The sequence below is a fragment of the Mesoterricola sp. JemC181 genome (assembly GCF_055384585.1).
Genome location: NZ_AP045076.1, coordinates 54,355 through 110,880, shown reverse-complemented (window position 1 = coordinate 110,880; position 56,526 = coordinate 54,355). Strand labels below are relative to the sequence as shown.

General features: G+C 68.7%; 46 protein-coding genes, 1 tRNA gene and 2 pseudogenes (2 of these 49 cut by a window edge). 24 read left to right on the top strand and 25 right to left on the bottom strand.

Annotation, left to right across the window (positions count from 1 at the left end):
- Positions 1-107 carry the end of a phospholipase C/P1 nuclease family protein gene (locus ACZ5MC_RS00490; RefSeq protein WP_306598291.1) on the top strand. It extends 778 nt beyond the left edge of the window, so only the last 107 of its 885 coding nucleotides appear in the window; the start codon falls outside the window, past its left edge; its stop codon occupies positions 105-107.
- A 9-nt stretch (positions 108-116) separates the two neighbouring features.
- Positions 117-920 carry a S1/P1 nuclease gene (locus ACZ5MC_RS00485; RefSeq protein ID WP_306598290.1) on the top strand — a complete coding sequence of 268 codons (804 nt, stop codon included), beginning with the start codon at positions 117-119 and terminating at the stop codon, positions 918-920.
- A 42-nt stretch (positions 921-962) separates the two neighbouring features.
- Here ACZ5MC_RS00485 and gcvPB read toward each other — a convergent pair whose 3' ends face one another.
- The 3 genes from gcvPB to ACZ5MC_RS00470 all read right to left on the bottom strand — a co-directional run bounded on the left by gcvPB (position 963) and on the right by ACZ5MC_RS00470 (position 4,653).
- The gene (gene gcvPB, locus ACZ5MC_RS00480; protein ID WP_306598289.1) at positions 963-2,492 is read right to left on the bottom strand and encodes an aminomethyl-transferring glycine dehydrogenase subunit GcvPB; all 1,530 of its coding nucleotides are present in this window, start codon (positions 2,490-2,492) and stop codon (positions 963-965) included.
- A 10-nt stretch (positions 2,493-2,502) separates the two neighbouring features.
- Positions 2,503-3,858, bottom strand: coding sequence for an aminomethyl-transferring glycine dehydrogenase subunit GcvPA (gene gcvPA / locus ACZ5MC_RS00475; protein WP_464516824.1), 1,356 nt, complete (start codon positions 3,856-3,858; stop codon positions 2,503-2,505).
- A 189-nt stretch (positions 3,859-4,047) separates the two neighbouring features.
- Entirely contained in the window at positions 4,048-4,653 is a 606-nt protein-coding gene (locus ACZ5MC_RS00470; RefSeq protein ID WP_306598287.1) for a putative metalloprotease CJM1_0395 family protein, read from the bottom strand.
- A gap of 114 nt (positions 4,654-4,767) precedes the next feature.
- Between ACZ5MC_RS00470 and nrdR the strand changes: the two genes are divergently transcribed.
- From nrdR to ribD, 4 genes are all read left to right on the top strand, one after another.
- On the top strand, positions 4,768-5,409 hold the full coding sequence (gene nrdR / locus ACZ5MC_RS00465) for a transcriptional regulator NrdR (protein ID WP_306598286.1): 642 nt from the start codon (positions 4,768-4,770) through the stop codon (positions 5,407-5,409).
- 36 nt (positions 5,410-5,445) lie between these two features.
- A complete protein-coding gene (gene lon, locus ACZ5MC_RS00460) occupies positions 5,446-7,848 on the top strand; it encodes an endopeptidase La (RefSeq protein WP_306598285.1) in 2,403 nt (800 codons plus the stop codon).
- Between the two features lie 83 nt (positions 7,849-7,931).
- Complete coding sequence (gene ftsY / locus ACZ5MC_RS00455; RefSeq protein ID WP_306598284.1) at positions 7,932-8,843, top strand: signal recognition particle-docking protein FtsY; 912 nt, start codon at positions 7,932-7,934, stop codon at positions 8,841-8,843.
- Positions 8,836-9,975: a bifunctional diaminohydroxyphosphoribosylaminopyrimidine deaminase/5-amino-6-(5-phosphoribosylamino)uracil reductase RibD gene (ribD, locus tag ACZ5MC_RS00450; RefSeq protein ID WP_464516823.1), complete on the top strand. Its 1,140-nt coding sequence runs from the start codon at positions 8,836-8,838 to the stop codon at positions 9,973-9,975. Before ftsY ends, ribD begins: the two co-directional genes overlap by 8 nt.
- Here ribD and thiS read toward each other — a convergent pair whose 3' ends face one another.
- The 9 genes from thiS to rpmH form a co-directional block, all read right to left on the bottom strand.
- The gene (gene thiS / locus ACZ5MC_RS00445; protein WP_306598282.1) at positions 9,976-10,176 is read right to left on the bottom strand and encodes a sulfur carrier protein ThiS; all 201 of its coding nucleotides are present in this window, start codon (positions 10,174-10,176) and stop codon (positions 9,976-9,978) included.
- Positions 10,177-10,179: 3 nt separating this feature from the next.
- The gene (locus ACZ5MC_RS00440; RefSeq protein ID WP_306598281.1) at positions 10,180-11,376 is read right to left on the bottom strand and encodes a trans-sulfuration enzyme family protein; all 1,197 of its coding nucleotides are present in this window, start codon (positions 11,374-11,376) and stop codon (positions 10,180-10,182) included.
- A 74-nt stretch (positions 11,377-11,450) separates the two neighbouring features.
- Positions 11,451-11,729, bottom strand: coding sequence for a hypothetical protein (locus ACZ5MC_RS00435; protein WP_306598280.1), 279 nt, complete (start codon positions 11,727-11,729; stop codon positions 11,451-11,453).
- A 9-nt stretch (positions 11,730-11,738) separates the two neighbouring features.
- Positions 11,739-13,193, bottom strand: coding sequence for an Asp-tRNA(Asn)/Glu-tRNA(Gln) amidotransferase subunit GatB (gene gatB / locus ACZ5MC_RS00430; protein WP_306598279.1), 1,455 nt, complete (start codon positions 13,191-13,193; stop codon positions 11,739-11,741).
- Between the two features lie 24 nt (positions 13,194-13,217).
- Positions 13,218-14,522 (bottom strand): tRNA modification GTPase, encoded by a 1,305-nt coding sequence (locus ACZ5MC_RS00425; protein ID WP_306598278.1) that lies wholly within the window; start codon positions 14,520-14,522, stop codon positions 13,218-13,220.
- A 16-nt stretch (positions 14,523-14,538) separates the two neighbouring features.
- Positions 14,539-15,003 (bottom strand): R3H domain-containing nucleic acid-binding protein, encoded by a 465-nt coding sequence (locus ACZ5MC_RS00420; protein ID WP_306598277.1) that lies wholly within the window; start codon positions 15,001-15,003, stop codon positions 14,539-14,541.
- 12 nt (positions 15,004-15,015) lie between these two features.
- Complete coding sequence (gene yidC, locus ACZ5MC_RS00415) at positions 15,016-16,623, bottom strand: membrane protein insertase YidC (protein ID WP_306598276.1); 1,608 nt, start codon at positions 16,621-16,623, stop codon at positions 15,016-15,018.
- Entirely contained in the window at positions 16,620-16,931 is a 312-nt protein-coding gene (locus ACZ5MC_RS00410; RefSeq protein WP_306598275.1) for a ribonuclease P protein component, read from the bottom strand. Before ACZ5MC_RS00410 ends, yidC begins: the two co-directional genes overlap by 4 nt.
- A gap of 62 nt (positions 16,932-16,993) precedes the next feature.
- Positions 16,994-17,128 (bottom strand): 50S ribosomal protein L34, encoded by a 135-nt coding sequence (gene rpmH / locus ACZ5MC_RS00405; protein ID WP_005035876.1) that lies wholly within the window; start codon positions 17,126-17,128, stop codon positions 16,994-16,996.
- Between the two features lie 221 nt (positions 17,129-17,349).
- Between rpmH and dnaA the strand changes: the two genes are divergently transcribed.
- From dnaA to ACZ5MC_RS00380, 5 genes are all read left to right on the top strand, one after another.
- Entirely contained in the window at positions 17,350-18,729 is a 1,380-nt protein-coding gene (gene dnaA / locus ACZ5MC_RS00400; protein ID WP_306598274.1) for a chromosomal replication initiator protein DnaA, read from the top strand.
- A gap of 225 nt (positions 18,730-18,954) precedes the next feature.
- Positions 18,955-20,082, top strand: a complete 1,128-nt coding sequence (gene dnaN / locus ACZ5MC_RS00395) for a DNA polymerase III subunit beta (protein WP_306598273.1) — start codon at positions 18,955-18,957, stop codon at positions 20,080-20,082.
- 35 nt (positions 20,083-20,117) lie between these two features.
- Positions 20,118-22,625, top strand: coding sequence for a DNA topoisomerase (ATP-hydrolyzing) subunit B (gene gyrB / locus ACZ5MC_RS00390; protein WP_464516822.1), 2,508 nt, complete (start codon positions 20,118-20,120; stop codon positions 22,623-22,625).
- A 61-nt stretch (positions 22,626-22,686) separates the two neighbouring features.
- Positions 22,687-25,299 (top strand): DNA gyrase subunit A, encoded by a 2,613-nt coding sequence (gene gyrA / locus ACZ5MC_RS00385; RefSeq protein ID WP_306598271.1) that lies wholly within the window; start codon positions 22,687-22,689, stop codon positions 25,297-25,299.
- 135 nt (positions 25,300-25,434) lie between these two features.
- Entirely contained in the window at positions 25,435-25,566 is a 132-nt protein-coding gene (locus tag ACZ5MC_RS00380; protein WP_306598270.1) for a hypothetical protein, read from the top strand.
- Between the two features lie 4 nt (positions 25,567-25,570).
- On the opposite strand, the gene ACZ5MC_RS00375 is transcribed toward ACZ5MC_RS00380, so the two are convergent.
- From ACZ5MC_RS00375 to ACZ5MC_RS00360, 4 genes are all read right to left on the bottom strand, one after another.
- Entirely contained in the window at positions 25,571-27,388 is a 1,818-nt protein-coding gene (locus ACZ5MC_RS00375) for a GGDEF domain-containing protein (RefSeq protein ID WP_464516821.1), read from the bottom strand.
- Positions 27,389-27,693: 305 nt separating this feature from the next.
- Entirely contained in the window at positions 27,694-28,131 is a 438-nt protein-coding gene (locus tag ACZ5MC_RS00370) for a gamma-glutamylcyclotransferase family protein (protein WP_464516820.1), read from the bottom strand.
- Positions 28,132-28,230: 99 nt separating this feature from the next.
- On the bottom strand, positions 28,231-28,617 hold the full coding sequence (locus tag ACZ5MC_RS00365; protein ID WP_306598267.1) for a response regulator: 387 nt from the start codon (positions 28,615-28,617) through the stop codon (positions 28,231-28,233).
- Between the two features lie 18 nt (positions 28,618-28,635).
- Entirely contained in the window at positions 28,636-29,880 is a 1,245-nt protein-coding gene (locus ACZ5MC_RS00360; RefSeq protein WP_306598266.1) for a serine hydroxymethyltransferase, read from the bottom strand.
- Positions 29,881-29,978: 98 nt separating this feature from the next.
- Between ACZ5MC_RS00360 and purB the strand changes: the two genes are divergently transcribed.
- The 3 genes from purB to ACZ5MC_RS00345 are packed head-to-tail and all read left to right on the top strand — an operon-like array spanning position 29,979 to position 32,900.
- Positions 29,979-31,430 carry an adenylosuccinate lyase gene (gene purB / locus ACZ5MC_RS00355; protein WP_306598265.1) on the top strand — a complete coding sequence of 484 codons (1,452 nt, stop codon included), beginning with the start codon at positions 29,979-29,981 and terminating at the stop codon, positions 31,428-31,430.
- Between the two features lie 11 nt (positions 31,431-31,441).
- Positions 31,442-32,257 carry a hypothetical protein gene (locus ACZ5MC_RS00350; protein WP_306598264.1) on the top strand — a complete coding sequence of 272 codons (816 nt, stop codon included), beginning with the start codon at positions 31,442-31,444 and terminating at the stop codon, positions 32,255-32,257.
- A gap of 4 nt (positions 32,258-32,261) precedes the next feature.
- Positions 32,262-32,900: a 4Fe-4S dicluster domain-containing protein gene (locus ACZ5MC_RS00345; RefSeq protein ID WP_306598263.1), complete on the top strand. Its 639-nt coding sequence runs from the start codon at positions 32,262-32,264 to the stop codon at positions 32,898-32,900.
- Positions 32,901-32,916: 16 nt separating this feature from the next.
- Here ACZ5MC_RS00345 and ACZ5MC_RS00340 read toward each other — a convergent pair whose 3' ends face one another.
- Positions 32,917-34,386: a menaquinone biosynthesis decarboxylase gene (locus tag ACZ5MC_RS00340; protein WP_464516819.1), complete on the bottom strand. Its 1,470-nt coding sequence runs from the start codon at positions 34,384-34,386 to the stop codon at positions 32,917-32,919.
- Positions 34,387-34,474: 88 nt separating this feature from the next.
- On the opposite strand from ACZ5MC_RS00340, the gene ACZ5MC_RS00335 reads away from it, so the two are divergent.
- Positions 34,475-35,017 (top strand): glutathione peroxidase, encoded by a 543-nt coding sequence (locus tag ACZ5MC_RS00335; protein ID WP_306598261.1) that lies wholly within the window; start codon positions 34,475-34,477, stop codon positions 35,015-35,017.
- Here ACZ5MC_RS00335 and ACZ5MC_RS00330 read toward each other — a convergent pair.
- The gene (locus ACZ5MC_RS00330; RefSeq protein ID WP_306598260.1) at positions 35,010-36,302 is read right to left on the bottom strand and encodes a thymidine phosphorylase; all 1,293 of its coding nucleotides are present in this window, start codon (positions 36,300-36,302) and stop codon (positions 35,010-35,012) included. The genes ACZ5MC_RS00335 and ACZ5MC_RS00330 overlap by 8 nt on opposite strands.
- Positions 36,303-36,368: 66 nt before the next feature.
- A complete protein-coding gene (locus tag ACZ5MC_RS00325) occupies positions 36,369-37,046 on the bottom strand; it encodes a hypothetical protein (protein WP_306598258.1) in 678 nt (225 codons plus the stop codon).
- 88 nt (positions 37,047-37,134) lie between these two features.
- Here ACZ5MC_RS00325 and ACZ5MC_RS00320 point away from each other — a divergent pair.
- The 6 genes and pseudogenes from ACZ5MC_RS00320 to ACZ5MC_RS00295 all read left to right on the top strand — a co-directional run.
- Positions 37,135-37,210: transfer RNA gene (locus ACZ5MC_RS00320), tRNA-Phe, on the top strand.
- A gap of 209 nt (positions 37,211-37,419) precedes the next feature.
- Positions 37,420-39,411, top strand: a complete 1,992-nt coding sequence (locus ACZ5MC_RS00315; RefSeq protein WP_464516818.1) for a hypothetical protein — start codon at positions 37,420-37,422, stop codon at positions 39,409-39,411.
- On the top strand, positions 39,408-41,348 hold the full coding sequence (locus ACZ5MC_RS00310) for a transglutaminase-like domain-containing protein (RefSeq protein WP_464516817.1): 1,941 nt from the start codon (positions 39,408-39,410) through the stop codon (positions 41,346-41,348). Before ACZ5MC_RS00315 ends, ACZ5MC_RS00310 begins: the two co-directional genes overlap by 4 nt.
- Positions 41,349-41,385: 37 nt before the next feature.
- Positions 41,386-42,642, top strand: coding sequence for a cation:proton antiporter (locus ACZ5MC_RS00305; RefSeq protein ID WP_306598254.1), 1,257 nt, complete (start codon positions 41,386-41,388; stop codon positions 42,640-42,642).
- 193 nt (positions 42,643-42,835) lie between these two features.
- On the top strand, positions 42,836-43,456 hold the full coding sequence (locus ACZ5MC_RS00300; RefSeq protein ID WP_306598253.1) for an acyltransferase: 621 nt from the start codon (positions 42,836-42,838) through the stop codon (positions 43,454-43,456).
- A 57-nt stretch (positions 43,457-43,513) separates the two neighbouring features.
- Positions 43,514-45,733 (top strand): annotated as a pseudogene (locus tag ACZ5MC_RS00295) (hybrid sensor histidine kinase/response regulator); the annotation flags it as partial.
- Positions 45,734-45,758: 25 nt separating this feature from the next.
- Here the strand turns inward: ACZ5MC_RS00295 and ACZ5MC_RS00290 are convergent.
- Positions 45,759-47,086: pseudogene (locus ACZ5MC_RS00290) on the bottom strand (DEAD/DEAH box helicase).
- A gap of 285 nt (positions 47,087-47,371) precedes the next feature.
- Here ACZ5MC_RS00290 and ftcD point away from each other — a divergent pair.
- Positions 47,372-49,201, top strand: coding sequence for a glutamate formimidoyltransferase (gene ftcD, locus ACZ5MC_RS00285; RefSeq protein ID WP_464516816.1), 1,830 nt, complete (start codon positions 47,372-47,374; stop codon positions 49,199-49,201).
- Here ftcD and ACZ5MC_RS00280 read toward each other — a convergent pair.
- Entirely contained in the window at positions 49,194-49,727 is a 534-nt protein-coding gene (locus ACZ5MC_RS00280; protein ID WP_306598249.1) for an RBBP9/YdeN family alpha/beta hydrolase, read from the bottom strand. The two genes, ftcD and ACZ5MC_RS00280, sit on opposite strands and share 8 nt — an antisense overlap.
- Before the next feature lie 86 nt (positions 49,728-49,813).
- Between ACZ5MC_RS00280 and rhlP the strand changes: the two genes are divergently transcribed.
- Positions 49,814-50,683, top strand: a complete 870-nt coding sequence (gene rhlP / locus ACZ5MC_RS00275; RefSeq protein WP_464516815.1) for a rhombotarget lipoprotein — start codon at positions 49,814-49,816, stop codon at positions 50,681-50,683.
- Positions 50,680-51,213, top strand: a complete 534-nt coding sequence (locus tag ACZ5MC_RS00270; protein WP_464516814.1) for a rhomboid family protein — start codon at positions 50,680-50,682, stop codon at positions 51,211-51,213. The genes rhlP and ACZ5MC_RS00270 overlap by 4 nt, the downstream gene beginning before the upstream one ends.
- Here ACZ5MC_RS00270 and ACZ5MC_RS00265 read toward each other — a convergent pair whose 3' ends face one another.
- The 4 genes in view from ACZ5MC_RS00265 to ACZ5MC_RS00250 are tightly spaced (at most 16 nt apart) and all read right to left on the bottom strand, a layout consistent with a single transcriptional unit that may run on beyond the window.
- Positions 51,214-53,205: a glycoside hydrolase family 36 protein gene (locus tag ACZ5MC_RS00265; RefSeq protein ID WP_464516813.1), complete on the bottom strand. Its 1,992-nt coding sequence runs from the start codon at positions 53,203-53,205 to the stop codon at positions 51,214-51,216.
- 1 nt (position 53,206) lies between these two features.
- Entirely contained in the window at positions 53,207-54,265 is a 1,059-nt protein-coding gene (locus ACZ5MC_RS00260) for an amidohydrolase family protein (RefSeq protein WP_464516812.1), read from the bottom strand.
- Entirely contained in the window at positions 54,262-56,250 is a 1,989-nt protein-coding gene (locus ACZ5MC_RS00255; RefSeq protein WP_464516811.1) for a glycoside hydrolase family 36 protein, read from the bottom strand. Before ACZ5MC_RS00255 ends, ACZ5MC_RS00260 begins: the two co-directional genes overlap by 4 nt.
- Positions 56,251-56,266: 16 nt before the next feature.
- Positions 56,267-56,526 carry the 3' portion of an EamA family transporter gene (locus ACZ5MC_RS00250; RefSeq protein WP_306598245.1) on the bottom strand. 628 nt of this gene lie beyond the right edge of the window, so 260 of the gene's 888 nt are visible here — the last part of the coding sequence; its start codon lies beyond the right edge, outside the window — the gene reads right to left on this strand; it ends in the stop codon at positions 56,267-56,269.

The window sequence follows — 56,526 nt, the reverse complement described above, 5'->3', positions numbered from 1 at the left end:
CTGAAATGATCCTGTTCGCCTGGGTCCGCGCCGGAAGGCCCCAGGTCCCGGTCTCCCATCCTTCCCGGCAGGACGCCCCTTCGAATGTTGCGACACGGGCACACTAAGATGGGTCCATGCGCTGTTGCCCTCTCCTCATGCTCATGGCCATCCTCGCCCCCTCCCCCCTGGCCGCCTGGGGGCGGAAGGGGCACCGGATGGTAGCTCGCCTGGCCATCCTGGACCTTCCAGCGGGCCCAGCCGCCTGGTTCAAGGGCCAGGAGGGCTTCGTGGAGGCCCACAGCAGCGATCCCGACGCGTGGAAGGACGACCCCCTGGAAGGTCCCCGGCATTTCCTCGACATGGACCGCTACCCCGGGGGGGTTCCCACCCTCCTGGGCGAAGCCCGGGAAAAGGTCGGGCCGGCGATCTTCCAGAGGTCCGGGCAGGTGCCCTGGGTGATCCAGGACCGGGTGAGGGACCTCGCCCAGGCCTTCCGGAAGGGTGACCGGGCCCGGGTGGCCTACCAGGCCTCCCTCCTCAGCCATTATGTCGGCGACAGCCACGTGCCGCTCCACACGGTCTCCGACTATGACGGGCAATCTACCGGGCAAAGAGGCATCCACAGCCGCTGGGAAAGCGACCTGGTGGATCGCATGACCCTTGAACCTGAAGTGCGCCCCGCCGCCCTGGAGCCGAACCTCCTCCAGGCCCCCTGGCGCTGGCTGGAGCAGAGCCGGGCCCTGGTCCCAGCCCTCCTGGCGGATGACCGCGCTTCCGACCCTTCGGCAGGCGCAATCCGGACCCGGTCCGACGCCTACTGGGTGCGGTTCGGTCAGCGCCAGGGCCGGTCGGTCCGGGAACAGCTCGCCCAGGCCGGCCAGCATACGGCCCAACTGATCCTGCTCGCCTGGACCATGGCCGGGCAGCCCGCACAATGAAATCCCCCCCGGAGCACCGGGGGGGATGGCGTTCGGAGGATTCTACTGGGGCCGGGTCCAGCGCAGCACGGGCTTCCGGGCGGCTGTGGTCTCGTCCAGGCGGCGCATGGGGGCCAGCACCGGCGCCTGGTGGAGCGCTTCGGGGTTCTCGGCCGCTTCCCGGGCGATGTCCTTCATGGCATCGATGAAGGCGTCCATCTCCTCCTTGCCTTCGCTTTCCGTGGGCTCGATCATGAGCGCCCCGTGGACGATGGCCGGGAAATAGATGGTGGGCGGGTGGAAGCCGCGGTCGATGAGCCCCTTGGCCACGTCCAGGGTGTGGATGTCGTGCTGGGCCAGGTAGCTGTCGTCGAAGATCACCTCGTGGAGGGTGGGCGTCTGGTACTCCAGGTGGTACGTGCCCTCCAGCTGCTTGCGGATGTAGTTCGCGTTCACGATGGCGCGCAGGGTGGCGGCCTTGAGGCCGTCGCCGCCGTGGCTGGCGCAGTAGGTGAGCGCGCGCACCAGGATGCCGAAGTTGCCGAAGAACGTGTGGACCTTGCCCATGCTCTGGGGGCGGTCCCAGTCCAGGCGGTAGCTGTGCAGGGGCACCTGGCCCTCGCCCACGGCCTTCGTCTCGCGCACGACCACGGGCCGGGGCAGGAAGGGCTCCAGGGCCGCGGTGCAGGCCACGGGGCCGGAGCCGGGTCCGCCGCCGCCGTGGGGGGTGGAGAAGGTCTTGTGGAGGTTCAGGTGCATGACGTCCACGCCGAAGTCCCCGGGCCGGGCCACGCCCACCAGGGCGTTCATGTTGGCGCCGTCCATGTAGACCAGGCCGCCCACGCCGTGCAGGGCGTCGCAGATGTCCTTGATGCGGTATTCGAAAACGCCCAGGGTGTTGGGGTTGGTGATCATGAGGCCCGCCACCTCCCCGCCCAGCTCGGCCAGGAGGGTCGTGAGGCCCTTCCGCACCTTGCCGGAGGCATCCGCGACGTCCTCGAAGCTGACGGTGCCGTCGCCCTGGGAGGCGATCTCGACCACGTCGTAGCCCGCCATGGCGGCCGTGGCGGGGTTGGTGCCGTGGGCGCTGTCGGGGATGAGGATCACCCGGCGCTTGCGGCCGTGGGCCACATGGAAGGAGCGGATGAGCATGACGCCCGTGAGCTCCCCGGCGGCGCCGGCGCTGGGCTGCAGGGTGACCGCGGCCAGGCCGGTGATCTCCTTCAGCCACTCCTGGAGGGTGTGGATCACGGCCAGGTTGCCCTGGACGTAGGGGGCGCCGGCCATGGGATGGCTGTCGCAGAAGCCGTCCAGGCCCGCGGTCTTCTCGTTGAGCCGGGGGTTGTGCTTCATGGTGCAGGAGCCCAGCGGGTAGAGGCCGTCGTCCACGCCGTAGTTCCACTTGGAAAGGCGCGTGAAGTGGCGGATCACGTCCACCTCGGTGACCGAGGGAAGCGCGTCGAAGGGGGTGCGGCGCAGGTGGGCCGGGCGGGTGTCCCTGGCGGCGGGAACGTCCAGCCGGGGCAGGTCCATGCCGACCTTGCCGGCCACGGAGCGTTCGAAGATGAGGGGTTCGCGGGTGCGGTTCATCATGGCTTCGTCCTTATCCGACCACGCTGGGAACGCGGGCCAGCACCTCGACGAGGTGCTCGATCTGTTCGCGGCTGTTGAGTTCCGTGGCGCACCACAGGATCCGGTTCTTGAGGCTCGCCGCATAGGGCGTGAGGTCCAGGCCGGGCAGGATGCCTTCCCTGGCGCATTCCGCCTGCAGGGTGGCCATGTCGCCCTTGTACTCCGTCACGAACTCGTTGAAGAAGGGGGCGGCGTAGGGCGCCGTGAAATCCGGCAGCTCCAGGAGCCGCTCCCGAAGGAACTGCGCCTTGGCGGCGTTCTGGGCCGCCAGGCCCTGGAGGCCTTCGGGGCCCGCCAGCTGCAGGTAGATGTTGGCCCGCAGGGCCACCAGCCCCTGGTTGGAGCAGATGTTGCTGGTGGCCTTGTCCCGGCGGATGTGCTGCTCCCGGGCGGTGAGGGTGAGCACATAGCCGGTCTTGCCGTCCAGGTCCCGGGTCTGGCCCACCACGCGCCCGGGGATCTCGCGCTTCTGCGCGTCCCTGACCGTGAGGAAGCCCAGGAAGGGCCCGCCGAAGTTGGGGCGGTTGCCGAAGGACATCGCCTCGCCGCAGGCCATGTCGGCGCCGGCGCGGCCGGGGGCTTCGAACCAGGCCAGGCTCAGGGCCTCCTGGGTCACGGACACCACCAGGGCGCCCGCGGCGTGGGCCAGTTCGCCGATGGCCGTGAGGTCCTCGACGCAGCCCAGGAAATTGGGATAGCCCACCAGGAACGCGGCCACGTCGCCGTCCAGCTTGGCCTTGAGGTCCTCCAGGTCGGTCACGCCGTCCTTGAGGTTCACCACCACCAGCTTCAGGCCCTCGTGGGGCGTGATGTTGGTGCAGAGCACCTCCTGGTAGTGGGGGTGGAGCCCCTGGGAGATGAGGATGGTGTTCTTCTTCTTCTGGAGCCGCACCGCCATGAGCGCCGCTTCCACGCAGGCCGTGCCGCCGTCGTAGAGGCTGGCGTTGCCCACTTCCAGGCCGGTCAGGTCGCACATGAGGGTCTGGTACTCGAAGATGTGCTGGAGGGTGCCCTGCGAGATCTCGGGCTGGTAGGGCGTGTAGGCCGTGAACCACTCCTGTCGGCTGATCATCTGATCGACGGCAGATGGCACGAAATGGTCATAGGCCCCGGCGCCCAGGAAGCGCGCCGTGAACCTCGTGTTCAGGTTGGCCAGCCCTTGCAGTTCCGCCAGGACCTCCTGTTCGGACAGCTGTCCGGGAAGCTCCAGTTCCCGGTGCAGACGAAGGGATTCGGGGATCCCCACAAGGAGTTCCTCCGCCCTCTGGACGCCTATGGCGTCAAGCAGGGCGCGATCCTCCGAAGGGGCCGTGGGCAGGTAGCGCATAGGGCAACCTCATAAGAGTGGGAAACGATGATCAACCGTTCACTTGTGAAGGGTACCATGGCGCCGGGCCCTATGCCTCGCCTTCAGGGGTTCAAGCTAGGGTGTGACGGTTTTCACCCTCCGGTTCCCGGAACCGGCGGCCGGGAAACCGTTCGCCCGTTTCAGCCACCGATCGGCGGGAATGCCTCTTCAGGCCACCGTATCGACCAGACCACCGGGCGTTTCGCCTTTGGTGGCCGCTTCCCCGTATGACTTCTGCCCGGTCCCCGCCTGCGGAGCAGCCGCCTTTGACCCCTTGCTGGCCAGTTCGGCCGCCGCCTGGGAGGCCATGGCGGCGGCCGCAGCGGCCACCGACCGGTCCTGGCCCGAAGGATCCGCGGGCGCCAGGGCGGACGCCATGATGCGGGAAGCCTTGGCGATGGTGGCCTGGGGATTGTCCTTCACGGGCGAGGTGTCCACCGACACTTCCCCGCCCACCGCGTAGTTCCGGCCGTCGGGCCCCCGCTGGTAGGAGTAGCTGGCCCCCGAGGTGACGACGCCCGCCCCCGCGGCGATGTGCGCAGCCTCGTGGGCCTTCACGGCCGCATCGCGGGCCTGCAGCTTGGCCACCTGGGCCTTGGCTTCAGGTGAGAGGTTGAGGGTGTCGGCGCCGCTCCTGGCGGCCTTCCTGGGGGCTGAGCCTCCCGTCGGGGCCGTGGTCCCGGAGTCCCCCGGCTTCACGGGCGCGGCCTGCCCCGCGCGGCTGGGGTCCGGCGCTGGGGGGGAGGAGGAAATGGATGGAACGCCGTCTGCCATGGCACTTCATTATCGGCCCGGGACCCTTCCAGGATGAGGCTTTTTCCAGCCGGGGGCGCTGTTCCACGTGGAACAGCGCGGCTCCGGGCCACGCCTTTGGGTTACTCTGGAGACATGCGTTGCCCCTTCTGTGGCCATATCGAAGACAAGGTGGTGGATTCCCGGGAATCCCGGGAAGGGGATGCCATCCGGCGCCGCAGAGAGTGCCTCAAGTGCGGGCGCCGCTTCACCAGCTACGAGCGCCTGGAGGAACTGCCCATCCTCATCGTCAAGAAGGATGGCCGCCGGGAGGCCTTCGACCCCCACAAGCTCATGCGGGGCATGACCGCCGCCTGCCAGAAGCGCCCCGTGCCCCTGGGGAAGCTGGAGGAGGTGGCCGGCGACATCCAGGCCCGCCTCATGGAGATGAGCGACCGGGAACTCCCCAGCCGGCAGCTTGGGGAGATGGTCATGGACGCCCTCAAGGGGCTGGATTCCGTGGCCTACGTCCGCTTCGCAAGCGTCTATCGCGACTTCAAGGACCTCCCGGACTTCGTGAAGGCCCTGGAGGGCCTGATGGTGGCTCCCCCCGCCCCCGCGCCCCCGGCGAGGCAGGCCCCGGCGGCCCGGCCCGCGCCCCCCGCCCCGCCTCCCGCGCGGCCCAACCCCAAGGAAACGACTCCTGCGGCCGACGGCCTTCCCTTCGAATCCACCCCGCTCTTCCCCGGCGTCGAACCGGAGCGGCCGGGGCACCCCAAGCGGCGCAAGACCCGCTGACGCACATCAAGTTAAACTGAGACATCGAGGTATCCCGTGGCCGAAGAAATCCTAGCCCCCCAGGTCGTTGACGAGTCCCCCAAGATCCCCGACGTGCTGCCCGTCCTGCCCCTCCGCGACGTGGTGGTCTACCCCTACGTGATCCTCCCCCTCTCCGTGAGCCGGGAGAAGTCCCTGCGGGCCGTGGACACCGCGCTGGTGGAGAACCGGATGATCCTTCTGCTGTCCCAGAAGCAGATGGAGATGGACGACCCGGGCCCGGAGGACCTCTACAAGGTGGGCACCGCGGCGCTGATCATGCGCGTCCTGAAGCTCCCCGACGGCCGCGTCCGGGCCCTGGTGCAGGGCCTCCAGCGCGTGCGCGTGGAGTACTTCACCGAGACCGAGAGCCAGTTCAAGGCCAAGGTGGAGGTGCTGTCCGAGTCGGAGATCTCCGAGCGGAACATCGAGCTGGACGCCCTCCTGCGCTCCGTGAAGCAGACGCTGGAGAAGGCCGTGGCCCTGGGCAAGAACCTGCCCCAGGAAGTGCTGGTCATCGCCTCCAACCTGGACAGCCCCGGACGCCTGGCGGACCTGGTGGCCTCCAACCTGGATCTCAAGCCCCCCCAGATGCAGGAGGTGCTGGAGATCGCCAACCCCACCCAGCGCCTGAAGCGCGTGAACGAACTGCTCATGAGGGAAATCGACCTGCTGGAAGTGCAGCAGAAGATCACCATGGAAGCCCGCGGCGAGATGGACAAGAGCCAGCGGGAGTACTACCTGCGCCAGCAGCTCAAGGCCATCCAGCAGGAACTGGGCGAAGGCAGCGAACTGGCCGAGGAGATCCAAGCCTTCCGCGACAAGATGGCCAAGATGAAGGTCCCGGAGGAGCCCCTCCTGGAGATCGACCGCAATTTGAAGAAGCTCGAGCGCATGCACCCCGACAGCAGCGAGACCGCCGTCACCCGCACCTACCTGGAGTGGATGACGGAAATGCCCTGGGGCACCATCACCGAGGACAACCTGGACCTCAAGGAGGCCAAGCGCATCCTGGACGAGGACCACTACGGCCTCGAGAAGATCAAGGACCGCCTGGTGGAGTACCTGGCGGTGCGCAAGCTCAACCCCGACCACAAGGGCACCATCCTCTGCTTCGTCGGCCCTCCGGGCACCGGCAAGACCTCCCTGGGCAAGAGCGTCGCCCGGGCCCTGGGCCGGAAGTTCAGCCGCATCTCCCTGGGCGGCGTCCATGACGAGAGCGAAGTGCGGGGCCACCGCCGAACCTACGTCGGGGCCATGCCCGGGCGGATCATCCAGGCGCTGCACCAGGTCAAGTCCATGAATCCCGTGATCATGCTGGACGAAGTGGACAAGATCGGGCGGGACATGCGGGGCGACCCCTCGGCCGCCCTCCTGGAAGTGCTGGACCCCGAGCAGAACCACACGTTCCGCGACCACTACATGAACGTGCCCATCGACCTCAGCCAGGTGCTCTTCCTCACCAACGCCAACGAGCTGGACCCCATCCAGCCCGCCTTCCGGGACCGCATGGAGATCATCCACCTCTCCAGCTACACCCTGGAGGAGAAGATCGGCATCGCCGAGCGCCACCTCATTCCCCGCCAGCTGGAGAAGAACGGCATCACCGACAAGCAGGTTACCTTCAGCCCCAAGGGCCTCCAGGCCATCATCACCGGCTACACCCGCGAGGCCGGCCTGCGCCAGCTGGAGCGGGAGATCGGCACCGTCTGCCGGAAGGTGGCCCGCAAGGTCGCCGAAGGCGACCTGAAGACGAAGATCACCCTCAGCGACAAGAACGTCCATGACCTCCTGGGCCCCGTGAAGCTGCTCCAGGACGAGCGGCTCAAGGCCCCCCGGGTGGGCGTGGTGACCGGCCTGGCCTGGACGTCCACGGGAGGCGAGGTGCTCTTCGTGGAAGCCCTCAAGATGCCCGGCAAGGGCGCCCTCGTGCTCACCGGCCAGCTGGGCGATGTCATGAAGGAAAGCGCCCAGGCGGCCCTGAGCTACATCCGCAGCCGCAGCGACGCCTTCGAGATCGACCCCGAAGTATTCCAGAAGAACGATCTCCACATCCACTTCCCCGAAGGGGCCATCCCCAAGGACGGCCCCAGCGCCGGCCTGGCCATCGCCACCGTGCTCCTGTCCGTCCTCAAGGGCCTGCCCGTGCTCAACACCTTCGCCATGACCGGGGAGATCGACCTCCGGGGCGAGGCCCTGCCCATCGGCGGCCTCAAGGAGAAGGCCCTGGCCGCCCTGCGCGTGGGGGTGAGGGAGATCATCATCCCCTTCGCCAACCAGAAGGACCTGGAGGAGATCGCCCCCGAGGTGCGCAAGAAGCTCCGGTTCCACCCCGTCAAGCACGTGGAGGAGGTCTTCGAGTTCGCCCTGGAAGGCTGGGTCCGCCCGGAAAAGCGCAAGAAGCCCCGCGCCCGGAAATGACCGTTCACCCCTAGCCTCCCTATTATCAAGCGATAGGGCGATGTTCCACATGGAACGGCGCACCCCGCCCCCCCGAGGTTCCTTTGAGTCTTTTCGGTAATCTGTTCAACAAATTCAAACAGGGTCTCCAGCGCACCCAGGAGCTGGTTCTGGCCCCCATGGGCCGGCTCCTGGGCCTGCGCCGCCTGGACGAGGACCAGCTGGAGGAACTGGAGGACCTGCTCCTCCAGGCCGACCTGGGCGTGCACGGCGTCAAGCGCCTCATGGACCGCCTCAGGTTCGAGATGAAGCGTTCCGGGGACATCGACCCCAAGGCCGTGCTCAAGGACGAGCTGCTGAAGATCCTGCGCCAGGTTCCCCCGCGGCCCTTCGCCAGCCAGGGAACCCAGGTGTGCCTCCTGGTGGGCGTGAACGGGGTGGGCAAGACCACCACCCTGGGCAAGCTCGCCGCCCACCTCAAGGAACGGGGGGAGGAGGTCCTCGTGGTCGCCGGCGACACCTTCCGGGCCGCCGCCATCGATCAGCTGGAGCTGTGGGGCAAGCGCGCGGGCGTTCCGGTCATCCGCAACCAGATGGGAGGCGACCCCGCCGCCATCGCCTACGACGGCGCCACCAGCGCCCTGGCCAAGGGCATCCCCTGGGTGCTGGTGGACACCGCCGGGCGGCTCCACACCAAGGACCATCTCATGCGGGAACTGGAGAAGATCCGCCGCAGCCTCCAGAAGGTCATCCCCGAGGCCCCGCACCGCGTGATCCTCATCCTGGACGCAACGACCGGCCAGAACGGCCTCGTCCAGGCCGAGGCCTTCAAGCAGGCCGCCGGCATCACGGACCTCATCCTCACGAAGCTGGACGGCAGCGCCAAGGGCGGCGTGGCCGTGGCCATCCTGGAACGTCTGAAGCTCCCCATCGCCTTCGTGGGCGTGGGCGAACAGGTGGACGACCTGATTCCCTTCGATCCCGAGACCTTCGTGGATGGCCTCCTCGATGTGTGAAGCACCCCGGCCCCTCACCGAGTTTCTTGCCTGGGAACTGGCCTGCGGCGGGCCCTTCCCGGATCCGGACACCCTGACGGGGGACGAGCATTTCATGGCTCTGGCCATCCGCCAGGGCATGTCGGGCGTGGGCCTCAGCAGCCCCAACCCGCCCGTGGGCTGCGTCCTCGTGCAGGATGGGACCGTCATCGGCCAGGGCGTCCACACGCGGGCCGGCGACCCCCACGGCGAGATCATGGCCCTCCGGGACGCGGAACTGAGGGACCAGGACACCCGGGGCGCCACGGCCTACGTGACGCTCGAGCCCTGCTGCCACCACGGCCGCACCCCCCCCTGCACCGACGCACTCATCCGCGCCGGCGTCACCCGGGTGGTTGTGGGCGTCAAGGACCCCAACCCCCGGGTCGACGGCGGGGGCATCGCCATCCTCCGGTCCCACGGCATCCAGGTGACGGAATCCGTCCTGGGGCTGGCCTGTTCCCGCTTCCACGCCCCCTTCTTCAAGCTGATCCGCACGGGCCTTCCCTGGGTGGTGCTCAAGTTGGCCCTGGGGGCCGACGGCTCGCTGGGGCCAGAAGGCCAGAGCACCCAGGTGACCTCCCCGGAAATCCAGAACCTCGCCCACGCCCTGCGCCGGGCCACCGAGGCCCTGGTCGTGGGCCGTTGGACCGTGGAGGTGGATGATCCCCGGCTCACCGACCGCTGGCCCCACCCTACCGCCCCCCATCGGCAGGCCCTGCGGGTGGTCCTGGACAGCCAGGGGCGGCTTCCCGGGACCCGCAAGGTATGGCTGCCCGTTGCCGGCCAACCCGTCCTGAGGGCCCTCGTGGAGGACTGTGCGCCCATCCGCGGCGTGGAGGACCTCCAGTTGCCCCCGGGCCCCGGAGGCATCAGCCTGAAGCACCTGCTCCACGAACTGGCGGCCCGGGGCGTCGGACGCGTCCTGTTCGAAGGCGGCGGCATCCTGGCCCGCCGCCTCCTGGAGGAAGGCCTTGTGGACGAGTTCCACCGCTTCGTCTCGGACGAACCCGCCCATGGCGCGCCGGTCAAGCTGGACGTGTCCCGGCTGGGCGTCCTGAGGGCCCGTTCCGCCTTCCCGGGCGGATCCTGGGACGTGCTGGCCGTGCTCTGATCAGCCCCCGCCCACCAGGCGGACCACTTCCAGGCTGTCCATGTCCTTCAGGGACGTGGTCCCGAAGCTGCCCTTGCGCACCACCACCCCGTTCAGCTCCACGGCGCTGCCGAAGGCCGGGAGCATGAGCCACTGGGCCAGGTCCGCCACCGTGCCCAGGTCGGGCGTCTCCCGTTCCTTGCCGTTGAGGATCAGCCGCACGTCCTACCTCGCCGCATCGGCGGCCAGGAACCCGGTCTCCAGGTCCGCCTTGAGGTCCGCCTCGTCCTCGATGCCCACGGAAAAGCGCAGGAGTCCGTCCGTGATCCCCAGCCGGGCCTTCACGTCGGGGGCCGTGCGCAGGTGGCTCATGCTGGCCGGGTGCTGGATGAGGCTTTCCACCCCGCCCAGGCTCACCGCCCGGGTGATGATCCCGAGGGCCTCGCAGAACCGTTGTCCGGCCACCAGGCCACCCCGCAGCTCGAAGCTCATCATGGCCCCGAAGCCGCCATGCATCTGCCGCGTGGCCACGTCGTGGCCCGGATGGTCCTTCGTGCCCGGGTAGTCCACCCGGGCGACCTGGGGCTGCCAAAGCAGCCAGGCGGCAAGGGACTGCGCGTTGTCGGAAGCCCGGCGCACCCGGAGGTAGAGGGTCTTCAGGCCCCGGTGCAGCAGCCACGCGGCGATGGGATCCAGGGTGGGACCCGTGAGCTTGGCCGTCGCCCAGCAGGCCGTGATATCGGCCTCGCTGCCGGCGATGACCCCGGCCACCAGGTCCGAGTGGCCGCCCAGGTACTTGGTGGCGCTGGAAATGCTCAGGTCGATGCCCAGTTCCACCGGCTTGGTGAAGATGGGGGTCGCGAAGGTGTTGTCGGCGACGGTTCGAACGCCCTTGCGCCTGCCAATGGCGGCGATGGCGGCCAGGTCCGTGACGGCCAGGGTGGGATTGGAGGGCGTCTCCGTCAGGATCAGCCGGGTCCGTTCCGTGACGGCCTCGTCCCATTCAGCCACATCCAGGGTATTGGCTACCCACGTGACCTTCAGGCCCTTGCGGGCCTCCCAGCGCCGCAGGAGCTGCTCGGTACCCAGGTACACGGCGGCCGGGGCCACCACGTGGTCGCCCGGCTGCAAGAAGGTTTCGAAGACCGTGGAGAAGGCACTCATGCCCGAGCTGGTCACGAGCGCACGCTCGGCCCCTTCAAGGGAGGCCACCACCTGCTGGACCTCGCTGAAATTGGGATTGCCCCACCGCGTATAGAACTGCGGCGGTTCGATGGCGTTCGCGAACTCCGCGCCCTCGGCGTTTTCCATGAGTTCGAAGACCGAGGTCTGGAAGATGGGCGTGGTCACGGAACGGGTTCCGTTGTGCCCCTTGCCGGCGTGGATGGCAGTCGTGCTCAGGCCCCAACCCTTCGGATCCATGCTTTACTCCCCAGGGGGCATTGGCGCGCCCCGCATCGCGGCCATGGTATCACCCCCAGGCAGCAGCCTCCATGTCACCTTGCCAGGCCGAACACCACCGACAGCGCGGCCACGGCCACGACGATGAGCACCACCAGCCGCCAGAGGGTCGGCTGCGGGTTGGGGTCCTCCCTGGAATGGGCCGCGGGGTCCTCCAGCGCCTCCCGCTCCAGTTCCGCCTCCAGGGTCTCCGGAGGTTCGGGGTGCGGCGGCACCAGGTCCCGGGAGGCCTGCCCCATGACCACGGATTTCCATGCATCCGGGTCGCCCCCGTGCGGCGGCCCTTCCCTGGGGTCCTCGGGCCGTTCCTCCATGGGGTCCTCCTACCGTGCCAGCGCTTCGTCGATGGCTTCGTTCACCAGCCTGGGATCGACCTGCCCCTTGCCGGCCTTCATGACCTGCCCCACCAGGAACCCCCGCAGGGCCACCTTCCCGGCGCGGAACTCCGCGACCTGGCCCGGGTGGGCCGCAAGCACCCCGTCCACCAGTTCCTGCACGGCGGCACGGTCCGTCACCTGCGCAAGCCCCCGGCTCCGCACCAGCCCGGCAGGGGTCCCCTCCCCCTTCAGCAGCGCAGGGAAGACCACCTCCTTGGCGGTATTCAGGTTGATGACGCCCTCCACCACCAGGCGGATCAGCTCGCCCAGGTGTTCGGGTGGCAATCCCAGCTCCTCGAGCCTTCCCGAGCCTTCGTTCAACGTCCGGCTCACTTCGCCCAGCATCCAGTTCGCGGCCTGCTTGCCGTTGCCGGAGCACCGGGCCACCTCCTCGAAGTAGGCCGCGAAGGCGGGCGTCTGGACCAGCATCCCGGCCTCGTAGGCGGTCAGGCCGTGCTGGGCCATGAACCGCCTGCAGCGGGCCTCCGGCAGCTCCGGCAGGGCCGCGCGCGCCGCCTCGATCTCCGTCCCGGTGAGGATCAGGGCAGGCAGGTCCGGCTCCGGGAAGTAGCGGTAGTCCATGGCCGCTTCCTTGCTCCGCTGGCTCCGGGTCTCGCCCTTGTCCGCGTCCCAGCCCCGGGTTTCCTGATCGAAGCGTTCGCCCTTTTCCAAAAGGGCCGTCTGCCGGGCGATCTCGTAGTCCAGGGCCATGCGCACGAACCGGAACGAATTGAGGTTCTTGATCTCCACCCGGGTGCCAAGGGGCTCCCCGGGACGCCGCACGCTGATATTGGCATCGGCGCGGAAGGACCCTTCCTCCAGGTTCCCGTCGCAGATGCCCAGGAACGTCACCAGCCGGTGGAGGGTCTTCAGGTAGTCCGAGGCCTCCTGGGCGCTGCGCAGGTCGGGCGCGCCCACGATCTCCAGGAGCGGCACCCCGGCCCGGTTCAGGTCCACCTGGGAATGCCGCCCGTGGGCATCGTGGATGGACTTCCCCGCGTCCTCCTCCAGGTGGGCGCGCTCGATGCCCGCCCGAACGGGGCCTTCGGATCCCCGCACCACCGGATCCCCCGGGATCATGACATGCCCGTTCTCGACGATGGCCACCGGCCCCTGGGTGATCTGGTAGCCCTTGGGCAGGTCGGGGTAGACGTACTGCTTGCGGTAGAAGGTGCTCCGAGGCTGAAGATCCGCGTCCACCGCCAGGCCGAGGCGCAGGGCGGCGGATACCGCCGCCGCGTTGAGCGCCGGGAGGGCCCCGGGCAGGCCCAGGCACACCGGGCACGTGCGGGAATTGGGTTCCCCACCGTAGGCATTGGGACAGCCGCAGAACATCTTTGACCGGGTCGACAGCTGGACGTGGACCTCCAGACCGATGACCGCCTCGAAACCAGGATTCATGTGGCACTCCGGATCCAGTCTAAGTCACTTCCCCAGGCAGAACCCTGAGAACAGCTGATCCAGGGAGGTCTCCGCCCGGTCCTCCCCGGTGAGCCGCGCCAGGAGGCCCCAGGCGCCTTGGAGCAGGGACGCGGCCAGCTCGGGGGGCGAGGCGGGTCCCAGCTGGCCCAGGAGGTCCATCTGCACCACCAGGTCATCGAGGATCCCGCGTTGCCGGGCCGTATCCAGCGCGCCCAGGCACGCGTCCGGCGCCAGGGCCCCCAGGAACCTCCGGCGGAGCGCCTCCGCCAGGGGTTCCAGGTCGCCCGCGGCCGCGGAGACGCAGGGATCTCCGCAGGGGTTTCCCCCCAGGTCCGACTGGTTGCGCACCGTGAGCACCTTGGCCCGGAAGGGCTCCAGCCGCTCCAGGATATCCGGGTCCGGTGCGGCGTCCGGCAGGGGCACCAGATGGAGGATCAGGTCCACCTGCTCCAGCACCTCCCGAACCCGGGCCACCCCCAGGCGCTCCACCGGGTCCTCGGCATGGCGCAGCCCCGCCGTGTCGAAAAGGTAGAGCGGGAGGCCCGCCCACTGGGCCCGCACCTCCAGCACGTCCCGGGTCGTGCCGGGAAGATCCGTCACGATGGCCCGGTCCTGGCCGGACATGGCGTTGAAAAGGGTGCTCTTCCCGGCGTTGGGCCGGCCCACCAGCGCGATCCGGATACCGTCCCGGAGCCACTTCGCCCCCGCCGCCCTGCCCTGTTCCACGTGGAACAGGGCGGCGGCCGGGGCCAGGGCGGCCTGCATGGCCTCCACATCCAGGCCGATGCCCTCGTCCTCCCCATAGTCCACGCTGGCCTCGGCCCGGGCCATCCAGGGGGCCAGGGCCGCCCTGGCCCCGGCGACCCAGGCCGGCACGCCGCCGCTCCGGGCCTGGGCCTGACGCAGCTGGGTGTCCGTGGCCGCGGCCACCAGATCCCGGAGGGCCTCCACCTCCAGGAGCGACTGCTTGCCGTTGAGCAGGGCCCGCCGGCTGAATTCGCCGGGCTCCGCCATGCGGATGCCCATCCCCCCCAGATGCTCCAGGAAGCGCCGCACCAGGAGAGGGTTGCCGTGCAGCTGGAATTCAACCAGGTCCTCGCCCGTGTAGCTTCCGGGCCCCGGAAAGTGGAGCACCAGGCAGCGCTCCCGGTAGCCGTCCCAGACAAGGGTCCGCAGGCCGGCCTGCCGGGCGGCAGGCAGGGTCACCAGGGGCCTTAGGCGATCAGCCAGCCCGGAACCCGAAACCCGCACCACGGCGATGGCCGAGGGCAGGAGCGGGGTCGCCGGGGCGCAGATGGGGTCGAGCATGCTGACCCCCGGGGGTCTAGACCCGGGATACCTTCAGGGCCTTGAAGGTGCCGGTGCCTTCGCTCTCCGTGGTGAAGCCGGGCTGCCGGCTGAGCACCAGGTGCACCCAGCGGCGCTCCCGGGGGCTCAGGGAGGCGAAGGTGTAGCTGCCCAGGGTCTTGGCCCGCTCGGCAGCCATTGCGGCCATGGCCACCACTTCCTTCATGCGGAAGAGGCGGAAGGACTGGACGTCCAGGTAGGCCTGCCGGTTCTCCTCCCGCTCCCCCTGGGCCTCGTGCACCAGGAACTGGAGGGCGTCCAGGCCGAGGCCCTTGTTGGCGGCAAGCCAATGGGCGTCCGGGCCATCCAGCACGATCCGGTTGGGGAAGAGCGTCTCGTCCCCGGAGGGGCCGGGCTCGGCGGTGACCTTCAGGCCCAGGTGGCCGCACAACTGGGCGACGCGTTCGGGAACCTGTTCAAGGGGCAAAGCGGCCTTGCGCATGTTTCCTCCGGATCAGACCACCACAGGCTGGGGTTTGTAGGACCGCATGACCAGCCAGGTCTGCAGGATGCCAATGAGGTTGAACATCAGGTAGTAGAGGCAGAGGCCCGAGGGGGTGGAGGCGAAGAAGAAGGTGAACATGACGGGCATCATGACCATCATCATCTTGCGCTGGGTGGGGTCGCCCACGGAAGGGGTCATGGCCTGCTGGACGATCATGGAGACGCCCATGAGGATGGGCAGGACGTAGAAGGGGTCCTGGGCGGAGAGGTCCTTGAGCCAGAACGCGAAGGGCGCGTGCCGCAGCTCGTAGACGGCGTTCAGCATGGACCAGAGGGCGAAGAACACGGGCATCTGGAGCACCATGGGCAGGCAGCCGCCCATGGGGTTGTGGCCGTTCTTCTTGTAGAAGGCCATCAGCTCCTTCTGCATCTCGGCCTTCTTGGCCATGTCGTTGCCGAACTTCTCGTACTTGGACTGGAGGGCCTTCTGGTGGGGCTCCAGCTCCTTCATGCGGATCATCTGGACGGTGGTCTTGGTGTTCAGGGGCCACAGGGCGCCGCGGATGACCAGGGTCAGCAGGACGATCGACCAGCCCCAGTTGGGCACCACCTGGTGGATGCCGCGCAGGATGAGGAAGAGCAGCTGGGCCACGAGGCCGAAGAAGCCGAAGTCCAGGATCTTCTGGAAGATCTTGCCGTCGGCGGGACGGCCCGGGGCGTGGAAGGCGCCCAGCTCCTCGGCCTGCTTGGGGCCCAGGTAGAGGCGGGCCGAGGCGTTGCCGGAAGCGTCGGGAAGGAGGTTGTAGCCCTGGGCCGCATCGCGCACGGTGGTCGCCGAAGCGTCCCAGATGGCGGCGAAATACCAGGCCCGCTGGCCCTTGGAGCTCAGGTCCACGCCGGCGTCCATGCCCAGCTTGGAGGAGGCGGGGGGAAGGACCTTGCGCTTGGCGCCCACGAAGCTGAAGAAGGGATCCTTCATCATGTCGGTCCAGGCGACGTCGTTGACGCCCTTGGCGTCAAGGGTGAACACCCGGCCCAAGCTGTGCACATTCAATAGATTGGAGGGCATGGGAAGGAGGTTCAGGCCGGCGCCCCGGGGGCTTGACCAGCGCATCTCGACCACATGTCCCTTGTCGGGCACCAGGTAGGTGAGCCTGTCCCCCTGGGTGGAAGTGAAGACGACATTCCGTCCGCCTTCCACGGAAGTCACCACGGGTTCGCCTTCGAAGCGGGTCTGGAAGGCGCTGCCCAGTCCGGGGAAGTCCAGGGAGACCTCATGGCCGTCCTTGTCCTTGCGGGCCTCGGGAAGGAAGGGGGTGCCGTCCTTCCATTCGACCTGCACGAGGGCGCCGTCCTGCTTGCGCCAGGTGAGACCGAGGGCGGAGGTCTTGAGGGTGAACCGGGCCTGGGGATCCACGGCGCCCGCAGCCGGAATGGCAGCTGTGGCGGCCGAAGGGACGGGCATCGCCGGAGCGGCGGGAGCCGGGTTGGCCGTCTGGGCCATCTTCACCACCGGGGGCACCGGCTTCGGAGGATAGAACTTGTTCATGGCGTAGTTGTAGCCCACCAGCATGAGGATGCTGGCGACAACGAAGATCACCATATTCCGGTTGTTCATCGGGATTCCCAACGGCTCAGGGCCAGACGGATCTGGCCGACGATTTCCAGGTACGAGAATGGGCAGCCCTTCTTGGCGCTGCGTGCGGGACGGACCCACACCACGCCGAGGCTGCCTCCTAAGGAAGGTTGTTCACGAAGCACGTGCAGGAAAGCCATCCGGACCCTGCGCCTGAACCGGTTCCTCTGCACGGCGCGCCCCTGCTTGCGGGACGCGTTGACGAGGAGCATGGGCTCGACGCCTACGGCCGTGCGCCACACCCGGACGTCCAAAGCCTGCTCCTTGCCCAGCAGCGGGCGGGGAACCACTTCGGGGACCGCGTGATCCTGGCGCCGCACGACCCGATAGGTCCCGGCCACCCTCATGGCACTTAGAGTGCGAGGACGTGCCGGCCCTTGGCGCGCCGGCGCTTGAGCACCAGACGGCCGTTCTTGGTCTTCATGCGGGAGAGGAAGCCGTGCGTCTTGGCGCGGCGACGGTTGTTGGGCTGAAAGGTCCGCTTCATGATCCACCTCATGGCCCCATCCGGAGGGAAAGGGCGAACCTTTGAGGCTACCAGCAGGTCTTCGATCTCTCAACCCCAAAGAGAGGTCCCAACCTCCGGTTCCAGGTGATAAAGTAGTTCTCCCGAATCCAGACCGGAGTTCCGGGACCAACCCGACGCCAGGCCCGCAGCGGTTTTCCGCTTCGGGCAGCGCGGGTTCACCATCGAAAAAAGGGCCTCCCATGCAAACGAACGATTCACACGCTCTCTGGGAAACCCTTCGCAAAGGCCTGGCCACCCATCTCCCCGAGCGCACCTTCCATGACTGGATCGAGCCGTGCAAGGCCGTCAACTTCGACGGCACGACCCTCCTGATCCAGGTGCCGTCGCCCTCCGCGCGGATCTGGATCGAGCAGCAGCTTGCCGAGGAGTTCCACGACGTCCTCGTCCAGTGCGACCTGGCCAACCTCCGCCTGGCCTTCATGGTCGCGGGCGACGCCAAGGCCCCGGTCCAGCCCGCCAAGGGCAAGGGCGCGCACCCCGCCGTCCAGGAGACACCCCTGGACTCGCCCTTCCCCCAGGGCTTCCACCGCTACACCCTCGACCGTTTCGTGGTGGGCCCCAGCAGCCAGCTGGCCTTCGCCGCCGCCAACGCCGTGGTCGAGAGCCACGGCAAGCCCAATTCAACCCTCAACATGAACCCCCTCTTCATCTATGGAGGCTCCGGGCTGGGCAAGACCCACCTGATGATCGGCATCGGCAAGGGCATCCTCGCCAAGGCGCCCAACCTCCGGGTGGCCTACCTCAAGGTGGACAACTTCTTCAACGAGCTCACCATCGCCATCCGGGCCAAGAACACCGAGCCCATGCGCAAGAAATACCAGCAGAACGACCTGCTGCTCCTGGACGACGTGCAGACCCTGGGCAAGATGGAGCGCACCCAGGAGGAGATCTTCTACATCCTCGAATACCTCCTCCAGTACGGCAAACAGATCGTCATCACCTCCGACAAGCCGCCCCAGCGGCTCGAGGGCCTCCACGACCGCCTCATCACGCGCTGCAAATGGGGCCTCACGGCCGATATCCAGCCCCCCGACTTCGAGACCCGGGTGGCGATCCTGCGCAAGAAGCTCGACGACGAGGTCTTCAAGGACCTTCCCGAGGTGCCCGAGGACGTCATCACCTTCATCGCCCACAAGGCCAAGGGCAGCGTGCGCGACCTGGAGGGCCTGCTCACCCGCGTGGTGTTCCAGAGCAGCTTCCTCGGCGTCTCCCCCAGCCTTGGGGTGGCCCAGGAGGCCTTCCTGGGGCAGACGGGCTCCGAGGCCACCGCCTCCATCTCCATGGAGCGCATCTGCCGGATGACCGCGGAGACCTTCAACATCTCCTTCAGCGACCTCATGAAGAAGAAGACCCGCCAGCAGGTCATCCTCCTGCCCCGCCAGGTGGCCATGTACCTGTCGCGCGAACTCACCGCCGCCTCCTTCACCGAAATCGGCAACAGTTTCAACGGCATGCACCATTCCACGGTCATGAACGCCCTGGACTCGGTGAAGAACCGCATGCAGAAGGATGCCGATTTCCACAAGCTGGTGCACTCCCTGCTCAACAGCATCCAATGATATTAAAGATCTTAAGTTACGTTTCCACACTCCGGGCCCGACCCCCCTGTGGATCCGCTGCGGAGAAGGCCCGCCCAGGGTGATCCCCTTCCGGGCTCGGGCCCGCAATCCGCATCACCGCCTCCGAGACCCACACCTGCCCAGAGGCGTCCTTTCCAGATACACTAAGGGTTTGACTGTCATTTCCGCAGGTTGGCCCGCCACTCAGCATAATCAGGGTGAATCATGAACTTTCAAGTACAGGTTTCCAAGGAACGTCTTGATAAGACGCTCGGGATACTCAAGCACGCGCTGGAACGCCGGGTGACGCTGCCCATCCTCCAGCACGTCCTGGTGGAAGTTCAGGACCACGAGATGACACTGAAGGCCACCGACATGGAACTGGCCTTCGAGGCCGTCATCCCCGTCGAGGGGCGCGGCAACCGGACCGTCGCCATCCCCGGCAAGAAGTTCGTGGAGACCGTGAGGGTCTACCCCGACGGCCTGCTCACCCTGGAGTGGCCCGATACCGGCAACCGCATCTGGCTGCGCGCCAAGGGCTTCAACTCGGAGCACAACATCCAGCCCGGCGAAGGCTTCCCGGAGCTGCCCAAGCCCGAGGCCGGCCTTCCCAGCGTCGTCGTGCCTTCCGCCCTGTTCCGCAAGGCGATCAACCTCGGTTCGATCTCCGTGAGCAAGGACGCCACCAAGCCCGCGCTTTCGGGCGTGCTCCTGCACATGGGCCGCAAGTTCATCCGCGTCGTCTCGACGGACGGGTTCCGCCTGGCGGTGGTGGAAGTCCCCATGGAGACGGGCCTCGAGGCCGACGCCCGCATCATCGTCCCCCGGCGCGCCCTGGACCTCCTGCCCTCGAGCCTGGGCGACGACGGACACCTCACCCTCTCCTGGGACGAGCGCAGCCTCTTCATGGACCAGCCCGGCCTCAAGTTCTCCACCCGGCGGGTCACGGGCAACTACCCCGCCTACGAGAAGGTCCTGCCCTCCGAACTGCCCCGCAAGGTCATCGTCGACCGGGAGGACTTCCTCAAGACGCTGCGGGTCGTCGGCCTGAAGAAGGACGACTACAACAAGAACGTGCGGCTTTTCTTCGAATTCCCGAACCTGCGCGTCTTCTTCCAGCATCCCGACGAAGGCGTCAACCAGGGCACCATCAGCTTCACCGGGGAGGAGAACCCCCTGGAGCTGGCCTTCAACATCGACTACCTCACCGAGCTCCTCGAGCGCATCCCCGGCGAGGAGGTCGTCTACCAGTTCAAGGACGATGTGGGACAGGGCATCTTCATGTCCCCCAGCATCGAGGATATGAGCTTCAGGTACATCCTGATGCCCGTTAAGTTCGCGAATCCCAGCTAGCCAACACCCCCTGAAACCAGGAAAAGCGAGTATTGATGACCGAAGAAGTTAGCAAGGCCAAACAGCAGGAAACGGAACCCACCTACACCGCCGACAACATCACCGTGCTGCGCGATCTGGAAGCCGTCCGGAAGCGCCCCGGCATGTACATCGGTGACACGGACGACGGCAGCGGCCTCCACCAGATGGTCTACGAGGTGGTGGACAACGCCGTGGACGAGGCCCTTGCGGGCTACTGCACCCGGGTGGACGTCTACATCCACGACGACGGCAGCTGCTCGGTGGAGGACAACGGCCGGGGCATCCCCACCGACCTCCACAAGGAGGAGAACCGGTCCGCGGCGGAAGTGATCATGACCGTCCTCCACGCCGGCGGAAAGTTCGACGACAACTCCTACAAGATCTCCGGCGGCCTCCACGGCGTCGGCGTCTCCTGCGTCAATGCCCTTTCCCGGCGCCTGTGGCTCACCATATGGCGCGACGGGAAGGAGCACGCCATGACCTTCACCCAGGGCAAGGCCGACGCCCCCCTGGCCCTCCTGGGGCCCACCACGCGCCGGGGCACCCGGGTGCGCTTCAAGCCCGACGAGGAGATCTTCCACCTCAAGCTCGACTTCTCCTTCGAGATCCTCAGCCAGCGCCTGCGGGAACTGAGCTACCTCAACAAGGGCGTCCACATCCGCATCACCGACGAGCGCAGCGGGGAGCATCACGACTTCTTCAACGCCGGCGGCATCGACGCCTTCGTGGAGCACCTGAACCGGAACAAGGCCGTCCTGCACAAGCCCCCCATCCATATCGAGGACACCAAGTCCGACATCGCGGTGGAAGTGAGCCTCCAGTGGAACGACACCTACCAGGAGACGCTCTACTGTTTCACCAACAACATCCGCAACCGCGACGGCGGCGCGCACCTCGAGGGGTTCCGCGCGGCAATGACTCGCGTTATCAATACTTACGCTGAGAAGAACAACCTGCTCAAGTCCGCCAAGGTCACGCTCTCGGGCGAGGACGTCCGGGAAGGGCTGACGGCGGTCATCTCGGCCAAGGTGCCCGATCCCAAGTTCAGCAGCCAGACCAAGGACAAGCTGGTCTCCAGTGAAGTGAAGGGCATCGTCCAGACCATCGTCTACGACCGCCTCACCAGCTTCTTCGAGGAGAACCCGAGGGAGGCCAAGGCCATCCTGGAAAAGGCCATCGAGGCGGCACGCGCCCGGGAGGCGGCCCGCAAGGCCCGCGAGCTCACCCGGCGCAAGGGCACGCTGGACAGCGCCGGGTTACCCGGCAAGCTGGCGGACTGCCAGGAGAAGGACCCGGCCCAGTCGGAGATCTTCCTGGTGGAGGGTGATTCGGCCGGCGGTTCGGCCAAGCAGGGTCGCGAACGGCGCACCCAGGCCATCCTCCCGCTCAAGGGCAAGGTCCTCAATGTCGAAAAGGCGCGGTTCGACCGGATCCTGGGCTCCAACGAGCTGCGGATCCTCATCCAGGCCCTCGGGACCGGCATCGGCGCCGAGGATTTCAAGGTGGAGAACCTCCGCTACCACAAGATCGTGCTCATGACCGACGCCGACGTGGACGGGGCCCACATCCGGACCCTGCTGCTGACCTTCTTCTACCGCCAGATGCCCGAGCTGGTGCTCCGCGGCCACCTGTACATCGCCCAGCCGCCGCTCTACAAGGTCAAGAAGGGCAAGCAGGAGCGGTATCTCAAGGACGAGCGGGCCCTCGAGGAGTACCTCTTCAACAAGGCCCTGGACGGCTGGGTCCTGACCCTGCCCGACGGCAGCGAGCACCAGGGGCCCGCCCTGGTCCGCGAAATGAAGAAGTGGGGCGAAGTCAAACACTTGTATGAAAAGCTGGACCGGCGCGGCTACGCCCGGCCCCTGGTGGACGCCCTCCTGGAGGACGGCCTGCTGGACGAGGCCCGCTTCGGGTCGGACGAGGATCTGGGGCAGCTCATGGTCCGGCTCCTGGCCAAGAAGCTCGGCGAATGCGAACTCGAGACCATCCCCGCCGAGGTGGTGGACGGGGTCACCCTCCCCGCCGTGCACCGCCTGCGCCTGACCCGCATGCACCTCTCCCGGCCCATCACCCTGTGGATCGATGAACAGGTCTCCCACTGGGGCGAGTTCCGCCGGCTGAAGGCCCTCCACACGGACCTGGCCACCTTCCAGGGGGGCGGCCTCAAGCTCCGCCGGAGCAATGCGCCCGCCGCCCCGGTGGAAGGCGAGGAACCCGAGGCGGGCATCACGACCAAATCCAAGGAACTCAGTTTCGCCAACGCCGAGGAGATGCTCGTCATGATCCTCGAGGAAGGCAAGCGGGGGCTCGGCATCCAGCGCTACAAGGGGCTGGGCGAGATGAACCCCGAGCAGCTGTGGGAGACGACCATGGATCCTACGCGGCGCACGCTGCTGCAGGTCCAGGTGGACGACGCGGTGGAGGCCGACGAGATCTTCACGATCCTCATGGGCGACACCGTGGAGCCCCGCAGGCGGTTCATCGAGAACAACGCCCTGCTGGCCGAGAACATCGACGTCTAAGTTCCCCTTGAAAACCTTGCCTTTTTCGCACCTGTTCCACGTGGAACGAATGGAAGCCTGAATGACCCAGAACCAGCGAATCGAGCCCATCGAGATAGAAAAGGAAATGCGGAAGTCCTACCTGGATTACGCCATGAGCGTGATCGTGGGCCGGGCCCTCCCCGACGTGCGCGACGGCCTCAAGCCCGTGCACCGGCGCGTCCTGTACGCCATGAAGGAAGGCGGCAACGACTGGAACCGCGCCTACAAGAAGTCCGCCCGCACGGTGGGCGACGTGATGGGCAAGTACCATCCCCACGGGGACTCGGCCATCTACGACACCCTGGTGCGCATGGCCCAGCCCTTCTCCATGCGGCACGTGCTGGTGGACGGCCAGGGCAACTTCGGCTCCATCGACGGCGACAGCGCGGCCGCCATGCGCTACACCGAGGCCCGCCTCTCCCGGCTGGCCAACGAGATGATGTCGGACCTGGAACAGGACACCGTGGATTGGGGTCCCAACTACGACGACAGCATGGAGGAGCCCCTCAGCCTCCCCACCCGGTTCCCCAACCTGCTGGTGAACGGCAGCCAGGGCATCGCCGTGGGCATGGCCACCAGCATCCCGCCCCACAACCTGCGGGAGTGCTGCAACGCCCTCATCGCCCTCGTGGACGACCCCACCCTGGGCCTGGATGGCATCATGCAGTTCATCAAGGGCCCCGACTTCCCCGGGGGCGGCCTGATGCTGGGCACGGAGGGCGTCCTGGACGCCTACCGCACCGGGCGCGGGCGCTGCATCGTGCGGGCCAAGTCCCACGTCGAGCAGATCAAGCGCGCCGGCGACCGTGAACAGCTGGTCTTCACCGAGCTGCCCTACCAGGTGAACAAGGCCACCCTCCTGGAGAAGATCGCCGAACTGGTGCACGAGAAGAAGATCGACGGCATCAGCGACCTCCGGGACGAGAGCGACCGGGAAGGCATCCGCATGGTGGTGGAGCTCAAGAAGGGCGAGGCCAGCGACATCGTCCTCAACCAGCTCTACCAGCAGACCCCCCTGCAGAACTCCTTCCCCATCACCATGCTGTGCATCGTCAACGGCCAGCCCCGCATTCTCACCATCCGGGAAGTGCTCAAGGAGTTCATCGGGTTCCGCCGCGAGGTGGTCACCCGGCGGACCCTCTTCCAGCTGCGCAAGGCCGAGGAGCGGCACCACATCGTCATGGGCCTGCAGATCGCCCTGGACCACCTGGACGCGGTCATCAAGCTCATCCGCGCCGCCGCCTCCCCCGAGGAGGCCAAGCAGGGCCTCATGGACGGCGCCTTCGCCACCGCAGCGGCCATCAAGAAGAACCCTGGCCTCCAGCTTTCCGAACGCCAGGCCCAGGCCATCCTGGACATGCGCCTCCAGCGCCTCACCGGCCTGGAGCGGGAGAAGATCCTCGAGGAGCTTCGCGAGCTCGAACAGACCATCGCCGCCCTGAAAGCCATCCTGAACGACGACACCCTCCTCATGCAGGTCATCCGCGAGGAGTTCAAGAACGTCGCCGACCAGTTCGGCGACGACCGGCGCACCGAGATCTCGGCCTTCTCCGGCAACATCCGCATGGAGGACGTGGTTCCCGACGAGGAGATGGTCGTCACCATGTCCAAGGCGGGCTACATCAAGCGCACGGCCCTGGCCGCCTACCGGCGCCAGAAGCGGGGCGGCAAGGGCAAGCTGGGCATGAAGACCAAGGACGAGGATTTCGTCGAGCGGCTCTTCCTCACCAAGGCCCACGACACCCTCCTGGTGTACACGGACCGCGGCTACGCCTACGCCCTGAAAGTCTACGACCTGCCCGAGGCCGCCGCCTCCACCCGCGGCAAGCACATCAAGAACCTCATCTCCCTCAAGGACGACGAGAAGGTCGTGACCCTCATGGCCCTGCGGGAATTCCCGGAGGACAACCACCTCATCTTCGCCACCGCCGACGGCACCGTGAAGAAGACGAGCCTGAGCGCCTACGCCAACATCCGGTCCAACGGCCTCATCGCGCTCAACATCGAGGAGGGCAACAGCCTCGTGTCGGTGCGGGTCTCCAACGGCAGCCAGCAGATCCTGCTGATCAGCGCCCTGGGCAAGGCCATCCGCTTCCCCGAGGAGGACGTCCGCGCCATGGGCCGCACCGCCACCGGCGTCCGGGGCATGCGCCTGGGCACGGGCGACGCCATCGTGGACATGGAAGTCACGGATGCCCTGCCTGACCTGCCGGAAGGCGAGGTTCCCGACGAGAGCACCGCCAGCCATGGCATGCTCCTGACCGTCACCGAGAAGGGCTTCGGCAAGCGCAGCCTCCTGCAGGACTACCGGCTCCAGGGCCGGGGCGGGACGGGCGTGATCAACATCCGGGCGGGCGTCCGCAACGGCAAGGTGGTGGGTTCGGTCCTGGTGAAGGAGGGTGAAGGCTGCCTCCTCATCTCCCAGGAGGGCATGGTCATCCGGTTCAGCATCGACGGGGTGCGAAAGACCGGCCGCGCCGCCATGGGCGTCAAGCTCCTCACGCTTCCTTCCGATGCCGACCGCGTGGTTGGCCTGGCGAAGATCGATGCCAGCGCCCAGGCCCTGGACGACGAGGATGAGGGCGTGGAAGGCGAAAGCGGCCAGCCGGGCCCCGACGAGACCGGGGAACCCCAGAAGCTTGGCCTGGACTAGCAGGTCGGTCTGAACGCGGCGCGGGACGATCCTGGGGATCGTTCCGCGCCGCCGGTGCGTACGGCGCAAAATTCACGGCGAAAAAAGCCGGGCCGACCCATCCTTGGAGTGCAACCAGCGGGAAAGGAGGCTCCCGTGCACTTCCACCCGTCCTTCCACCCCTTCCAGAAGCATCCCGTGATCCCGGCCGCCTACGTCGCGAACCTCGTGCTGATCCTTCTGGGCATCCTGGTGGCCCTCGCCCTGGGCCCCCTGCGCATGGACTAGGCTTCTAGGAGGCCCAGGTGATCGCCTGGTCCTGGTGGCTTTCGGCCATGAGCACGCCCTTGGCCACGAGACCGGAGACATTGGGGTAGCCGGCCATGATCTCCTGCAGGGATTCGGGCGCGTCCACGGCCTCGTGCACGCCGACCCAGGTGTTGCGTCCCATGGATTTGGCCGCGTAGAGGCACTGGTCGGCAACCTCGGCCACCTTCTCCCAGGCCACCTTGGCGGGTTCCCGGCGGAAGAAGGGGTAGGAGGCGTATCCGATGGAGCAGGTCTTGTGGAGGTACCCGCCGTTGCCCAGGTCGAAGTTGAAGGCCTCCACCCGGGACCGGATGCGTTCGGCAACCAGGTGGGCGTCCGCCCTCGAGGTGTGCTTGGCCACCACGAAGAACTCCTCGCCACCCCAGCGAACCACCGTGTCCGAGTCCCGCATGGTCTGGGAGAGGATGCCGGCGAACTGCTTGAGGACATTGTCCCCGGCCACGTGGCCATGCTCATCGTTGACGGCCTTGAAATGGTCGATGTCGATCATGAGGAAGACCACGTCGATATTGGCCATCATCCGGTCCTTGCCGTTGCTGGCCTTGCCGAGCCTCTGCAGCCGGTTGACCTGGGCCAGGTCCTCGGCGATGCGGGTGGTGAGGTAGCGGCGGTTGGCAAGGGAGGTCAGGGGATCCCGGAGGCTCATGTCCGCCAAGGCTTTGTTCGCGGACTCCAGGCGGCGCCGGCTCAGCACCAGCACGCCGGCGATTCCGAAGCCCAGGACTCCCAGGGCGATCCACAGGAGGCGAAGGCGGGCCTGATTGCGGCGGTCCCGCTGGAGCGCCTGGATCTGGAGCTGCTGCTTGTCGCTTTCGAAGGCCGCACTGGCGTCGGCGATGTGCTTCTGGTCCTGGGACGCCTTGAGGGAGTCGGCCAGATTCTTGAATTCGACCTCGGTCTCATAGGCTCGCCGGTAGTCCCCGGCGAAAGCAAACTCCTCGGCAAGGTTGCCGGTGATCTCGGCGGAGTCGTTGATGGCCCCGGACGCCCGGAAATGGGCGAGGCCCTCCTGGATGGCCTTGAGCCCTTCGGCGCTGCTGCCCAGGCGATTGAGCGCGATGCCCCGGTTCACCTGGCATACGGCGATGGACCCTGGATCCTGGGCGGCGACTGCCAGCTTCATGGCCTCGTCGGCAAACTTCAGCGTCTTGCGATAGTCCTTCTTGCCCAAGTACACATCCGCCATGTTCACGGAGATGAGGAGCTGGGTGGCCGAGTCGCTGACCTGGCCGGCCAGTTCCGAAGCCGTGCGCATCTCGGCAAGTTGGCGGTCGGAGTCCCCCATGGAGCCGTAGGCGTTGGCGAGGGACAGATGGAAGGGGGCCTGCAGCCGGACATCACCCAGGGACTCCGCCTCGGCGATGGCAGCCCGGTGGGAAGCCACGGCCTCGTCGAAACGGCGCATGTAGACATAGAGGTAGCCCATGCGATCGAGGATCCGCGCCCTGCCTGCCCGGTCGTTAATGTCCTCGCTTGTCCGCTGGGCCTTCTGGAGGATCCGGATGGCCTCCGAAAGCCGGCCCAGGTTCCTGAGCGTGGTGGAGAGGTTCCGGTAGGCGCGCGCCAGGAGGCGGCCCATCTCCTGATCCCGGGGCGAGTTCGCACGGTAGGCCTCCAGGGCGGGGAGGAGGGCCTCGGCCGCGGCCTTGGATTCGGCGAGATGCTCCTGGGCCAGGAGCAGATTGGCGGCTTCCACCTCCAGCGTGAAATGGTCGCGTTGGTTGCCTGTTCGCCTCACGAGAACCCGGGAGCGCTCCACCGACGCGGCGGCTTTCTTCAATTCCTTGAGGACGATGGCGTCCCGGATCTGGCTCAGGAGGAACCAGGTCTCGGCCTCCGGATCCGGGTCCCGGGAAAGCAGGGCCAGGGCCTCTTCCTCCGCGGCCAGGGAGACCGAAGGGTGCGCGCGGTTGTCGGACTCAACCTTATTCTTTAGGTCAGTTATCTTACGTGAAGCCGGCGTGCCTTCCTGGGCGGCCAGGGGGGGGCCGGGAAGGACACAGACAAGGCCCGGAAGAAAGAGACTTCCAAGGACCGCGGACCTGAAATGCCGTGGATGCATAGATTCAATAATACTTGGAACCCTCAATCCCCAAGATATTCTTTCCAGTCCCCGGTGGTCAGCTCGACCCCTTCCCGTTCGAGGCGGGGCAGGCGGTCGGGAGGAAATACATAGACCCAGGCCCCATAGCGGTGCCCCGAGTCCAGCACCACGGGGAGCACGATGCGCTCGAAAAGACCGCCTTCCACATCCTCCAGCTGGTCCAGGTCATCGAGCGCGTTCGCCAGGGCCGCTTCGTCCTCGTAGCCTGCGAAGGCTCCCGCCACCCAGCCCGGGCCGGGCGGGGCCAGGGGCGGTTCCTCCAGGGGCACAACGGCCGGAAAGCCCGTGGGGGGGAGGTGGAAGAGCCTCCCCGGAACGTGGGCCCCGGTAAGGCCTTCGGGGTTCGTGCGCATCAGCCAGGCGTGGTTCCGGCCTCCCTCCCGGAGGGAGCCGTAGACGAAGATCCCATCGGCCTCCATCAGGAGCCGTGCCGAAAAAGCATGAACACCTCGACCTCACACGTACGACTCCCTGGACCCATGAGGGGCGGACGGTCCGTGGCATCTGCGCCCATTGGCCTAGCCCTCCGCGGCGAGGAGCCGGCGGACCTGTTCCAGAAGGTCCTTGCTGCGGTAGGGCTTGGCGAGAAAGGCCGTGGTGGGGGTGGCGCGGGTCAGCTCCGGCCGGGTGTCGGGGGAGAAGCCGCTGCTGATGAGGATCCGGGTCTTCGGGGCGGCCTGGAGGATCCGGTCCATCACCTGGAAGCCGTGGAGGCGGGGCATGACCAGATCCAGGATGACCAGATCGAAGCCTCCGGGCGATTCCAGGAACAGATCCAGGCCCGCCTGCCCATCCACCGCCTCGGACACGGTGTACCCCGAGTTCTCCAGGATCTCGCGCGCCATTTCCCTAATGAGTGGCTCGTCATCCACAACCAGGATCCGGCCTTTGGAAGGGCAAGACATGCAAGGTTCCCCTGAAGGCTATTCGGGAATGGGGAAAAGGCCGGTCTGTTCGAAGACTTCCTGACGGATCCGGGCCGTGGAGCCCTCTTCCGCCCGGAAGCGCAGGGCCATGTCGATCCAGCCGGCGATGCGTTCCATTTCAGGTTCCTTCATGCCCCGGGTCGTGACCGCCGGCGAGCCGATGCGGATGCCCGAGGGCTTGAGGGGGGGATTGGGGTCGAAGGGGATGCCGTTCTTGTTCACGGTGATGCCGGCCTTGTCCAGGGTCTGTTCGGCCTCGTTGCCCAGGATGCCCTGCTGGAAGACGTCCACCAGCATGAGGTGGTTGTCGGTGCCTCCGGAGACCACGCGCCAGCCCCGGGACATGAGGGACTTGGCGAGGGCCGCGGCGTTGCGCACGACCTGTTCCTGGTAGACCTTGAACTCGGGCTTGAGGGCCTCGCCCAGGGCCACGGCCTTGGCCGCCACCACGTGCATGAGGGGGCCGCCCTGCACGCCGGGGAAGAGGGCGCGGTCCAGGTCCTTGGCGAAGCGTTCCTTGCAGAGGACGAGGCCGCCGCGGGGGCCGCGCAGGGTCTTGTGGGTGGTGGTGGTGACGAAGTCGGCGAAGGGGACGGGGCTGGGGTGGTGCCCGGTGGCCACGAGGCCGGCGATGTGGGCCATATCGACCATCATCAGCGCGCCCACTTCATCCGCGATGGCGCGGAAGGCGGGGAAGTCGAAGGTGCGGGAGTAGGCGGAGGCCCCGACCACGATGAGCTTGGGCTTGTGCTCCAGGGCCAGGCGGCGGACCTCGTCCATGTCGACCTTCTCGGTCTCCCGGTCCACGTGGTAGCCGACGAACTTGTAGAGGATGCCGGAGCTGTTCAGGGGGTGGCCGTGGGTGAGGTGGCCGCCGTGGGCCAGGTCCAGGCCCAGCACGGTGTCGCCCGGCTTCAGGACGGAGAAGTACACCGCCATGTTGGCCTGGGCGCCGCTGTGGGGCTGCACGTTGGCGTGCTCGGCCCCGAAGAGCTGCTTGGCGCGGGTGCGGGCGAGCTCCTCGACGGTGTCGACGTTGACGCAGCCGCCGTAGTACCTGCGGCCAGGATAGCCCTCGGCGTACTTGTTGGTGAAGTGGCTGCCCATGGCCTGCATGACCGGCCGGGAAGCGTAGTTCTCGGAGGCGATGAGCTCCAGATGATGGCGCTGGCGCTGGACTTCAAGCTCCAGGGCCTGGAAGATGGCAGGGTCCGCAACGCGCAGGGCCTCGTACATGGGCATGGCAACACCTCATAGGTTTCCGACAGAAATCTTCTCACAAGAAGGGCATAAAAGCGCGTTCCCGTCCGATCTGCCAAAATGAAAGGGAAAGGTGGCCCATGCCCATTCTGCCCCCCAGCGATGCCAGCGAACTGGAAAGCTTCGAACACCCCCTCGCGTCCCGGTACGCCTCCAAGGCCATGGTGCGGCTGCTTTCGCCCCTGTACCGCATGCGCGTGTGGCGCCGCCTGTGGATCGCCCTCGCTGAGAGCGAGGCGGAGCTGGGGCTCCCCGTGACGCAGGCCCAGATCGCGGAGATGAGGGCCACCCAGGACGCGGTGGACCTGGATGCGGTCGCCCGTTTCGAAGCGTCGCTCCGGCACGATGTGATGGCAGCCATCCACGCCTGGGGCGAGCAGGCGCCCGCAGCCCGGCCCATCATCCACCTGGGGGCCACCAGCTGCTTCGTCACGGACAACGGCGACCTGCTCATCGCCCAGGAGGCCTTGCGCCTGATCCGGCGGCGCCTGCAGGACGTCATCGCGTGCCTGCGGGACTTCGCGGCGACCTGGCAGGACCAGGCCTGCCTCGGCTTCACGCACTTCCAACCGGCCCAGCCAACGACCGTGGGCAAGCGCGCCACGCTGTGGATCCAGGACCTGCTCCTGGATCTGGAGGATCTGGATCACGTGCTGCGCACCACGCCGGTGCGGGGCCTCAAGGGCGTCACCGGCACCCAGGCCAGCTTCCTGGAGCTCTTCGACGGCGACGGGGCCAAGGTGGAGGCCCTGGAGGCGAGGTTCTGCGAGAAGGTGGGCTGCGGATCCATCCCCGTTTCCGGCCAGACCGCCACCCGCAAGCTGGAGGACCGCATCGGGCAGGTGCTCTGCGGCATCGCGGCCTCGGCCTCCAAGTTCGGCTGCGACCTGCGGCTCCTTCAGCACCTGAAGGAGGTGGAGGAGCCTTTCGAGAAGAGCCAGATCGGTTCCAGCGCCATGCCCTACAAGCGCAATCCCATGCGCAGCGAGCGCATCGTGAGCCTGGCGCGCTTCGTCACCGGGCTCATGCCCAGTTCGTACCAGACCACCTCCACCCAGTGGATGGAGCGCACCCTGGACGACTCCGCCCACCGGCGCCTCACCCTCAGCCAGGGGCTCCTGGCCGTGGACGCCATCCTGGTGCTGCTGCGCAACGTGGCCACCGGCCTGGTGGTCTACCCCCGCATGATCGAGGCCCGGCTGCAGTCGGAACTGCCGTTCATGGCGGCGGAGCTACTCCTCATGGAAGGGGTGAAGCGGGGCGGCGACCGGCAGGACCTCCATGAGCGCTTCCGGGTGGCTTCCATGGAAGCCGGCAGGCGCATCAAGGAGGAAGGGCAGCCCAATACGCTTCTCCGGTTGCTGGCGGAGGATCCTGCGTGGAACATGAATGAATCGGAACTGACGGGCCTCCTGGATGCCCGCCGTTTCACGGGCCGCGCCGGGGAGCAGGTGCGCGCCTTCCTGGCCCGGGACGTGGCCGCCGCCCTGGCGGATCACATGCCCGCCGATGCCGCTTCCGTACGTGTCTAGAAAGGTCTTTCATGCTTAAGATTGCCGTTGTCGGCGCCGGCGCCCTCCTGGGGCGGGAGCTGGTGGATACCCTCGAGGCGAGGGACTGTTCGGTGCTGCCGCTCTCCCATGGGCCCACCACCGTCGAGGAGGAACTGGGAGACGTCGTCATCTTCGCGCCCAGTCCCGCCCTCCTGGAGGAGATCGAGCTCGTCATCCTCGCGGAGACGCCCCTGCCGGAGATCCTGGAAGGCTTCAAGGGCCGCATCCTGGATCTGCGTCCGGATGCGGAGGCGTCCCTGGAGCCCATGCCCCTGAACGGGCCCTGGCCCAAGGGGAAGCTCGCCCTGCGCAACCGCCCGGCGGTGGAGCAGGTGCTGGCCACCCTCCCCCGGCTGGTGGGCGGCATCGGCGAGGTGGGGGGCACCCACCTGCGGTCCGTGGCCTTCCAGGGCGACAGGGGCCTGGACGGTCTCCTGGAGCAGACCATGGCCGTGCTCAAGGGGGAGGATCCCAGCATCGAGAAGCTGGGCTACCGCGCCGCCTTCGAAGTGATCCCGCAGTTCCCCCGGGGGCGGTTCGTGGAGGTGCGGGTGCCGGCCTTCCACGGCGATCTCCTGGTGCTGCACCTGACGGCCGCTCCCGGCGGCGCGCTCACGCAGCTGGAGGCGCCCCAGGGCGTCACCTGGTCGGACCACCCGCCTTCCTCCCGGGAAGTGTCCATCACGCCCGAGCTCCTGGCCCACCTGAGCCTTTCGGACGAGGGGCGCGCGGGCGTGCTCACCCTGGGCTTCGACCCCATCCTGTGGGGGACGCTCATGCCCGTGCTGCGTCTCCTCGAGCTCTAGGACCATGGCCAAGCACCTGGACGAACCGCATGACCGGGGGGACTTCTTCAAGTCCCTGGGCACCCTCATGGCCGGCTTCGTGGCCATGCGGGTGGAGGATGCCGTGACGGGGGCCGGGCCCTCCCTGCTGCGTCCCCCGGGGGCCCTGGACGAGTTCGATTTCCTGCTGGCCTGCACCCGGTGCGACAAGTGCATCGAGGCCTGCCCGCAGGATTCCATCCTGAAGGCCGGGCCCCAGACGGCCCTGGCCACGGGGACCCCCTACATCCTCACCCGCAACATGCCGTGCTTCCTGTGCACCTCCCTGCCCTGCATCACCGCCTGCCCCGAGGGTGCCCTGGTTTGGCCCAAGCGGAAGGTGGGCGACCAGGTCCTGGAGGGCCCCCCGGCCGTGAAGATGGGCACCGCCCGGGTCAAGCCGCGCCTGTGCCTGACCTACGAGCGCGAAGGGGAGGCGAGCCAGCCCTGCACCACCTGCGTGGACCGCTGCCCCTACCCGGGGGTGGCCATCCGCATGGGGGAGGCCAAGGAGGGCGCCCTGCCCCACCCTGAGGTCGTACCGGACTTCTGCACGGGGTGCGGACTCTGCTCCTTCGGGTGCCCCACCCCCGAACCCGCCATCGTGGTGGACGCCCGGGAGTGATGTTCCACGTGGAACGCTAGGAGACTCCGTACTCGGACCAGCGCCGGGCGATCCGTTCCAGGATCGCGTCCGGGAACACCAGGTCCCGGGGCCACTCCCGTTGGAAGTTGTCCAGCTTCAGGCTCTTGCGGGTGGCGTCGACGCCCACCTTGCTGCCGAAGGCGAAGCGGTCGCTGCTGTGGTCCAGCACGTCCAGGGGGCCGTCCGTGAAGAGCAGGTCCCGGCGGGGGTCCACGTTGCTGGTGATGCGGAAGAGGACCTCGTTGGCGTCATGGGGGTCGATGTCGGCATCGACCACCACAATGCCCTTGGTGAACATCATCTGGCCCGTGCCCCAGATGGCGTTCATGACCTTCTGGGCGTGGCCGGGATACTCCTTGCGGATGGCCACGATGGCCAGGTTGTGGAAGCCGCCGGCGGGGGGCAGGTGCATGTCCACCACTTCGGGGAGCACCATCTTCAGCAAAGGTAGGAAGATGCGTTCCGTCGCAAAGCCCAGGTAGGCGTCCTCCTGGGGGGGGCGGCCCACGATGGTGGCCGGGTACACGGGGTTCTTGCGGTGGGTGATGGCTTCCACGTGCAGCACGGGGTAGTCGTCGGCCAGCGAGTAGTAGCCGGTGTGGTCCCCGAAGGGGCCTTCGCGGCGCAGCTCGGCGGGATCGACCCAGCCCTCGATGACGATCTCGGAGTCCGCGGGCACCTCCATGTCGTTGGAGACGCAGCGGACCATCTCCACGCCCTCGCCCCGCAGGAAGCCGGTGAACATGATCTCCGAGAGGAAGGGCGGCAGGGGCGCGGTGGCCGCGTAGGACAGGGCGGGATCGCCGCCCAGGCTCACGGCCACGGGCATGCGCTCCCCGGGGGCGTAGCCGTGGCGCGCGCGGGCGCCGTCATGGTGGAGCTGGGTGTGGAAGCCCAGGGTGTGGTCGTCGTAGACCTGGAGGCGGTACATGCCCATGTTGCGCAGGCCGCTCTTGTGGCGGGTGTGGCTCAGGCCGAGGGTGATGAAGGGGCCGCCGTCCTCGGGCCAGGTGGTGAGCACCGGGAGCCGCGAAAGGCGGGCCTCCTCGCCGCGCCACACGACCTCCTGGCAGGCTGCCCTGCGCACGGTCTTGGGCATCCAGGCGCCCACCTCGGCCAGCACCGGGAGCTTGGCGAGCTTGTCCAGGAAGCTCGCGCCGGGCTTGGGCATGGCTTCCTGGATGAGCTTCTCGATGCGCGCGGCCACGGCGTCCAGGCCCCTGGGGTCCCCGTCCACGCCCAGGGCCATCTCCATTCGGCGCAGGCTGCCGAAGACGTTCATGGCCACGGGCATGGTGGCGCCCTTGATGTTCTCGAAGAGGAGCCCCTTCCCGCCTCCGGGGCTCTTGCTGACCCGGTCCGCGATGGCGCCGGCCTCCAGGTGGGGGTCGACTTCGGCGCGGATCCGCGCGAGTTCGCCGCGCGCGTCCAGCCGGGTCAGGAAGCTCTGGAAGTCCAGGGACATGATGCACCTCATCCACCAGTTTCCACGGAAACGGCGGAAGGCGGTAACGCGGGAGGGGCCGGGGGCGTCACATAGGGGTGGAGAACCCATGCACAAGCTTGCGGCACCCCTGATCTGCGTGGCCTTGGCGGCCGGCGCCCCCTCCCAAGGAAAGGCACCCATGTCCCTCTTCGAGTACACCGTCGCCGGCCTGGACGGCAAACCCATGGATCTCGCGGCCCTCAAGGGCAAGGTGGTGCTGGCCGTGAACGTCGCCAGCGAGTGCGGCTTCACGCCCCAGTACGCGGGCCTGGAGAAGCTCCACGAAGCCTACCGGTCCCGGGGCTTCACCGTCGTGGGCTTTCCCTGCAACCAGTTCGGAGGCCAGGAACCGGGGAGCGCGGAGGCCATCCAGGCCTTCTGCACCACGAAGTTCCACGTCACCTTCCCCATGGCGGCGAAGGTGGAGGTGAAGGGGGCCGGGAAGGCGCCCGTGTACGCGTTCCTGACCGAGGGCTTCGGGGAGCCCAAGTGGAATTTCCACAAGTACCTGGTGGGGAAGGACGGGAAGGTGCTCAAGGCCTTCCCCAGCCAGGTGGAGCCGGACAGCCCGGAACTGAAGGCGGCGGTGGAAGCGGCTCTAGCTAAATAGTTTCCAAAAGCCAGGGGGCCTTGGCCACGGGCGCGGCCTGGATGTCGATCCAGCCGGCGGGCAGCGGGTTCCCGGTCTTGCCGTTGTGGTGAAGGGTGAGGATCTTCATGCCCTTCTCGACCTTGTCGCCCACGTTGGCGTGCACCTCGATGCCGATCCCCAGATCCAGCACGTCGTCCTTGGAGGAGCGCCCGCCGCCCATCTCCATGGCCTTGATGCCCAGGCTGCGGCTGTCCATGGCGTGGATGTAGCCGGTGGTCTCGGCCAGGATGTCCACGCTGTGGGCGGCACCGGGCAGGAGGCTGAAGTCGTCCAGGGCCTTGGGGTTCCCGCCGTTGGCGGCGACCCACGTGCGGTAGGTGGCCATGGCCCGGCCGGATGCGATGCTGTCGGCCACGAGGGCCTCGGCCGCGGCGAGGTCGGCGGCGGCGCCGCCCAGGATCAGCATCTCGGCGGCGAGGCGGAAGCTCATCTTCGCCAGGTCGGACCCGGCGTGCATCCCCTTGAGGATCTCCACGGACTCGATCACCTCCATGGCGTTGCCGATGGCGCGGCCCAGGGGTTCCTCCATGCGGGTGATGAGGGCCTTGATCTTCATGCCGTGGGCCTGGCCGACGGCGACCATGCTCTGGGCCAGGGTGCGGGCGTCGTCCAGCGTCTTCATGAAGGCGCCGCCGCCGCACTTCACGTCCAGCACCAGGGCGTCGGAGCCGCCGGCGAGCTTCTTGGACATGATGCTGGCGGTGATGAGGGGAATGGACTCCACGGTGGCGGTGACGTCGCGCAGGGCGTAGAGCTTGCGGTCCGCGGGGGTGATGTCGCCGGTCTGGGCGCTGTTGGCGAAGCCCGTGTCGCGCAGGCTCTGCCGGAACTCGTCCTGGCTCAGCTCCACCTTGAGGCCGGGGATGGCCGCGTACTTGTCCACGGTGCCGCCGGTGTGGCCCAGGCCGCGGCCGCTGAACATGGCGCAGGGAATGCCGCAGGAGGCCACGATGGGGCCGAGGATCAAGGTCGTCTTGTCGCCCACGCCGCCGGTGGAGTGCTTGTCCACCTTCACGCCGGGCACCGAGGCGAGGTTCACCTTGTCGCCGGAGTCCCGCATGCCCAGGGTGAGGGCGAGGGTCTCCTCCACGTCCATGCCGCGCCAGCAGATGGCCATGAGGAGGGCCGCGCTCTGCTCGTCGGGCACGGTGCCGCGGGCGGCGCCTTCCACCCAATAGGCGATCTGCTCGGGGCTGAGCTTCCCGCCGGTCTTCTTCGTGTAGATGAGATCGTACATTCTCATGGCTGGTACCTCCGCGCGGGGACCGGGACCCGGTCCGCCGGGCCCCCTCCCCCGATTCGAATGGGCCTAGACGCCCTGGAGCATGCGCTCCACGGCGGGGTCGGCCTGGGTCTTGAAACGGGCCTTGTAGTCCGCGAAATCCTTGAGGGCCTGGGTGCGGTCGCCCTTGAGACGGTCCGCGTCCAGGAGGGTCGTCCAGAAAACGGGCGCCCAGGACTGGTCAGGATCGGCGTCCTTCCGGAGCGCGCCCAGGGTGGCCAGGGCTTCGGCGCCCTGCCCCATGGCGACCTGTTTCTGGGCCAGGCGCAGCTTGCCCCAGGCGTCCCCGGCCACGGCCGGGATTTCGCCCTTGCCATCCAGCTGGAGCTTCCAGGACGCCAGGATGCCCTCGGTGGTGGCCTTCTCGGAGCCCGGGGCATTGCGCGCCAGGGCCTCCAGCTGCGGCAGCTTCTCCCGCATGCGCTTCTCGACCTCGGCCGCGGGGACCGGCTCCGTGCTGTCGCCCGAGACCTCGAGCTGGAGATTGGCCAGCTCGCTCTCGTGCCGCTCGATGCCCGCCGCGCGCCAGTACCTGAACCCGAACACCACGACCCCGAGGCCAAGCACGACGCCCGCCGTGATGAGCATGGGCCTGAGCAGGCCGGTCTGGATGTCCTCGCCCGACGCGACCTTCTTCTGGAAGGCCTGCAGGCTCTGGGCCGGCTTCTGGACCTGGATGACCTTGTTTTTGCTATTGGCAGCCATGGAAGACACTCCGAACATTCAAGCATGCCCGACCAGCGCAGGTTTCGCACTTGAAAACTCGGGGGGGCCTGATACGATGGAACGCTAGGCCCGGATAGCTCAGTTGGTAGAGCAATGGACTGAAAATCCATGTGTCGGCGGTTCAAATCCGTCTCCGGGCACCAAACGAATCAAGGATGTGAAAAGGCCCTCGAGAGGGCCTTTCGCTTTTCCCGCGTGGGGGGCCAAAGGTGGCCTATTGAGGCTGTCCTGGAACTCGAAGGGGTTTTTCCTCTTCATCGACGCCATGGTCGCGCTGCGCCCGGAATAGCTTTACGGCCAAACGGTAGGGATGGGAAACTTGTCGATAATCCCAACCCGATCCGAGGCTCTGATGAAACGGACTGCCCTTCTGTTCCTCTCCTTCCTTGCCCTGCCGCTGGCGGGGGCGAGATGGGCACCGATCCCCAACGAAACCTGGGCCATGAAGGGCGATCCGGCCCTGGTGGCGGGGGGGGCCGTCATCCTGGAGCGCAAGCTCGATTTCCAGCCCAACTACCTCGAGCAGACGATCCGGGTGCGGATCCTCAGCCAGGCGGGGATGGCCGCGGTGGAATTCACGGATCTGCCGCCGGATCTCCTCTCGCTCGAGGGCCAGGTTACGCAGCCGGACGGGAAGGTGCAGGCCATCGGCAGGCGGGAGGACTTCCTGGTGCGCAAGGTGGTTTCCACCGTGGACGGGTCGGTGAACGAAGGGGTGCTGATCCCTCCGGGAGTGACGGCGGACTGCGTGGTGGAGGTGCGCTGGCGCGAGGCCACGGAACGGGGAAAGGCGGAACTGAGCCGGATGTCCCTCCAGGACAAGGGGACGCTGCCCGTGCGTTGCGGAGATTTCCATTTCTGGAGCCTGGGTTCCGCATACCCCACGAAGGTGGCCATGGTGCAGCGCGCCAAGGAGATCGGGTGGCCCTTCCTGTTCTTCTCGACAAGCGGGTATGACATGGTGGAGGGCTCGGGGTCCATGGGGTCGACCTACCTGTTCCGGAACCTGCCGGCCCTGCCCCAGGCGCCCTTCTCCCTGGAGGTGCACCGCCCGGTGCCCAAGGTGCTCTTCTACCGGCCCATCGACGGCCTGGCCTACCTGGCCAAGGGGCCGGCGGTGGAGTACTGGCAGAAGGTCGTGGACCTCGCCTACAAGCACTGGTTCCTGGAGAAGGTGGCCAAGGGGGAGGCCTACCGCGCGTTCTCGGCCGAGGTCCGCAAGGACCTGACGGGCGGGCCCCGGGAGCGGGCCCGGCTCATCGCCGAGCGCCTTTCCAGGCGGATGGTGAACCTCGACCAGCTGCTGTACGACGAAAAGCCCGATCCCTTGGCCCGGCACGCGGTGGACGAGGCGGGGGTCTCGAACCTGAACTACGCGGCCAAGACGGGGTTCGTGAACGACGGCGGCATGGTGAAGGTCCTGTTCCATGTGCTGCTGGACGAGGGGCTCCAGCCCAAGGTGGCCATGGTGGCCGACCGGAGGCAGTGGGTGGTCAATCCCGAAGTGCGCACGCCGTACCAGTTCACCCACTACCTGCTGGGGGTGGAGGAGCCCGGGCAGCCGGTCCTGTGGCTGGATCCCCTGGGCCGGATGGTGCCGCCTGGCGAGGTGCCCTACTACTACCAGGGCACCAAGGCGCTGACCTTCGACGGGGTCACCTGGAAGGCCGGATTCCAGGAGATCCGGTTCGCCCCGGCGAGCTCCAACGGGCGGACCTTCACCTACCAGGTGGACCTGACGGAGGAGGTTGCCAGGGTCCGGGTGGAGGCGGCCTTCACGGGGGCCTCCGCCCTCCTGGCGCGCAGGACGCTGGGCAAGCAGTCGCCGACCCAGCGGGAAGCGTGGTTCAAGGGGACCCTGGAGAAGGGCGGGCTGACGGTGTCACGGGCGGAAGTGGCCCATGCCCTGGATGTGACCCGGCCCCTGGCCTGCACTGCCGAGGCCACCCTGCCGGTGGAGCCGGGGCGGATCCTCAAGGTGAACCCCTTCCCGGGGATGGACGCGGCGCTGTACCTCCCCGCTTCGCTGCCTGCGCAGCGGATGGATCCCATCATCCTGCCCTACCTGGGCATCCAGGAGGCCCAGAGCACGGTCAAGGTGCCCCGGGGCTACATCCTGGCGGCCCCCGTCGTTCGCATCAAGTCCACCCAGTGGGGCACGGTCACGCTGGAGGTGCGCCAGGACCCGGACAGCGGGGACCTCACGGCGCGCATGAAGGCCAGCACCCTCTCCGCGTACAACCTTCCCGCCGCCTACGGGTCCCTCAAGGACTACCTGCAGGCGGTGCGGGCGGTGGTCTACCCGGAGATCACCCTGGAGAAGTCGGCGGAAGCCGCGAAATGAGGGCCCTGGGCCTGGTCGCGCTCTGCCTTTTCCAGGCCGCCGCGGCGGTTCCGGATCTGGGCCGGCTGCCGGGCTGGGCCCAGGCCCCGGCCCGGGAGGCGGCCCTGGAGACGCCGCCTGCGGGGGCCGAGGCCTGGGTGCTCCTGTCGCGCCGGGAACTGGCCTACGCGGGGAACGGGGAGGTGCGCATCCGGGAGTTCCGCCTGGTGAAGATCCTCCGGGGCCGGGGGCTGGAGGAGGCGGGCTTCGTGCGGCGGGGGCTGCTGGAGGGCGCCTCGCGGATCCGGGAGTTGAAGGGCTGGAACCTCAGGCCGGACGGCGAGCTGGTGAAGCTGGAAGGTCGCGACAAGGCCACCTTCGGGGATACGGCGGAGGCCTCCTTCGACCGCAGGACGGCCCAGGTGGCCCAGCTGCGCCGGGCCACCGAGGGCAGCCTGGTGGCCTTCGAGGTGGAGGAGGCGTTCACCTCCCTGAAGGATCCGTGGACCTGCCCGGTGATGGAGACCCACCCCGTAAGACGCTGGGAGCTCGAGGCCTCCGCCGGCGACGGGGTCGGGATCCAGGTGCGCAGGCTGCGCTTCCAGCCCTGGCTTCCGGCCGGGCAGGGCGGCGCCGCGGTGCGGGTGGCCCAGGTGCCGGCCCAGCCCCTGGCCGAGCCGGCCAGCCCCTTCCCCCACCGCCAGTTGCCGGCGGTGGAGGTGCGCTTCCTCGACCCGCGCTGGGCGGGCACGGGGATCCTGGCCTCCTGGGACAGCCTGGCGGGCTGGTACCAGGGGATCTTCGCTCCCAAGGTGCTGCCCGTGCCCGGCGCGGGTCCGGGGCTGGCGGGGCTCCAGGCCATCTGGAGGCGGCTGGGGCGGGATCTGGTTTACAAGCAGGTCTATCTTTCCCCGGAGCGCTCCAACGTCCCGGAGACCTCGGTGGAGGTGGCGCGCAAGGGTTACGGCGACTGCAAGGACCTGACCTGCCTCTACCTGGCCCAGGCCCGGGCGGCGGGGTTCGAGGGGTTTCCCGTGCTGGCGCGCATGCAGGTGGGACCCGTGCTGGACGCTGAGATCGCGGGGCCCGCGCGGGACACCTTCGACCACGTGGTTGCGGCGCTGCGCCTGGAGACGCCGCTGGGCCTGGAGGCGGAGGTGGTCACCCCCAAAGGGCGGTTCCTGCTGGTGGACCCCACGGATCCCTTTACGCCCCTGGGGCGGCTGGGGCCGGCGCACCGGGACGGAAAGCTTCTCATCTGCCTGCCAGGGGGCGGCCAGTGGGCTGCCGTGCCGGCCGGTGCGGTGATGGCGGGAGCCGTGACCGTCACGCTCAAGGGAACCGTGGACGCCTCGGGCGGGCTCGCGGGCGAGGCCCGGCTCCTGGAGACCGGAGGCCTCTGGGGGCTCCGGAGCCGGGCCCAGGCCCTGACCCGCGCGGATTTCCGGGCGTACGTGGAGGCGGAGGTCCTGGACCAGGCCATCAACGGGAAGGTCGAGGTCCTTGAGCTGGGGGATCCCCTGGACCTGGAGCGGCCCTTCGGCGTCACCCTCAAGCTCTCGGGCCCGGGGGCGCTTGGGCAGCAAGGTTCGGCGTGGGTGCTGCGCACACCCCTGGGACTGCCGGGACTGCCTCCGGCCTTCGCGCCGGCGGGGAGGAAGCGCCAGCTTCCGGTGGTGTCCCGGCGCACAGGCACGGTCGTGCTGGACGCGACCCTGGAGCTGCCGGCGGCGGTCCGCCCCATCCTGGCCGAGGCCGCGGGGGAGACGAGCTTCCGGGTCCTCTCCTGGAAGGCGGCCCTGGAGCCGGACGGCCGCGTCCTGCGGCTCCGGGTGGAGGAACGGCGGAAGGATGCCTTCTTCGGGCCAGACGAGCTCGGGGCGGCGGAGGCGGCCTGGCGGAAGGACCGCGCCCTGGTGCGCTCCCTCCTGGAGGATGGGATGGCGTTCCGGCCCTGAATGGTAGGATGGGAAATTCCTGCACAGGGGGGGTCCAATGGTGCTCGCGATGCTGGTGAACGATCCTTTCGCGGGGACCCTGGCCCTCCTGGCGCTCATCTGGGTCGCTGCCAAGCTGGGAGGCGAGGTGGCGGTGCGGGTGGGGTTACCGTCCGTTGCGGGCGAGCTGTCGGCGGGGCTTGTTCTGGCGGCGGTTCACCAGGTCCTGCCGGCCTTTCCGGACGTGGCGGCCTCCCCGGGCGCGGAAGTGCTGGCCAACCTGGGTGTGATCCTGCTGATGTTCGCGGTGGGGCTGGAGTCCACGGTGTCCCAGATGATGAAGGTGGGGGCGGCTTCGCTGCGGGTGGCCTCGCTGGGGGTGGTCCTGCCCATGGCGGCTGGGCTCCTCGGGGCCAAGTTCCTGTTGCCGGCCGGGACGCCCTTCGTGGTGGACCTGTTCATCGGGGCCTGCCTCTGCGCCACCAGCATCGGCATCAGCGTGCAGGTGCTGCGGGAGCAGGGGGCGGCGCGGTCGAAGGAGGGACGCGTCATCGTGGGAGCGGCGGTCATCGACGATGTGCTGGGCCTCCTGGTGCTGGTGGCGGTGAGCGGGCTGGTGGCGGCTTCGGAAGGGGGCGGCTCCCTGCCCTGGGGCCGTCTGGGGCGGACGCTGGGGCTGGCCCTGGTCTTCCTGATTGGGGCCCTGACCCTGGGGCGCTGGGTCACGCCGCATCTGTTCAGGCTTGCCAGCCGGCTGCGCAGCGAACAGGTCCTGTTGCCCCTGGGACTGGCCTTCGCCTTCTTCCTGGCCTGGCTCAGCGGGCTGGCGGGGCTGGCGCCCATCGTGGGCGCCTACGCGGCAGGCTTGATCCTGGAGCCCGCGAACGTGGAACTGCTGGAGGAGCGGGAGGCCCACTCGCTGGAATCCCTGCTCCACCCCCTGGTCATGGTCATGGCGCCCATCTTCTTCGTGCTCATGGGGGCGCGGGTGGACGTGCGGGCGCTGGCGGCGCCGTCCACCCTGCTGTTCGCGGGGGTGCTGGGGGCGCTTGGAATCGCCGGGAAGTATGTTGCAGGCTACGTGGCCGGGGGCGGGTTGCGGGCTTCGGTGGTGGGCTGGGGGATGGTGCCCCGCGGAGAGGTGGGCCTGATCTTCGTGGCGGTGGGGGCCCAGAGCCAGTTCCATGGCGCCCCCCTGCTCTCCCCTGCGGTGCAGGCGGGGATCGTGGGAGCGATCCTCCTGACGACCGTGGCGGGTCCCATGGCGCTTGGGCGGGTGCTCCGGCGAGGAGGTCCCGCCGGGATTCAGGACTGACCCTGAAGGCCGAGCGGGACTGGAGGGGGGGCGCTCCCCCAGGTAGCCTGCACGGTCCCACCCCGGTGGCGTCCGTCCCCTTCCGCGGGGTTTCCCCCGGCCGTGCACCTTCCGCATCCGCCGCCAGGGACCCGTCTCCCGCTAGAATCTGGGTGCCGCGCCGGGAAAAGGTTCCGGACGGGATGGAGAACCGATGGACGTCGATCTGGCGCGTTACCGGGACCAGCACAAGCTCAGGCTGTCCTGGATGCCCTGGCTGTACTTCGCCCTGAAGGACCGCCACCGGACCTGGGCCCTGGCCTGGCAGGAGGAGGTGCAGGCGCGGCTGAGGGACCAGGAGACGGTGGAGATCGGCCCGGGATGCTTCGTGGCGCCGGAGGCGCGGATCTTCGGGGAGCCGGGGCGGGCGGTGGTGCTGGGGGCGGGGTGCTCGGTGGCGGCGGACGCCTTCCTGCACGGGCCCATCACCCTGGGCCCCGACGTCTCCGTCAATGCCCGGGCCTCGCTGGACGGGGGGGCCAAGGGGATCACCGTCGGAGAGGGGACCCGCATCGCCTCCGGCGCGGCGCTCTACGCCTTCGACCACGGGCTGGATCCCGGCCGGCCCGTGCGGGAGCAGCCGGTGAGGTCGGTGGGCATCCAGGTGGGCAGGGACGTGTGGATCGGGGCCAACGCCGGGGTCACGGACGGGGTTTCCATCGGAGACCACGCCGTGGTGGCCATGGGGGCGGTGGTGACCCGGGACGTGCCGGCCTGGGCCATCGTGGGGGGGGTGCCGGCCCGGGTCGTCGGGGACCGGAGAAATAATCGGTAATATTTCCAACCTCTCCTATTTATACTGCCTCAGAAACGCAGGTGGCCGGGGAGGACGATGATCGAGCGCAAGGACGCCAACCGGGGAGCGCTGGAGGAGGGCCTCCTCCGCGACGTGCTGGAGAGTCTCCCGAACCCGGTCTTCTTCAAGGACCGGGAAGGCGTCTACGTCGGGTGCAACCGGGCCATGGAGCTCTACGTGGGCAGGTCCCGGGAGGAGATCCTGGGGCGGAGGGTCCGGGACCTGGTGCCCGCGGAGGAGGCGCGGCTCATCGAGGCCCGGGACGAGGAGCTGTTCCGGACCGGGGGCCGGCAGGTGTACACCGCCGACATCCGGAGGCAGGACGGCGAGGTGCGCCACATCCTCTTCAGCAAGGCGCTGTGGATCGGGCCGGAAGGGGAGGTCGCCGGATCCGTGTGCCAGTGCCAGGACATCACGGACTACCAGCGCATGGAGACGGCGCACCGGGAGAGCGAGGCCCGCATGCGGGCCCTCCTGGATGGGCTCCAGGAGCGGGAGGCGCAGTTCCGGGCGCTGTTCCTGGCCGACAACGGCATCAAGCTGCTGCTGGCGCCGGAGGGCGGCTGGATCCTGGACGCCAACCCGGCCGCGGAGGCCTTCCTGGGCTACGATCTCGCCACCCTGCGCACCATGTGCATCTCCCAGTTCAACGGCATGGAGGAGCCCCGGCTCACCGAGGAGATGGCTCACATCGTCCTGATGGGGGGGGAGAAGGTCCAGCGCACCTACCGCCTGGCCTCCGGGGAGACCCGGGAGGTGGAGGTGTACGCCGCCCCGGTGGAGGTGAAGGGCAAGACCTACCTGTGGGCGACCCTGCACGACATCACCGAGGGCGTGGCGGCGGAGGCGGACCTGAAGGCCACGGAGGGGCGCCTGGCCTCCCTGGCGGAATCGGTCGAGGTGATCGTGTTCCGCTTCGGCCTGGACGGGGCCTGCATGTACGTCAACAGCCACTATGAGCGCATGACGGGCCTGTCCGCGGCCCTGGTGCTCAGCCGGAAGTGGGCCAAGGTCATCCATCCCGAGGACCGGGAGCGGATCCTGGAGGGCTGGAAGGCGGCGCGCAAGTTCAAGCAGGTGCACGAGACGGAGTTCCGGCTGCTGAACACGAAGGGGCAGGAGCTCTGGGTGCTGGGCAGGACCTCGCCGGAGCGGGACGCCAGCGGGGACGTGGTGAGCTACCTCACCACCTGCACCGACATCAGCCGGTTCCGCCGGGCGGAGGAGGCGCTAAGGCAAACGGCCAAGCAGGAGAGCCTCGGGCTCCTGGCTGGGAACATCTCCAATGATTTCAACAATATCCTTCAAGGCGTCTGGACCAGCCTGGATCTGCTGGAGTCCAGCTCCGGGGACCCGGCGAAGGCCGCCCAGGCCCTGGCATGGGCCCGCGGGTCCCTGGTGAAGGCCAAGCGCATCACCCAGTTCATCCAGCAGTACAGCGGCAAGGGCGCCAGCGCGCCGGTGCCGGTGGACCTGGGGGCGCGGGTCCTGGAGATCGCCGGGAACCTGGCCACGCCGGGCATCCGCCTGGAAGCGGCGGCCGCCCCGGGGCTGCCCAGGGTGGTGCTGGACCCCGACCAGCTGGCCCACTGCGTGAAGGCGATGGTGGTCAACGCCGTGGAGGCGATGGGGGACCACAAGGGCAGCATCCGCGTCCTGGCGCGGCGGCCCGGGACCTTCAACCCGGCCGACGGCGTGTGGATCCTCCACCCGCCGCCCGGCGCGTGCGTGGAGCTGGTGGTGGAGAACGACGGGCCCGGCATCCTGCGGGAGGAGCTGCACCGGATCTTCGACCCCTACTTCACCACCAAGGAGGCCGGGCGGGGCCTGGGCCTCTCCTCGGTGCTGGGCATCGCCCGGGCGCACCGCGCGGGGCTGTGGGTGGAGAGCATGCCCGACTCCGGGGTGCGCATCCGCATCCTCTGGTCCGTGGGCGGCCGGGCGGTGGCGGACCTGGCCCCCATCCAGGGGGGCCCCGGGGCCATCCTCGTGGTGGACGACGACCCCGAGGTGCTCCGGGTGGTGTCCCGGCTGCTGGAGGAGATGACGGGGCGCGCGGTGCTCCTGGCCTCGGGCGGGGAGGAGGCCGTGGAGGCCATCCGCAGCGCCGGGGACGGGGTGAGCGTGGTGCTCATGGACGCCAATATGCCGGGCATGGACGGGACGACGGCGTTCCGGCTGATCCGGGAGCTGCGTCCGGGCATGCCCGGGCTCCTGTTCTCGGGCTGCGACCCGGAGCAGGGCCAGGAGCTGGCCCGCACCTACGGCTTCTCGGGATTCATCAAGAAGCCGTTCGATGTGGAGGACCTGAGGCGGAGCTTCGGGGCGCTGCTACCTGCGGGCGCGGGAGGAGGAGGGACGCCCTCCGCCTGAGCCGGGGCGCCGGGCACCGCCGCCCGGGCGCTGGCCGCCGCCGGGCCGCTGTCCGCCGCGGCCGAGGACGATGGGCTCGGCCTTGGCGTTGGGGTCGGGCACGAAGCCGGGCACCACTTCGGAGGGGAGGTCGCGCTTGAGGAGCTTCTCGATGTCCTTGAGGAGCCGGGCCTCGTCCACGCAGACCAGGCTGAGCGCCTTGCCCTCGGTGCCGGCGCGGCCGGTGCGGCCGATGCGGTGCACGTAGTCCTCGGGCACGTGGGGGAGCTCGTAGTTCACGACGTGGGGCAGCTGGTCGATGTCCAGGCCCCGGGCGGCGATGTCGGTGGCCACCAGGACGGTGATGCGGCCGGCCTTGAAGTCCTCCAGGGCCTTGATGCGCTGGGGCTGGCTCTTGTTGCCGTGGATGGCCATGGAGGCGATGCCGTCGGTCTCCAGCTGCTCGGAGAGGCGGTTGGCGCCGTGCTTGGTGCGGCAGAAGACCAGGACCTGCTGGAGGCGCTGGCTGCGGATGAGGTGGGAGAGGAGGGCGCGCTTGCGGTCCCGGTCCACGGGGTGGACGATCTGCTCCACCAGGTCGGTGGGGGCGTTGCGTCGGGCCACGTCGATGAAGGCGGGGTTCTTCAGGAAGGCGCTGGCCAGGTCCCGGATCTCGTCGCTGAAGGTGGCGGAGAAGAGCAGGTTCTGGCGCTTGGTGGGCAGCAGGGCGAGGATCTTGCGGATGTCGCGGATGAAGCCCATGTCCAGCATGCGGTCCGCTTCGTCCAGCACCAGGAAGTCCAGGTGGGAGAAGTTCAGGTTGTTCTGGCCGTAGTGGTCCAGGAGGCGCCCGGGGGTGGCCACCAGGATCTCCACGCCCGAACGCAGGGCCTTGACCTGGGGGTTGATGTTCACGCCGCCGTAGACGCTGGTGGAGCGCAGGGGAAGGTGGCGGCCGTAGGTGCGCACGCTCTCCTCGATCTGCATGCACAGCTCGCGGGTGGGGGTGAGGATGAGGCAGCGGATGGGGTGGCGGGCCGGGGAGGCGCTGGAGTTGGCGTTGGGGGCCAGCAGCTGCAGGATGGGCAGGACGAAGCCCGCGGTCTTGCCCGTGCCGGTCTGGGCGCCGGCGAGCAGGTCGCGGCCGTCGAGGATGGCGGGGATGGCCTGCTCCTGGACGGGGGTGGGGACTTCGTAGCCCTGGTCGCGCACAGCACGCAGCAGCTCCGGCATGAGGCCGAGATTATCGAATGACATTGATGCTCCTGGTTGGGCCCTCCCGCGTTTTCGTGTGCGCGGGCCCCGGTCAGGGCAGGAATGGGATTTCGAAGCAGGAACCCGGCTCCGGCCGGGTGAAGGACGCAGACCGGAGCGCCTTCCAGAACGAGGGAACAGAATAGCGAGAATTGGTCGCAAAATCCACGAAATTCAATAACTAGAACGGAATCACGGGCATTCCCCCTGCGATGGTTGTCACAAGCCGCTTGGCCCCGGGTGCTCCCCAGGGCATCTTTGAATGAACGATTTTTCGCGAGGCACACGATGGCTCACCAGGTGGTGGAATGCGTTCCCAATTTCTCCGAAGGCCGCGACCTGGCTAAGATCCGCCAGATCACCGACGCCATCGAGGCGGTGGCCGGCGTGCGCCTGCTGGACGTGGATCCCGGGGCCGACACCAACCGCACGGTGGTCACCTTCGTGGGGAGCCCCGAGGCCGTGGTGGAGGCCGCCTTCCAGGCGGTGAGCACCGCCGCGCGCGTGCTGGACATGGCCTCCCACGCCGGCGCCCATCCGCGCATGGGCGCCACCGACGTGTGCCCCTTCGTGCCGGTGGAGGGGGTGAACCTTGAGGACTGCGCCGCCCTGGCCCGGACCCTGGGCGAGCGGGTGGGGCGCGAGCTGGAATTGCCGGTCTACCTCTACGAGCACGCCGCGAGCCGCCCCGAGCGCAGGAACCTCGCGGTGGTGCGCAAGGGCGAGTACGAGGGCCTGGAGGAGAAGCTCAAGGATCCCCAGTGGGCCCCCGACTTCGGCCCGGCGCGCTTCGACGCCCGCGCCGGCGCGCTGATCACCGGCGCCCGGGAGTTCCTGGTGGCCTACAACGTCACCCTCAACAGCCGGGACAAGAACCACGCCACCGACATCGCCTTCGAGCTGCGCGAGAAGGGCCGCGTGGCCCGCCGCGGCCAGAAGGACGCCTACTACAGCTCCGGCGAGATCCTGTTCTACAGGGAGGGGTGCTTCCCCTGCGGCAACTGCGGGTCCGACTTCGCCAGCTTCGAGGAGGTGGAGGCCCACTGCCGGGCGGAGCACGGCTACGACCTGCGCCACCTGCTCAAGCTCAACGACATCGATGCCGGAAAGGGGGTCGTGGGACGGAAGGTGCACCGCGCCGGTCTCTTCAGGCACTGCAAGGCCATCGGGTGGTACGTGGACCAGTACAAGCGGGCCCAGCTCTCCATCAACCTCACGGACTACAAGGTGACCAGCCCCGTGGACGTGCTGGAGGCCACCCGGCGCATGGCCGTGGAGCGCGGACTGGTGGTGACGGGCAGCGAGATCGTGGGGCTGGTGCCGTTCCAGGCGCTGTACAAGGCCGGGCAGCACTACCTGCGCGTCCAGGGGAAGAGCCCCTTCGTGCCGGTGGGGGACGTGCTTGAGAACGCGGTGTTCTCCATGGGCCTGGCGGACGTTTCGCCCTTCGACGTGGAGAAGAAGGTCATCGGGCTGCCCCGCGCCTATCCCAAGGGCCTCATGGCCATGACGGGCTCGGCCTTCGTGGACGAGGTGTCCCGGGACACCCCGGCGCCCGGCGGCGGGTCCATCGCGGCGCTGGCCGGCGCCCTGGGCGCGGCCCTCGCCTCCATGGTGGCCAACCTGACCCAGACGGGAGCCCCCGAACTGCGGGAGGCGGCCGAGAAGGCCCAGAAGGCCAAGGACGCCCTGGTGCTCGCGGTGGACGAGGACACCGACGCCTTCACGGCGTACATGGAGGCCCGGCGCCTGCCGGCGGGCACCCCCGCGGAGAAGGCCGCGCGCGAGCAGGCCATGCAGGACGGCCTGAAGCTGGCCGTGGACGTGCCGCTGGGCACCGCCCGCACCTGCCTGGAGGCCATGGAGGCCGCGGAACTGGCCATGCACCACGGGAACCCGGCCTCGATCACCGACACGATGGTGGGCTTCACCATCGCCTTCGCCGGCGTGCGGGGCGGGCTCTGGAACGTGCTGATCAACCTGAAGGACATCAAGGACGCCGCCTACAACGAGGCCATGAAGGCCACCTGCGCGTCCCTGCTGGCCCAGGCCCAGGACCTGCTGGCCAGGGCCACGGCATACGGGGACGCCAGGCTGGAGGCGATGCTCGTCAGGTGAGGTCCTCCAGGAGCCCTTCGCCCTGGGCCCAGGAACCATGGCCCGAGGCGGTGTTCAGGTGCCCCTTGGGCCCCACGTCCGTGAAGCGGCTCCGCCAGGCGTCGGCGAAGAACCGCGCCCGCTCCAGGGTCACGTGGGGATCGTTGCTGGAGGCCGCCACCCGGCTCAGGAAGGGCAGGCTGTGGAGGGGGATGGGCGCCCAGGACGGGTACTCCGCCAGGCCTTCGGGGGTCTCCACGTCGGTTGGGGCCACCAGGAGCGCGGCGTGGATGGGGCGCCGGTAGGCGTCGGCCCAGTGGGCCACGGCGAGGCAGCCCAGGGAGTGGGCCACGAGGATGGGGGGGGCGTCCTCCCCTGCCCTGCGCACGGCGGCGTCCAGGGCCTCCACCCAGTCGGGGCGGTGGGGGAAGTCCCAGTTGGGCATCTCGACGCGGCGGGCTCCGGGGAGGGTGGCCTCCCAGAGGCTCTGCCAGTGGCCGGGTCCGGAGTTCCGGTGGCCGGGGATGATGAGGATGGGCGGGCGCATGGGGACACCTGGGATGGATGCGCCCATTTTGCACCCGATTGCGCTTCCCGTAATACAATCCCTTGATTCAACCACCCGGAGCAGCCATGGCCGCAGGACCCAAGCCGATCTTCGCGATGATGGCCGGCATGGCCCTCCTGCTGGCCCCGGGCTGCCTGGGGCCCCAGACCCGCTCCCAGCGCAGCGGGCTCATGGACTACCTCTATCCCAAGCGGGACGCGGCGCCGGCGCCCAACCCCGCCGGGGCGCGCCTGACCCTGCCCCTGAAGCTGGGCGTGGTCTTCGTGCCTTCCACCACCGGCTCCTGGAGGGTCTCCAACCTCGTAACCCCGGCGGGGGAGAGGCCCCTCCTGGACGTGGTGAAGGAGGCCTTCAAGGGCAGGTCCTGGGTGGGCGAGATCAAGGTCATCCCCTCCAGCTACCTCACGGCCCGGGGCGGCTTCGACAACCTGGACCAGGTGTCCCGCATGTACGGGGTGGACGTCATGGCCCTGGTGAGCGTGGACCAGATCCAGTACACCGACCCCAAGTGGTACGCCTTCGCCTACCTTTCCATCGTCGGGGCCTACGTGCTCCCCGGTGACAGCAACGACACCCGCACCCTCATCGACGCCGCCGTCTTCCACGTGCCCACCCGCACCTTCCTGCTGCGGGCCCCGGGCCAGAGCGTCGTGAAGGGCAGCTCCACGCTGGTGAACCGGGAGGAGCGGCTCCGGGCGAACTCCGGCCGGGGGCTGGAGCTGGCCATGAAGGAACTGGCGAAAAACCTGGAGACCGAGGTGGAGACCTTCAAGGCCCAGGTGGCGTCCGGTGGACGCAAGGGCGTCGACGTCATCGACCGGCAGGGCCAGTCCCTGAAGCAGACCGGCGGGAAGGACTTCGGCGGGTCCTTCGGGGGCGTGGAGGTCCTGGCCGGGCTGGCCCTGGCCGCGGCGCTGTGGCGGCGCCGGCGTTGAACCCGTTCGTCCTCGGGGGGGCCGGGCTCTGGCGCCTCTGGACGTGCCACCTCGTCCATTTCGGGGTGGGGCACGCCCTGCTGGACCTGGCGGCCCTTGGCGTCCCCTTCGCGCTGGTGCCGGTCCGGGCCTGGCCGCGGATGCTCCTGGGGCTGTTCCTGGTGGCGCCGGTGCTGAGCCTGGTCCTGCTGCCCGGGCTGAACGGGGGCACGTACCGGGGGGCCTCCGGGCTGGCCTGCGCCGCCTGGTCCATGGCCGGGGCCGCGCTGGCGCGGGAGCGGGGGACGCGGGCGGAAGGGTTCCTGCTGCTGGGCCTGCTGGGGGCGAAGCTGGTGGCGGAGGCCTGGTCCGGGGCCGCCTTCCTGCCGGGGGGGGCGGGCTGGGTCAGCCTGCCCGGCGCGCACCGCTGGGGCGCGGTCCTGGGGGGGCTCGCTTCGCCGATGATTGTGATGGGCATCCGCCTGCCGCGCTCGCCCGAAGCGTCGAACGAGGAAGGGAACGGACGGCCTGCCGCCAAGCCGCCCGCGTAGCTACTGGGGGGTGGCCCGCAGGAGCAGGTGGCCCTTGAAGGCGACCTTGAGGCTCGCGGTCGGGCCTTGCACGGTGCCCAGGTCGAGGCCGTGTTCGTAGTCCGTGATCCGGTAGGCTCGAGGCTCCAGGCCGCGCAGTTCCAGGGCGCCCTTCCAGGTGCTGGCGAAGCTTCCGTAGTAGAGGACCTCCCCTTTCCGGACGGCGTGGGTCTCGGGCAGGTCGAAGCCCAGGTCGTAGAGCGAGCCCAGGTATTCGCCCTGGGAGAGCCGGGTGGCGGCGTAGATCCCGAGCCACTTGGCGAAGTCCCGCTCACGGGCCGGGGTCAGGTCCGACGTGCTGCGCTTGCGGGCCAGGGAAGGCAGGACGAACTGGGAGCCCGGCACGCCGCCCACCGCCAGCGTGGAGGCGAAATCCGCGGCATGGTCGCTCAGTTCCACGTGGTCGCCGAAGTAGGCCACGCCGTCGCCCATGAGGGCCTTCAGGAGCTTGCCCTTGGTACGGACCTGGTAGGAGTCGTGGGGATCGGACGCCACGGCCATGTTGAATTCCGGCATGGTGTGGAAGGCATAGGCGGTGCCGCAAGGGCAGAATTCCACCAGGGCCCCGGGTTTCAGGGCGCGGGCGGTTTCGGTGATCATGCGGATGAAGGCGGGGATGGCCCGGGAGGACTCCCCGGGGTCGGCGTGGTGGTGGGCGGGGTTGTGGCAGGGCGGGATGCCGTTGAGGTACTGGCCGTCCAGCTTCAGCCCGTCGAAGCCCCAGGTTCCGATCATCGTCCGGACCAGGGCCCGGGTGTGCTCGATCACGGCTGGGTCGGCGGGGCAGAGGTAGTAGGTGGGCCACCAGGAGATCCGCCGCCGGGAACCGTCAGGCTCCAGCAGGGCCGATCCGGGGTGGTCCCGCTCGAAGCGGCTGCCGCGCTGGCCCATGAGGGGCGCCCACCAGAGCTGGGCGCGCATGCCGCCGGCGTGGATGCGGTCCGCCATGGCCTTCAGGCCCGGGCCGCCGGCGGGGAACTTCCCGGGGTCTTCGCGCCAGTCGGCGTAGTTGTCCTGCCAGCCGTCGTCCACGGTCGCCCATGCGAAGCCCAGGCGCTGTGCGGTGGGCAGGGTGCCGTAGATCTGGGCGGGGCGCATGGTCCTGCCGTAGCCCCAGGCGCACCAGATGGGGTCGAAGGCGGCCGGGGGGGCCTCGGCCATCCTGAATCCCTGGAGGGCCATGAGGCGGCGGTACGAGGCCAGGGTCTCGAAGCAGTCCCCGCGGTGCACGGAGATGAAGGTGCGCAGGCCGCGCAGGGTCGCGCCCGGGGCCAGGGAGGCCGACCCGTCCATGCGGAGCCCGACGCGGACCCGGCCGCCCCGGTCCATGGCCACGGGGAGGGACACGGCTTCAGGTTCCTTGCCGAGATGCCCGACGCCAAGGCCCCCCTCGCGGGTCCACACGTCCGCCACGGGCGTGCCGCCTCCGTAGTCGGTGGCGTTCATGCCGAGGAAGTTGCGCTGGCGGAAGCCGGGGCGCAGGGGCAGGATCCAGTTGGGGCGCTTCTCGTAGGAACCCGGCTGGAAGGACCACCAGGCCGGGGCCGCGTCCAGCGTGTAGGCATTGCGCGTCCAGCCGGTGGTGCGAATGGGGGCGGGCCCGGCGTTGGTGTAGTCCACGTCGAACAGGGCAAGACCCGGCCAGGCGGTGTAGACGGTGACCGCCACCGTCTTGCGGAGCGGGCCGGAGGCGCCTTCGAGCACCAGGCGCTCCCCCTGTCCGAAGGTGTCGGCGACGGGTTCCCTGCGGTGGGCCACCACCGTGAAGGTGGCCCGCGTCCCTTCCAGGGCGTCGGATTCGGAGAAGGGTCCCAGGGGCCGCTCCCGGTCCCCGGAACGGGTGACGACGCGGCTGCGCAGGTGGTCGTCGAACTCCACCCGCAGCAGGGGTGTCTGGATGCTGAGCCCGGAGGGGGCCGAGAGGGCGAGGGCGGCGATCAGGAGGAGGGGCATGTCAGTTCCGCGCGACGCGCTTCATGAGGGCAAGGGCGTTGTCGCGGTAGAGCTTGCGCAGGATACCGGGCTCCAGGCCGAAGCCGTACAGGGGCCAGTGGTAGCCGAACTGCTCCACCTCGTAGAAGTGCTCGTCCTCGGTTTCCAGGATGCGGAAGGTGATCTGGTACATCGCGGCGTCCATGCCCATGTCCGTGCCGTACAGGAGCCGGTCCTGGTACCTGCCGATGAACTTCGCGGCGGCCCTGGGCACGGGGGCGGTCTCGGCGAAGCGCGCCCCGATGTCGGCGTAGAGGTTGGCGTGGCGGTCCAGGAGGGCCGCCAGCTGGGCGAGGTCCTGGCAGCAGTTGGCGAGGTGGCACGCGATGAAGGTCGTCCGGGGATGCCTGGCGACGGCCCGGTCCAGGGTGGCCAGCACCTGGTCGTGGCGGAGGATGGCGGGGGAGTCGGCGATCTTCCAGGTGAAGGCGTTCATGAGGCCGTCGTTGGAGGCGTCCGCGGGCTCGTACATCCACTGGTCCTCGCCGACATGGACGTTGATGGGCAGGCCCAGGTCGGCGCAGGCCTCCAGGATGGGATCCATGCGCGGGTCGTCCAGGTGCATGCCCCCGGCGTTGCCGGCGAGGCCCCCGCCCTTGTCCGTGACCTCGCCCACGCCCTTGGCCCCGGCCGCGCGGCAGCGGCGAAGCTCGGCCACGACGCCTTCCGCGAATCCGGGCCGGCCGGAGCCGGTGAAGTCGATGCCGCACCAGAGCTCGAAGTGGCGCGGGAACTTCCCGTAGCGCTTCACGGCCGCGTCGAAGTCGGCGCCCCCGCCGGTGACCAGCACCACCGTGCGCTCGATGCCGGACCGGTCCATGGTGGCGGCCCACGCCGCGGCCTGTTCATCGGTTTCCGCGTAGGCGTGGGAGTGCATGTCCACCACCGGGAACCGGGCCCTCTCCACGCGGGTGACGGGGATCCGGTAGATGGACCGGGGGCGGTAGTCCTTGAGGAGGAGCTGGTCGGGGGACTGGGCCCCGAGGGTCGTGGCGAGGAGGAGGATGGCGGCTGGGTTCATGGGGCGGCCTCGAGGAGAAGGTGGTCCGTGAAGGCGACGGCGAGGCGGGGCGGCCTGCCCTCGGCGGAGGTCACCGTGCCCAGGTCCCGGCCTTCGGCGTAGTCGCGCACCCGGTAGGAGCCGGGCCGGAGGCCCCGCAGTTCAACTTCGCCCCGCCAGGGGCCCGGGGCGTAGAAGGCGTAGTGGAGGATGCCGTCCTTGGCCACGGCGTAGCCTTCCGGACGGTCCACGCCCAGGGTGTAGAGGTTCAGGAAGGTGCCGCTGGAGAGGCCCTTCCGGTCGTAGAGCGCGAGCCACTTCCGCCAGGTGGCTTCCCGGGCGGGGGTGAGGTCCACGGGGCCGGACTTGGGCACCACCCCGGTGGGGGGCCAAACGAACTTGGTGCCCACCACGCCGCCGGTGCCCAGGGTCGAGGCGAAATCCTCGCCGGTTTCAAACCAGTCGTCATGGCCTTCCCGGGACATGGCGCTGAGCTCCACGTGGTCGCCGAAGACGGCGGCGGCGGGGCCCATCAGGGCCTTGAGGATCTTGATGCGCCGGCGGACCTGGACGGCGCCCACGGGGTCGGCGGTGACGCCCTGGTCCTGGAAGGGGAGCCAGTCCGCTGAAGGCAGGGTGCCGCAGGGGCAGATCTGGATGACGGCCTCGGGTTTGAGGGCGTGGACGGTCTCCTGGATCTCCCGGTAGACCTCGGCGGCGGCGCGGGTGGATTCGTCGGGGGAGGCGTGGTGGTGGGCCGGGTTGTAGCAGGGGGGGACGGCGTAGACATTGTCCATCTTGAAGCCGTCGAAGCCGGTATCCCGGATGAAGCCGGCCGCCATGGCCCGGAAGTAGGCGCGCACCTCGGGCAGCGCGGGATCCAGGACGGCCAGGTCCCGGACCATCAGGGCGGGGCGGCCCGCGGGGTCCAGCACGAGCCACTCGGGATGGTCCTGGGCGACGCGGGACTGGCGGTAGCGGTGGGACTCCCCCTTGCCGTTGGGGATTTCGGCGGCGAGGGGGAGCCACCAGAGCTGCACCTTCACGCCGGCCCTGTGGTACCGGTCCACCAGGTCGCGCAGGGACGTGCCGGGGAAGGTGTCGGGGCGGGGCTTCCAGTCGCCGTAGGCGTCGAACCAGCGGTCGTCGAGGGTGGCCCAGGCCAGGCCCAGGTCCTTGAGCTTGGGGAGCACGCCCTCCATCTGCGCGGGCGTGATGTCGAAGCCGTAGCCCCAGCTGCACCAGGTGGCCTCGTAGGCCGTCGCGGGCGGAGCCTTGGGGCTCCGCCCCATGAGCGTGGACCAGAGCCGCAGGGGATCGTAGAAGTCCCCGGCGTGGACCGAGACGTAGCACCGGGGGGAGGTCCAGGTCTCGTGGGGCGCGAGGGTCCGCGCCGGCAGGACGAGGGCGGCGGTGGTGCCGCCGGGGCCGCCGGTGACCGGAAGGGCGCAGGCGCCCGTCGTCAGGAAGCCCAGGGACGCGCAGGTGGCGGCGTTCCAGAACGCGGCGACGGGAATCCCTCCGCCCAGGCCATTGGGGTTCATGGCGCCCATGGCGTTGGGACGCGTTCCGGGTCCGGGCTCGAGCACTTCGTCCTCGCCCCATTCGACGCTCGAGCCCTGGAACGAATGGAGGGGACCCGCTGCCATCCGGGTGCGGAGCACGGTCTGGGCCGCGAGCGGGAGGGGCCGGGCCTGGGGGTTGACGACCCGGATGGAGGCGAGCAGGGCCTCGCCCCGCAGCTCCAGGATCAGGGTCCTGGCGGGGGCGCCCAGGAAGGGCACCTCCATGCGGCCGCCGGCGGCCTGGGCCCGGCGCAGGTCCAGCACCGGCGCCTCCCGGCCGGGTCCGGCGTCCAGGGTGAGGCGCCGGCCTCCTTCGAGCCGGGTGGCCAGGATGCGCCCGGAGGGCAGCACCTGGAATTCCGCGCGGGGTCCGGCCAGCTTGAGCGGCGCGGCCGCGGCCACGACGCAGACCAGGGCCGGGAGGAGCTTGGAAATCGTCATGGGGGGACCTCCGGGTTCAGGCCTGGGCGGGCTTCTCGTCTTCCCAGCCCATGAGCAGGGTCGCCGCCAGGGCCGCGGCCATGCCCAGGGCCTGCGGGGCCAGGGGCAGCGTGCGGAACAGGACCAGGGAGATGACGATGGTCACCACGGGGGCGCCCGCGTTGATGAGGGGGGAGACGATGATGGCCCTGCCGTGGCGGAAGGCGTACACCAGGAGCAGGGCTCCCACGGCGTTGAGCACCTGGATCAGGGCCGCCAGCCAGGGGCCGCGGAAGC

Bases quoted from the DNA above. Each gene is read 5' to 3' on its own strand.
- ribD (WP_464516823.1), top strand. From the start codon at position 8,836: ATGTGTGAAGCACCCCGGCCCCTCACCGAGTTTCTTGCCTGGGAACTG.
- ACZ5MC_RS00315 (WP_464516818.1), top strand. From the start codon at position 37,420: ATGAAACGGACTGCCCTTCTGTTCCTCTCCTTCCTTGCCCTGCCGCTG.
- ACZ5MC_RS00300 (WP_306598253.1), top strand. From the start codon at position 42,836: ATGGACGTCGATCTGGCGCGTTACCGGGACCAGCACAAGCTCAGGCTG.
- ACZ5MC_RS00335 (WP_306598261.1), top strand. From the start codon at position 34,475: ATGCACAAGCTTGCGGCACCCCTGATCTGCGTGGCCTTGGCGGCCGGC.
- dnaA (WP_306598274.1), top strand. From the start codon at position 17,350: ATGCAAACGAACGATTCACACGCTCTCTGGGAAACCCTTCGCAAAGGC.
- gatB (WP_306598279.1), bottom strand. From the start codon at position 13,193: ATGAATCCTGGTTTCGAGGCGGTCATCGGTCTGGAGGTCCACGTCCAG.
- ACZ5MC_RS00425 (WP_306598278.1), bottom strand. From the start codon at position 14,522: ATGCTCGACCCCATCTGCGCCCCGGCGACCCCGCTCCTGCCCTCGGCC.
- ACZ5MC_RS00470 (WP_306598287.1), bottom strand. From the start codon at position 4,653: ATGGCAGACGGCGTTCCATCCATTTCCTCCTCCCCCCCAGCGCCGGAC.
- rpmH (WP_005035876.1), bottom strand. From the start codon at position 17,128: ATGAAGCGGACCTTTCAGCCCAACAACCGTCGCCGCGCCAAGACGCAC.
- ACZ5MC_RS00350 (WP_306598264.1), top strand. From the start codon at position 31,442: ATGCTTAAGATTGCCGTTGTCGGCGCCGGCGCCCTCCTGGGGCGGGAG.
- ACZ5MC_RS00260 (WP_464516812.1), bottom strand. From the start codon at position 54,265: ATGAACCCAGCCGCCATCCTCCTCCTCGCCACGACCCTCGGGGCCCAG.
- ACZ5MC_RS00440 (WP_306598281.1), bottom strand. From the start codon at position 11,376: ATGGATCCGAAGGGTTGGGGCCTGAGCACGACTGCCATCCACGCCGGC.
- gcvPB (WP_306598289.1), bottom strand. From the start codon at position 2,492: ATGATGAACCGCACCCGCGAACCCCTCATCTTCGAACGCTCCGTGGCC.
- ACZ5MC_RS00365 (WP_306598267.1), bottom strand. From the start codon at position 28,617: ATGTCTTGCCCTTCCAAAGGCCGGATCCTGGTTGTGGATGACGAGCCA.
- ftcD (WP_464516816.1), top strand. From the start codon at position 47,372: ATGGCTCACCAGGTGGTGGAATGCGTTCCCAATTTCTCCGAAGGCCGC.
- ACZ5MC_RS00370 (WP_464516820.1), bottom strand. From the start codon at position 28,131: ATGGAGGCCGATGGGATCTTCGTCTACGGCTCCCTCCGGGAGGGAGGC.
- ACZ5MC_RS00325 (WP_306598258.1), bottom strand. From the start codon at position 37,046: ATGGCTGCCAATAGCAAAAACAAGGTCATCCAGGTCCAGAAGCCGGCC.
- ACZ5MC_RS00255 (WP_464516811.1), bottom strand. From the start codon at position 56,250: ATGACGATTTCCAAGCTCCTCCCGGCCCTGGTCTGCGTCGTGGCCGCG.
- ACZ5MC_RS00330 (WP_306598260.1), bottom strand. From the start codon at position 36,302: ATGAGAATGTACGATCTCATCTACACGAAGAAGACCGGCGGGAAGCTC.
- ACZ5MC_RS00360 (WP_306598266.1), bottom strand. From the start codon at position 29,880: ATGCCCATGTACGAGGCCCTGCGCGTTGCGGACCCTGCCATCTTCCAG.
- yidC (WP_306598276.1), bottom strand. From the start codon at position 16,623: ATGAACAACCGGAATATGGTGATCTTCGTTGTCGCCAGCATCCTCATG.
- gyrB (WP_464516822.1), top strand. From the start codon at position 20,118: ATGACCGAAGAAGTTAGCAAGGCCAAACAGCAGGAAACGGAACCCACC.
- ACZ5MC_RS00310 (WP_464516817.1), top strand. From the start codon at position 39,408: ATGAGGGCCCTGGGCCTGGTCGCGCTCTGCCTTTTCCAGGCCGCCGCG.
- ACZ5MC_RS00435 (WP_306598280.1), bottom strand. From the start codon at position 11,729: ATGGAGGAACGGCCCGAGGACCCCAGGGAAGGGCCGCCGCACGGGGGC.
- dnaN (WP_306598273.1), top strand. From the start codon at position 18,955: ATGAACTTTCAAGTACAGGTTTCCAAGGAACGTCTTGATAAGACGCTC.
- gcvPA (WP_464516824.1), bottom strand. From the start codon at position 3,858: ATGCGCTACCTGCCCACGGCCCCTTCGGAGGATCGCGCCCTGCTTGAC.
- purB (WP_306598265.1), top strand. From the start codon at position 29,979: ATGCCCATTCTGCCCCCCAGCGATGCCAGCGAACTGGAAAGCTTCGAA.
- ACZ5MC_RS00265 (WP_464516813.1), bottom strand. From the start codon at position 53,205: ATGCCCCTCCTCCTGATCGCCGCCCTCGCCCTCTCGGCCCCCTCCGGG.
- ACZ5MC_RS00340 (WP_464516819.1), bottom strand. From the start codon at position 34,386: ATGTCCCTGGACTTCCAGAGCTTCCTGACCCGGCTGGACGCGCGCGGC.
- ACZ5MC_RS00420 (WP_306598277.1), bottom strand. From the start codon at position 15,003: ATGCGCAAGGCCGCTTTGCCCCTTGAACAGGTTCCCGAACGCGTCGCC.
- ACZ5MC_RS00305 (WP_306598254.1), top strand. From the start codon at position 41,386: ATGGTGCTCGCGATGCTGGTGAACGATCCTTTCGCGGGGACCCTGGCC.
- ACZ5MC_RS00345 (WP_306598263.1), top strand. From the start codon at position 32,262: ATGGCCAAGCACCTGGACGAACCGCATGACCGGGGGGACTTCTTCAAG.
- ACZ5MC_RS00485 (WP_306598290.1), top strand. From the start codon at position 117: ATGCGCTGTTGCCCTCTCCTCATGCTCATGGCCATCCTCGCCCCCTCC.
- ACZ5MC_RS00280 (WP_306598249.1), bottom strand. From the start codon at position 49,727: ATGCGCCCGCCCATCCTCATCATCCCCGGCCACCGGAACTCCGGACCC.
- gyrA (WP_306598271.1), top strand. From the start codon at position 22,687: ATGACCCAGAACCAGCGAATCGAGCCCATCGAGATAGAAAAGGAAATG.
- nrdR (WP_306598286.1), top strand. From the start codon at position 4,768: ATGCGTTGCCCCTTCTGTGGCCATATCGAAGACAAGGTGGTGGATTCC.
- rhlP (WP_464516815.1), top strand. From the start codon at position 49,814: ATGGCCGCAGGACCCAAGCCGATCTTCGCGATGATGGCCGGCATGGCC.